Genomic DNA, 56,431 nt, shown 5'->3' on the forward strand with positions numbered 1-56,431 from the left:
TTACTGTCCAGAGATTCTCCAAGACCGAGAAACTCTCCGCCAAGGCTTAATGAGTGTTGTCACCAACAATTTAGCGATCGCCTGGGAGTATCAAGTTTTATCCAGATGGGCAAAACAGCAAAAAACTACCCTAGAACAACTCAATCAAATTATTGGTTCTAGTGCCGAAGAAATCCTCTTCGATCTGACTCAATCCGCTCAAGTGGGTTTTTATCGGCAAAGCGATCGCCTAGAAGGGTTTACACCTCTAACTGTTATTAACCCCGAACAAATGATCGCTAAAGTCTGGCAACAATGGCAAGCTTGGCAAGGAGCCAGATTAGGCGATCGCTCCCCGAATCTGGCCCCGATCATCAAAAATACTGAGGAATTAGCCAAAAGGACTGCCTCTTTTAATACTCAATTATTTAGCCAACGTTTTAACGGAGAGCACAGTTTACGGGATTTATCCGTACAGTCGGGACAAGATTTATTGTCCTTGGCCCGTTCTTTAATGATTTATGTCCAGTTAGGATCAATGGATCTAGTGGCCACTAAAGATTTTCCCTCACCGCTCGAAATGTATTCTTCTGCTAGTTTTGTCAAGGTGCCATCTCTCAAGATTGCCTATGGAGATGAAAATCAGCAAAAGTGTCAATTCATGGCGGCCCTGATGAAAAGATTGGGACATGACTGTATCACTGTACAAGATGGACTACAGGCCATCTCCCTTTTCGTGGAACAAAAACCAGATCTGATCTGTTTAAGTTCCCAACTTCTACAGACGGATGCCTACATTGTCTGTCGTACTTTACGGGGATTACCTCTGTTTCAAAAAACTCCCATTTGGATTTTTACTGATCATCTCAGTCTAACTGAGCGCATTCGTGCCAAAATAGCGGGAGCATCGGAGGTAGTAGAAAAGTCCCCTCATACCCAGATGATTAAACAGTTACTAGATAAATATTTTTAAAACTACAGCGTTTCTCATCAAGATGAAGTATAACCTGATAGGGCATCGTCTCTTGTCGACCATCTCCCCAAAACGGAGACCTCATACTTCACCCTTGAGATGACTGCTATAAAAGGAACGGGTCTGTTTCTAGGTGAGTTTAGGTTTCAATCCCTCACACATTGCGCCAAGTCAGGCAAGTCTTTTAAGAGATTTAAAACCGTATCCCTGATCTGGGAACAATCCATCGGAATTAACTGCACTTTATCGCCATATTTTGCCAAGTTCTCAGGATAATTGTCGTAGGGAACAGGAAAAGTAAAAGGATTAAGTAGTCGTGCAAAATTAATTTTCGTCCTGAATAGTTTTGGCTCTTCGTTACTTGGTATGGTTCGAGCAGGGGGCATAAATCGACTAAATCCTTATCTGGCAAGAGACTTAATTGATTAGTTCGTTCTAGCTCGAAAACAATTGGCAAAGATCGAAGCAATGTCTTTCTATATAAGGGTTTCATCCCTTATAACCCCCGTCCATTGCATAACACAAACCGAAAAACCATAGTTTTTTAGTTTTAGCTGTTGTTGCTACAGAGAGGCTAATGATAGAATTTTTACTGGTTACTCTACAGCAAAGCTGTCCATTTGTCAAGACTTTTGGCGCATTGGCCTTGAAAAACCAGAGAGCGGCGCTCAAGAAAGCTTTTTCTTCTCTCTATCAACTGGCAATTTTAGCGATTATTACTGACAATAATCAAGAAATTTGTAAGCCAGCTAACTCAGCAATTGTGTAGGTGGGTCTGCCTTTAACTTCCTCGTAAATTCTGCCGATATATTCTCCTAGTATTCCGATGCTAATTAGCTGTACAGAACCCAGAAAAAATATAGCGATCATAATCGTGGCAAAACCCGTGATCGGTGAGTTGGGCTGCTGTAAACGCCAATATAATACTAACAGAGCCATAATCAAAGATATCAGGGCAGAAAATAATCCTAGATAGGTGGCAAAACGTAAGGGGACACGGGAAAAAGATACTAGGCTATTAATAGCTAAAGATAAGGATTTGCTAAAGGTATATTTTACTTCCCCGGCAAAGCGCACATCCCGCTCAAATTTAACCGCAGTTTGTGGAAAGCCAATCCAAGCGCGTAACCCACGAATATAACGATTTCTTTCGGGGAGAGAATTTAATAGCTCTACCACCTGACGATCCATTAAACAAAAGTCTCCTGTATCGGCGGGAATATCCACATCGGCTAGTCTTTTAAGCAAACGATAAAAGAGATAGGCCGTCAGTTTTTTAAACCAACTTTCTTGTTTTCTTTTGGTTCTTTGGGCATAAACTACTTGATACCCCTCTTGCCATTTTTCAATCATTTGGGGAATTAATTCGGGCGGATCTTGGAGGTCAGCATCTAAAACAATAATTACTTGTCCTCGGCAAAAATTAAGTCCAGCAGTTACCGCCGCTTGATGACCAAAATTGCGGGCGAAACTGATATAACACACTCGTGAATCAGCTTTGTGCAGTTCTCGCAGCAGTTTTAAGGAACTATCTTTACTACCATCATTTACTAGGATTAATTCTACCGCCCCATCTAAATTATTCATGACAGCACTCACCCGGCGATACAGTTCGGCAATAGTTTCTTCTTCGTTATAGATGGGGACAATCAGGGAGTATTTTAGCATTTGCATAATAATATTTGATCGGTAATTGATTGAAAAATCTCACTCCTAACTGGGAGAATTATGCTGTCAATATCTTTACTTATTGAAGAAAATCCTCGATCGCCTGTCCCGTCTCTTCCGGTGCTTCTTCCGGTAAAAAATGACCACTGGCGATCGCCTGTCCCGTCACTTGATTAGCTCGCTGCTGCCAAAGAGCGATCACATCGTATTGACGTGCAATGAAACCTTTTTTTCCCCAGAGAACCAAGAGGGGAGAGGAAATTTTTCGGTCTAAATCCTGACGATCATGCTCTAAATCGATGGTAGCGGCAGCCCGATAATCGGCACAGGTGGCGGTTATCGTGCTTAAATCTCGAAAACAACGCCGATATTCCCCCAAAGCTTCCTCTGTAAAAGCGCTAAAATCTCGCCCCCAACTTTGCAAGCAATGGTGCAGATAATAATCGGGATTAGCGGCGATCAGGGTTTCAGGAAAAGGGGAAGGCTGAATCAAGAAAAACCAATGATAGTAGGCAGTAGCAAAAGTTTTATCAGTAGCCTCGTACATCGCCAGCGTAGGTGCTATATCGAGTAAAACGATTTTTTTGACCTTTTCGGGAAAATCAAGGGCGAGACGGTGGGAAACTCGCGCCCCTCGATCGTGGCCGATTAGATAAAACTCCTGATAACCCAATTTTTCCATCAGCAATACCTGATCGAGGGCCATGACTCGTTTGCAATAATTGCTAGAATCCTCTAGGGGTAAGGGTTTATCGCTATCCCCGTAGCCGCGCAGATCCGTGGCGATCACCGTAAAATTGGCCGCTAATCGGGGGGCGATTTTATGCCACATTTGATGGGTTTGGGGATAACCATGGAGCAAAAGCAGCGGAAAACCGCGCCCACCTTTGACACCATTGATAGTAATGCCATTAACTTCTAGTTGAAATTTCCGAAAATTTGTCAGCATTTTTGCCTCCTGTCACCTTGGGGAAAGATAATTGCATCATCTGGCAAAAGGGACCCAATCAGTAAAGTTTTTTCACTATAGCTCCTCAAGCCGCTGCTTTTCTGATAGATTAAAACTATTGGGTTGCTCAAAAACCAGCGAGTTAAGCAGTAATTTGATTATGATCTCGATTATCTATTCTGATGAATTTCTCGATCACGATACGGGTATTTACCATCCCGAAAAAGCGGCGCGTTTAACGGCGATTGTCGAGGCTTTAAAACAAACAGAATGGCAGTCAAAACTAACATGGCATTTACCGACAGCGCTCGAAATTCGTGACGAAGTAATCCCTTTGATCAAACAAGTTCATAATCAAGATTATGTTGATAGATTGCGGCGAATTTGTCAACGGGGTGGGGGAAGATTGGATGCAGATACTCCCGTTTCTGCCCGTAGTTACGATGTGGCGTTACTAGCGGTTAGTGGCTGGTTAGATGGAGTTGATCGAGTCTTATCCACCGGCGATCCTGCCTTTATTTTAGCCCGTCCCCCCGGGCATCACGCCACTTCTAATTATGGCATGGGTTTCTGTCTGTTTTCTAATGCTGCTATTGCCGCCTATTATGCTTTAGAAAACAAAAGAGTGCAAAAAGTAGCAATTCTTGATTGGGACGTGCATCACGGCAATGGCACCCAGGATATAGTCGAAAATCATCCCCAGATTGCCTATTGTTCCCTCCATCAGTTCCCCTTTTATCCTGGCACGGGAGAAGCGAGAGAAAAAGGTGAGTTTGATAATGTTTTGAATATTCCCTTATCGGCAGGAAGTACGATTAAAGATTATCAAGAACATTTTGAGGGGCAAGTCATACCTTTTCTGAAAAATTTTCAACCGGATTTAGTGATTGTTAGTGCTGGATATGATGCCAATCAAGCGGATCCTCTGGCGGGCATTTGTTTACACCCACAAGATTATGGAATTTTCACCAAATACCTCTTAACTCTCAATAAACCGCTGCTTTTCGGCTTAGAAGGCGGTTATGATTTAGAAACTTTAGCTGCTTCCGTCGTCGCCACCTTAGAAGCTTTGCTCTGATCCTAATCCGGGTAATCGTTACATTTCTTTAAAAAGATTGGTAACAAAGCGATCTAATGCGGTAAGGTAAACGATCGATAGAAAAAAACCCTTGACCTAGTTGCCTTTTAAGATTATGAACTCCCTTGCGCCACACCTAAAAGCCAAAGCCCTCAAACCCAATAGTCGTCGTCCTGCGAAGGAATTGTGTAGCGAGTGCGGACTTTGTGACACTTATTATATTCACTATGTTAAAGAAGCTTGTGCTTTTCTTAATCAACAAATCGCCGATTTAGAAGCAGAAGCACACGGCAGAAGTCGCGACTTAAATCAGGAAAATGATCTCTATTTTGGTGTTCATCAAGAGATGATGGCTGCCAAGAAAAAACAAGTTATTCCAGGGGCGCAATGGACAGGAATCGTCAGTACAATTGCCTGTGAAATGCTCAATCGTGGTTTAGTAGAAGGGGTGGTTTGTGTGCAGAATACCGCCGAGGATCGCTTTCAACCCCAGCCGATTCTCGCTCGTACTACTGAAGAAATTCTCGCCGCTAAAGTTAATAAACCGACTCTTTCTCCCAATTTATCAGTCCTAGAAGAAATTGAAAAATCGGGCATGAAACGGTTATTAGTTATCGGAGTTGGTTGTCAAATTCAAGCCCTAAGAGCAGTAGAAAAAAAATTAGGCTTAGAAAAGTTATATGTCTTAGGAACTCCCTGCGTCGATAATGTCACCCGTTCAGGACTACAAAAGTTTCTAGAAACTACCAGTCGTTCCCCAGAAACCGTGGTTCATTATGAATTTATGCAGGATTTTCGGGTACACTTTAAACACGAAGACGGCTCGATCGAAATGGTTCCCTTTTTTGGCTTAAAGACTAATAAATTAAAAGATGTTTTTGCCCCTTCCTGTATGACTTGTTTTGATTATGTTAACTCTCTTGCTGATTTAGTTGTGGGCTATATGGGCGCACCTTTTGGCTGGCAATGGATTGTCGTTCGTAATGATACGGGCAAAGAAATGTTAGAGTTAGTTAAAGATCAATTAGATACCCAAGATGTTATGTCTAGTGGTGATAGAAAACAGGCTGTACAAAATAGCATTCCCGCCTACGACAAAGGTGTAACATTACCGATGTGGGCGGCAAAAATGATGGGAGTAGTAATTGAAAAAATCGGGCCTAAAGGTTTAGAATACGCTCGCTTTTCCATCGATTCTCACTTTACCCGTAATTACCTTTATGTTAAACGTAATTATCCTGAAAAATTAGCGGCTCATGTTCCTGAATATGCTAAAAAGATTGTGGAACAGTATAAATTGCCCGATTAATTATTCACTCAGGGCAAACGCATCTAATTTTTAAAAATTAGACATCCCAAGGATTTCAAGAGTTAAGAATCGAAAATTTTCGTTTCTGAATCCCTTCTACTAATTGATTAATTTGAAAAATAAGATAAGTGTCCTATTGGAGTAGAAAAAAGTCTCAAATTAGAGAAATCTAGTTTGAGAAAGAAAAATATATTCAATTTTAGTTGAAAATAATTTCTGATGAGAATTATTGATTAGTTAATATCTCAAGGAGATAATTGTTATCCCATCCAGATCGATTTCGTTTACTTCTGATGCTTCCTTTCTCGGTTTTATCTTGCTTCAATAAATTGAGAGCAATATGTCTAATTATTGCCAAGTTTTCAGGAGCATTATCTTTTCTAATTCTCGAACTATCTTCATTAAATTCGACATCTAAAACCCAATGCAATTGATTTTCAATACTCCCATGTCCGCGAATAGATTGAGATAATTCTTGAGCCTCATGAGATAAACTGGTGATAAAATATCTAGTTTCCAACTTAGTTTTACCATTCTTTACTGTCCGATAATATTGGACGCAAGCCACTGAATTAAGATGTTTTCATTCGCATCTTGAATCTACTAAGTCTTGGATGTTATTCAAAACTTGATAACGTCGGATTTCCGTTCGCCCATGACCTGATTCTTCAGGAATATATTCACTGTATTCATAGCCAACCCCTTGACTTAATAAAGCTTCTTTAAATAATTCATCAACTCGTTGATATAGTGCGCCTAAATGATATGTAAACTAGAATGCCGACAACAATCCCGAAATATTTTAGAATAAAAGGACGACAAATATAAGTGTTTGGAGAATCAAATGGAAGCAGAACTTCAAATTCTCGAAGAGTTCATCAAAACTAATCCCGACTTCCGAGAACTGAAAAGAGCCTTAGGGGTTAAGCTGGCTTTGTCGGGATACGCTTATAGAGCAATTCAAGAAATTATTGGAGTGACCCCCAGATTCATTGCTAAATGGAAAAAGGAATTTATTTCAGCAGGAATTGAGGGGATTATCTTGAAGTATAAAGGTTCGAGAACCTATCTAAATGCCGAGGAAAAACAAGAATTAATTCAATGGATTATCAACCAGAGTCACTGGGATATTGGGGAGCTAGAAACTTATGTACTAGAAACTTATGAGGTTGTGTTTAAATCGAGACAGAGCTACTACCAATTGCTAAAAGAAGCGAGAATTAGCTGGCCAAAGGCGGAACAAGTAAACCCGAAAAAAGCTCCAGAAGAGGTCAAAAAAAAGAATAAAGAAATCAGTCAATTATTGGAGAGCAAAAAAGAGGAGATTCGGTCGGGAAAGCTGGTGGTGTACTTGCTTGATGAATGTCATCTGGTCTGGAAAGATGTTCTAGGCTATCTCTGGAACTTTATTAAAGAAAGACTAAAAGAAGGTCAAAATCCCTCAGAGTTACTCGAAAGAACTTTGGTAAAAATTGAGAATGAAAAAGAGAGACAAACTTATTATGGAGCTTTAAATTTAGAGGGCAAAGAATTTATTTTAGCTCCCTACAAGGCAGGGAAGGTCGAGAATACAGTAGATTTCTTGAAAAAACTAATTCAAAGCAACCCTAGGCGAAAAATACTGATTATTTGGGATGGAGCTTCCTATCATGCGGGAGAAGATATGAGCAAATTCCTTACTGAACAAAATCAGGGTTTATCCCCAGAAGATTGGCAGATTACCTGTCATAAATTTGCTCGATACGCTCCCGAAGAAAATCCAGTAGAAGCAATTTGGCTACAGTTAAAAAATCTTTTGAGAAGATTTTATTGGTTGGCCAAAAGTTTTCGAGTGGTTAAACGCCTGTTCGAGTTTTTTGCCAAATTTCAATTATTTAATTTTCCTAACCTTAAGAAATCCGATGCCTTTTCACAATTCATTTAGGCGCACTATAGTCGATGGTGGTGCGTTACGACGGATTGTTAGCTTGAAGTTAAAGCGGAAATTTTGGCCGTCTAACGCACCCTACGTTTTTCTGGATGTTGTCAAAATTTCTCTTGACAAAGGCGACTTGACATGATATTATATTCATAATGGGAAATCCGTGCGCCTACAGACTCTCTTTTCCAACGGTCTTAACTATGATTGATGTGATTATTTGATTGACTATGATTGGTTCATTCAATCAATCTTCATCTCTAATCCACTATAACGGTTCGCAGTCGTATGAGGTACATTATCACCGACTACAAACCAGTCCAAGCAAAGCTTTGCCTGTATCTCACTCTATTGCGTATCGCTATAAATCAATCTGAGTCTTCGTTACTTGCTATGGTTCGATCGGGGGGTATAAATCGACTAAATCCTTATCTGGCAAGAGACTTAATTGATTAGTTCGTTCTAGAGCGAAAACAATTGACAAAAATCGCAGCAATGTCTTTCTCTATAATAGTTTCATCCCTTATAACCTCGTCCATTGCATAACACGAACCGAAGAGCCATCAATCTTTAAACCTCTAACTTGATCATGACTTTTCTGATCAATATCTTTTTGTGGCTCCTGTCCGGCTTACTCAAATATCAGCCTAGCACAGAACAAAATCTCCCCTAGTTCACCTGTATTTACTTGTCCAGCGTTGTCGTTCTCACCATACTATCAAGAATGGTTCTATTCATAAGTAGTCGTGCAAAATTAATTTCCTAGTCGAGACTCCGAGACTCCTGAATTCAGCAAACCCTAATTACTATTGATCCGACTTAAAAAGGCTTGCAGGCGCTCGCTGTGGGGATGATTAAAGAAGGTGTCGGGATCGCCTGCTTCTTCGATGACACCTTGATTGAAGAACAAAACCTTGTTAGAGACTTCCTTAGCGAACTGCATTTCGTGGGTGACGACTACCATAGTCATACCCTCATCGGCCAATTGACGCATAACGTTTAACACTTCCCCGACCAATTCCGGATCCAGGGCCGAAGTGGGTTCATCAAATAAAATCACCTCTGGTTTCATGCAGAGACTGCGAGCGATCGCCACCCGTTGTTTTTGTCCTCCCGATAACTGGTCGGGATAAACATCGGCTTTTGGGGCCAATCCCACCTTTTCCAGATAATGAATTGCCGTATCCTTAGCCTCATTTTCCGAGTGGTGTAAGACTTGCTTGGGGGCTAACATCAAGTTTTGTAAAACGGTGAGATGGGGAAAAAGATTAAAGTGTTGAAACACCATACTTACCCGGCTGCGTAACTTGCGGAGAACTGATTGATTTAACTTCGGGGAAGAGATGTCAATTCCCATCACCTCCAAGCGGCCGCCGTTAATTGTTTCCAAACGATTGAGACAGCGTAAAAAGGTACTTTTGCCGCAGCCAGAGGGACCGATTACCGATACCACATCCCCTTGATAAAGAGTGCCTGTAACTCCTTTAAGTACCTCTAAAGAGCCGTAACTTTTGCGTAAACCTTCACTAACAATCACAGGGGTAGTAGTGGTCATGATGTCCTCTCGTAAAAAATTTTACATTCTGTATAAAGGTATCGAGATTAGTTTCTGCTAGATTGTATCCTTGACGACATTTTATCAAGAGGAATAATCATAATACTCAAATAGTCTCTCTACATCTGTCTTAGGTGAGGAGTAGGACGAAATCCTTAACTTAATTGAGTAAAAAAATCAAGGAGTAAAACTTAAAAAATGATTAAATTTTGGCGAGGGCGGGCGGTGCAGAGAGTCATCTTTGCCTTGTTAGGATTAGTTTTAGCGCTCGGATTAACTGTTATTCCCGCTTTTTCTCAGACTCCTCCTAATCCTTTTCGAGTCGCCACAGAAGCGACTTTTCCACCCTTTGAATTTCAACAAGGGGGACAATTAACCGGGTTTGATATCGATTTAATGCGGGCAATTGGCAAGGAAGCTGATCTCAACATTGACTTGAGAAATTTACCCTTTGATGGTATTATTCCGGCCCTACAAGCAAGAACAGTGGAAGCCGCTATTAGTGGCATGACAATCACCTCTGAACGCGCCCAAGCGATTTCTTTTTCTCGACCTTATTTTAGGGCTGGTTTAGCGATCGCTGTTCGGGAAGATAATAAGACGATTAAAAATTTTGAAGACTTAAAAGGCAAAAGAATTGCCGTCCAAATTGGCACAACGGGAGCCTTAGAAGCAACAAAAATACCTGGAGCAGTGGTTAGTCAATTTGACTCGGCGGCTTTAGCTTTGCAGGAATTAATTAATGGTCGAGTTGAGGCGGTAGTTAACGATAAACCCGTAACTTTGTATGCCATTAAAGAAGCGGGTTTGCGGGGAGTAAAGGTGGTCGGAGAATTATTAACGGAGGAATTCTACGGCATTGCTTTACCCAAAAATTCCCCCTATCTCCAGTTAATTAATGATGCTCTCGGTCGAGTCATAGAAAGTGGTCAGTACGATGTTATTTTTCGGCAATGGTTTGGAGAAAAACCGCCAGTATTACCCTTAGTTGCTCCAGCTTTAAAGAATTTACAGGAATCGAGTTTTAACTGGGGAGAATTATTCTATAACCTGATTGTGAAAGGGGTTCCCTGGACAATTCTGTTAACGGTTCTGTCTTTTCTTTTCGGGTTAATCGGTGGAACTTTAGTGGCTATTGCCCTGATTTCTCCCTACAAATGGTTAAAAATAATTTGCCGCATCTATGTGGATTTCTTTCGGGGAACACCGATGCTGGTGCAATTATTCTTGATCTATTTTGGTTTGCCCGGGTTGTTCCGAGAAATTGGCTTAAATATCGACTTAGATCGTTTACCGGCGGCCTTATTTGCCCTAAGTTTAAATGTGGCGGCCTATTTAGCTGAAATTATGCGCGGCGGTATTCAATCGATCGATAATGGTCAATGGGAAGCTTGTTCTAGTTTAGGAATGTCCCCAGCACAAACCATGCGCGAGGTGATTTTTCCCCAAGCTTTTCGCAGGATGTTGCCACCGTTGGGGAATGAATTTATCACCCTAATTAAAGATACCAGTTTAGCGGCAGTAATCGGTTTTGAAGAATTATTCCGGCAAGGTCAATTAATGGTAGCCACTACCTATAAAGCTTTCGAGATTTATATCGCTGTTGCTTTAGTTTATTTGGTTTTAACTACCCTTTCCTCTGTGGTATTTAAGCGCTTAGAGATTTCTATGGATCCCCTACATAAATCTAAACAGGATCAGAAAGCCTAGGGGCAACAGATGGGAACTGATAAGTGATAGGGCAAAATTAACTTCTTGGTTAGGATAGGCAAGCGGCAAGAGGTAGTTAGATAGGGTTTGCTGAATAAATGTGAAATATAGACGAGGTAAGGGTCTTAGTGGCTTGTTTCGCGAAACAGATGCAAGATTTTGAGAGAATCGTGGTTCAAAACCCTGCATCTTCATCGGCCCGTGTCCTGTAGGGGCGAAGCATTCGGGCATAACCTATCGCTGAAACCGTAGATTTCCTATCCGAATGCTTCGCCCCTACTTTTTCAGCAAACCCCTAATAGGCTTAATACCAAATCCGTTTTTAATAGTCCGATTAACTCCTAATCTAACTTTAAAAACCCGGTTCCTTCTGCCCACTTCCCACTTCCCACTTCCCTATACCTTTTAAACAGAATTTAGTATAAATGATCAAGTATGAAATTTGATTCGTTTGAATGGCATGAGAGCAAGCGGTGTTCTAACATAGAAAAACATAATGTGGACTTTGAGGAAATTCTCGATCTTTTCGAGACTTTTCTTTTTGACATCCTCACCGCCGTAAAACGGACGGCGATTCCCAAACCTCACGATTTGGGTTTCTGCTTCTTTCCCTTGCGGGGTTCCGCACCTGCCTTAACAGATTTACTCTGTTCTGGTCTTATGGTCGCTCTACAGACTGACACCGCAAGTCCTGCGGCCAAAATGTTTTTACTAGCGTTAATATCTCGGTCATGGTGTGTCCCACAGTCTGGACAGTCCCACTCTCGAACATTTAACGGCATTTTCTCAGCAATATACCCGCAATTACTACACCGCTTAGAACTAGGAAACCATCTATCTACTTCGAGGTAATTTCTCCCATACCAACGGCATTTATAGGCTAATTGTCGAGTTATTTCTCCCCAACTAACATCAGATATTGCCTGAGATAATTTCGGGTTTTTGACCATATTTTTGACGGCTAAATTCTCAACCACAATCGTTTGGTTTTCACGGACTAATTGAGTGGTTAGCTTGTGTAAATGGTCTTTTCTGCTATCGGTAATTTGAGCGTGAATTTTGGCTACTTTGATTCTCGCTTTTTCTCGATTCTTTGACCCTTTCTGTTTTCGAGAAAGGCTTTTTTGTGCTTTTCGCAGTCTCTGATAATGCTTTTTAAAATGCTTAGGATTAGATACTTTGTCACCATCGCTGGTAATCACAAGGCTACTAATTCCTAAGTCAATTCCGATGGCTTTATCTGTTACTGGTAATGGCTTAATTGTTGGGTCATCAAATCTTATTGAGATATGCCAACGCCCAGAAGGATGTAATCTGACTGTTACTGTGCTTGGTTCACAAGCTTCTGGTATTTGTCTTGACCATCGAATTGCTAAAGGTTCTGTGCATTTAGCTAAATAGATTTGTTTGTCTTTAAATTTAAAAGCAGACTTAGTAAATTCGGCACTTCCTCCCTGATGTTTTTTCTTAAAGTTAGGATACTTAGTACGACCAGCAAAGAAGTTAGTGAAAGCTGTTTGTAGGTGTCTTAACCCTTGTTGCAAAGGTACACAGCTTACTTCGTTGAGAAAGTCTAATTCTTCTTGCTTTTTCCACTCGGTTAGCATTGAAGAGGTTTCAGTATATCCTACTCTTTCTTGCTTTTCGTACCATGCTTGTGTTCTGAGATGGAGAGCTTTATTGTAAACCAATCTTACACAGCCCAAAGTGCGCCGCAATAGCGACTCTTGTTCGGGTGTGGGGTAAATTCGAAACGAATAGGCTTTTTCCATGCCTCACATTTTAGCATATATTTCGTAAACGATGCTCATATTTAGGGTTTGCTGAATAAATCTAAAAACCTTGTTGGGTAAAACTTTTAGACCTTTTGGCCATCAAAAAGTAATGGATCTGGGAGTGATCGGGGGAAAAATTCCTGGACTTTTTCCCTGAAAATTAGGTAATTGACCCCCTCAAAATCGGTAAAACCCTACACCCCACACCCCACACCCTACACCCTGCCCCCAGGAAAAACTTTTTCAGCAAACCCTATTTAACGGTAAAGCCAACCTAGAACGACGGGGTTTCAGACCCAAAATTTTCGATGAAGTGTAAGACATTGCGGAATTTGTCGGTCATCCGGAGAAAAAGGCCAAGCTATTTCTCTTGGCTAAGTCTTAATAGTTCAATCGGGTAAAGTACCCAGTGCGATTTGCACTGTGCGAGTATAGACGGAGAGGGGAACTGAGGGGCGACCAGTGCAACTCTGGGGTACTTGGGGGGAAATACGCAGCGTAGTGGTCATTAATTGACTAATTTAGGGCTTTTAAAGAGTAAAAATGACCCACTGGACCGGTTCCGCGACCAATAGCGAGGGAATGCTCAAGGGCGTTAGTAACGTAATCCTTGGCCTTTTTCACCGCTATTTTCAGGTCATCACCCAAAGCGAGGTTAGCAGCGATCGCTGCTGATAGGGTACAACCAGTCCCGTGAGTATTATTGGTTTCGACGCTTCTGGTCTTAAAAGTTTCCCATTCTTCCCCATCAAAGCAGATATCAACCCCACGCAGCCGCCCTTTCATGCCGCCACCTTTCACTAATACCGGTGTGGCCGACTTCTGGAAAATAATTGCGGCGGCCGCTTTCATCGCCTCAAAATCATTGATCTCAATGCCACTTAAAAGCTGTGCTTCGTAACGATTAGGGGTAATAATCGAAGCCAGAGGAATTAAACTATCAAAAAGACTATCTACAGCCCGATCATCAATTAATTTGGCTCCTACCCGCGAAACCATAACCGGATCTACCACTAAACTGGTTAAACGCCAGCGCTCGATCGCCTCGGCCACTGCTTCGATAATCTCGCTGCTAAACAGCATTCCCGTCTTGACCGCTGACACACCGATATCCCTGACCACGGCATCGATTTGGGCCGTCACCATTTCTGGACTTAAGGACTCGACGCGCTCGACCCCCAGGGTATTTTGGGCGGTAACGCAGGTAAGGGCGCTGGTGCCGTGAACTCGGTGGAAGGCGAAGGTTTTCAAATCAGCTTGAATTCCCGCGCCGCCACCACTATCGGAACCGGCGATGGTGAGAGCAATGGCAGTCATAGGAGGTTAGCGATCAAAAGGACGACGACGTTGCAGAAATTCGGGGATATCTAATCCCGCCGGTTTTGGTGGTTCGGGAGTGGGTGCTGGACTGGGTGCGGGGGTATTAATCACCACCTTGTTAGCAGTGGGACGAGAGGGGGAATCGCCGGAAAAACCGGTGGCAATGACGGTAATTCTGACTTCTCCCTGCATTTTCTCGTCAATTACTGCCCCGAAGATGATATTAGCGTTGGGATCCACCACTTCATAGATAATTTCGGCGGCGGCATTGACTTCGTGTAGGGTTAGATCTTGACCACCAGTGATATTAAAGACCACACCTTTCGCCCCTTCGATCGAGGATTCCAGTAACGGTGAGGAAATAGCAGCGATCGCGCCTTCCTTAGCCCGAGATTTTCCGGAACCGATGCCGATACCCATTAGGGCCGAACCCGCATCGGCCATCACTGCCCGCACATCGGCGAAATCCACATTTACCAGACCGGGGATAGTGATAATATCCGATATCCCCTGTACCCCTTGCCGCAGCACATCATCAGCGACCCGAAAAGCCTCCTGTAGGGGAGTGTCGGCGGGTATTACCTGTAATAACTGGTTATTGGGGATAATAATCAGGGTATCGACCCGACTTTGTAAACCGCCCACCCCTTCATCGGCCTGATTAGTGCGACGACGACCCTCGAAGGTAAAGGGACGAGTCACAACTCCCACGGTCAAACAGCCGATTTCTTTGGCAATTTCGGCCACAATTGGAGCAGCCCCCGTTCCCGTGCCGCCGCCCATCCCGGCGGTAATAAAGACTAGATCGGTTCCTTCCAATGCTTGGGCGATTTCATCCCGAGATTCTTCCGCCGCTTTCTGTCCGATCGCCGGATTGCCCCCCGCCCCTAGGCCGCGGGTTAATTTTGTCCCGATTTGTAACCTCTGGGGGGCGGAGGAATGGGCCAGGGCCTGGGCATCGGTGTTAATTGCCCAAAATTCGATTCCGGTCACGCCACTGGCGATCATGCGGTTAACGGCGTTACAGCCCCCACCGCCGACCCCGATCACCTTGATCTTGGCGACATTGCTTGGCACGATGCGATTACTACGACTTTCTTCTCGGGGTGTCATCTGTGATTCATGGGGGCGAGTAAATAATACTCCAGCATTATTCTGAGAGTAATGATTATCTTCGCTCATAGCTGAACTGGCATAATCGTTACTATTCAGATTGGGATAGGTGGGAACGATTTCATTAATCGATGTCATTGGAATTGGAACACTCTTAGTACAAGATTCTGTTATTGATTTGATGAATTAGAGATGCAATGTTAACACTATCACTAATATTATGTCGGTTCCAGTATCTACATTATCAGTTTCTGGTTCAGAAAATCATAATTTGGGGTTTTTGGCAATACATAAAGGGAATAATTGCGGTTATTTGCTGATCAATTCCAGTTAATCCCTACCAGTTGCCGTTACTTTGGCAACGATCGGGGCTGGCTGCGGTTTTAATTGTACAGTGGGAGCATCAGGATTGCTCAGGTCAATGTAGAGAATTCGCGCTAGAGGTATCTTGGATGACAATGGCCGCGATTGTACGAGAGCGGTTAATTTTTCGGGCAATCTATCTTTATAAAAACCTAAATAGACCTGTCCCAGTTCAGTCCTTAGTACAAGATTACTAGGGTTGCGCCAATCGATGGCGGTAACTTTAATCGATAAGTTATCAACTAAGGGATAAATTTTTTGCCACTGTTGTTGATATTGTCGGTCGTAACCAAGCACTTCTAGGCTAGGTAATTGGGTTTTGGGCAGAGTTCGACCATAATAGTTTTGAGGAATTATCGTTCCCGAGGCATCTAAAAAACCTTGCTGTTGATGGGAACGCCAACGGGCCACAGGTTTTCTTTCTTGAATAGAAACAATCACTTGCGGGGGTAATAATTGCCGCTCGATCTTAACGTCGGCAATAGCGGGAATAGCCGCTAATTTTTCTCGCAATTGATGGGTAGGTAATTCCCAGAGAGACAGAGGATAGCTTAATTTTAGCCAAGCACGAATCGACTCGGGCGACATTAATTCCGTGCCTGCGATTTCCACCTGTCCGGCCTTGGTAATTGTCCAATAGGGCGAAGTCATCCCCCAAGCTAATCCCGTCGCTAAACCACTAACCACCAGAAAGCGACCCAGGGCTTGCCACACCTTCGATCGCCTTTGGTGGCGCAGGTTTTGTCGTTTTTGTTCTAGGGAGAGGGAAGAAAGGATTTGATCGCTCATAGGGAAAATCCGGGACAGTTTTGCTGTTATCTTAGGTCGCGAGGTGGGCTGCTGGCAACTCGATCGCTACTCAAATAACCAGTTTGACAAAGAAAGAGATAATCAATGTTATAACAGTAGTAGTCTACAGGCGTTCTTTTGTCTGTCTCCAGGAAACCTAAACGCTCCTTTTTGCCAAGATATTTCGACGGTCAGCCAGAAAGAGCATTTCGGCAAGAACAGCCTAATTTATCTGAAAATTACCTATGGTTATCAACAAACGCGGACTTGTTCTCGGTGCTACAGCAGTGGTCCTGTCTACCGTCGCCGTCACGGGGGCGGGATTCCGTCTCTCTCAAAGTCAAGCTTTTTTTCAGGAAAGTCCCAAGGAAACCGTTGATGAGGTTTGGCAGATCATCAACCGCACTTATTTAGATGGCACTTTTAATCAATCGGACTGGAACGCCATCCGCAATCAGTATTTAAATCGTTCCTACAAAAATCAAGAGGAAGCATACACCGCTATCCGCGAGATGTTGAAAACTCTCAATGATCCCTATACCCGTTTTATGGATCCCAAAGAGTTTAACAATATGAAGATCGATACATCGGGAGAATTGACCGGGGTAGGGATTCAATTGACCAAAGATGAGAAAACCAAGCAGTTAGTCGTGGTTTCACCCATTGAAGATACTCCCGCTTCTAAAGCTGGTGTGCTGCCCAAAGATGTGATTATCGCTATCGATGGTAAATCTACCGAAGGTATGGAACTGGAGCAAGCGGTGAGCATGATCCGCGGCAAAGTGGGGACAAGCGTTAAGATCACGATTCAACGGGGTGAGGAGAAAAAGGAATTGACTCTTACCCGGGCCAAAATTGAAATTCATCCAGTGCGCGCCCACACAGAAAACACCCCGATCGGTAAAATCGGTTATATCCGTCTCAATCAATTTAGCGCCCAAGCTAGTGGCGATATGAGTCAAGCGATTCGCGAATTGGAAGCCGAAGAGGTGAAAGGTTATATTCTCGATCTCCGTTCCAACCCCGGCGGTTTACTCTACGCCAGCATCGAAATCGCTCGGATGTGGATACCTGATGGTTTAATTGTCTCTACGGTTGATCGCAAAGGGGTGACGGAACGTCAACGGGCCAACAATCAAGCTTTGACTAATAAACCGCTGGTTGTCCTCGTCGATGGGGGTTCCGCCAGTGCTAGTGAAATTCTCTCCGGGGCTTTACAGGATCATGATCGGGCGGCTATTGTCGGTACGAAAACCTTTGGTAAGGGATTAGTGCAATCGGTACGCAGTCTCAGTGACGGTTCGGGATTAGCGGTGACGATTGCCAAGTATCTCACCCCCAAAGGACGCGACATCAATAAAGATGGTATTCATCCGGATGTGGAGTCGGAACTGAGCGAGGAAGAGCGCAAAAATCTTCAACAGGAACGGGAGCGGGTGGGAACCTTCCAGGATCCTCAATTCAAGAAGGGTTTTGAAATCTTGGAAAAAGAAATCACTGAAGGCAAAAAAACACCCACCAATACCGCTAAACAATAGGTTGACATTTGCCCGCTCGAATTAAACCCCCCCGACGGGCGATCGCTTCTCCTGGCTCGGCAAAAGGACCCCAGTATTGACCACTAACTGGGGTTTTTCCGTTTTCTAGGGCTATAATCTGACAAATTCCCGTATTTTCCTGGACAATGTACCAGTTTTGTGCGCTATTATCCATAGATTTTTCTCCTTATACCCCAAACCCCACAACCCACACCCAGTCCCCTAATCTCAGGATAGGCGGTTAGGCTCTCTTGGACATTGGGTAAAAAATGTTGACCATGTCACATTATCGGCGCAAGCAGTTCGATAAACTCACTGACCACATTGCGCCCCTACCAATCACACCAGGCGCGATGTAGGGGCGTATAGCGTACGCCCTTTCTTCGCTCAGATAAGCTGATCACCATAACCCCAAGATAGCCGGCGGTTAAAATAGGTTTTAGCTTGAGCAAAAAATTTTTATCAACTTCTTGACAAAACCGGGGAGATAAATGCTAATATTAAAAAGGTCTGTCCAATGGGGATTAGCCAAGCGGTAAGGCAGCGGGTTTTGGTCCCGCCATTTCCTAGGTTCGAATCCTAGATCCCCAGTTTAAGATTTTTTATTCCCAGTCCGCCAATGATCGAGAATATCCTTGATCAAAGCTTCCCTTAGCCAAATACGAGCGATAAGCGCTAGGGGAACCGCCAGAAATAGCCCTAAAAAGCCAAAAATCGAGGCGAAAAACAACTGGGCCAACAGGGTAAAAGCGGGTAAGAGCTTGAGCGACCGCACCGTTAAAATGGGCAGCGGTGGATGATAGTCGAAATATTGAATTAACAGATAAATACTGCTGTAGAGTAGCAAAACTGCCCAGGGTTGCCAGGGAGCTTCCAGAAGGGCGATAGAAAAGGGTAAAATCGTGCTTAAAACTGGCCCGAGGTTGGGGATAAAGGTGAGAAATCCTGCCAAGATAGATTGGGAAAAAGCGAGGGGAATGCCAATCAGGGATAGACCCAGGCAACTGCCCAAGGTCATAATCAACATATGACAGAAAATCCCTTTTAGCCAAGCTTTTAAATCTCGATCGCATTGTTCTAGGATCGATCGTACCCTAGAACGGTAGAAAGCAGGAAATAAACGCAGAAAACAACGGTGGTAAGCGGCAGGATCGGCGAGAATCATCAAACTCAGGCCAACAATTAGCAGTAAGCTAAGGATAATGCCGAAAGTGCCGTAAAAAATGCTCAAACCCCGGCCAGCAATTTGGTTAATCAGGGGTTGTAACTGAGCGAGCAGAGTTTTAAAGTCCGGGAAGACACTGGCCAGACTAGGATCGAGATAATCCTCAAGACTATGGACTTGTCCCCAGAGTCTTTCTATAGCTTGGGGTAATAAACTAAATAATTGGCGAAATTGTTGGACTAAAGCGGGTATAATCCCCAGAAAAATACCGATAATACCAATAAAAAAGCCAAAAAGAGTGATAATTAGGGCGTAGGAACGCTTGAGGTGATGACGCTGCCACCAAGTCACAGCCAAATTTAAAATCTGAGCGAGAATAATCGCCATCAATGATAATAAGAGAATCTGTCGAATCTGCCAGAGAATCAACAGACAAAAGACTAACAGGACTAAACCGAGGCTGCTGCCAAAAGTCATGATCAGTAAGGAGAAAAATTCCTAATCAGTTATTGTCCGTCTCCAGAGAGCAAAAACCGTGAGCAGAAAAGGAGTAAAAACCAGAATTAAAGTGTTAAGAGGACTGGGAGCGATCGATAATAAAGGGGCAAGATATTTAATTCCCAGGGAAATTAAAGCCGATATCAAGATTATTTTTCTAATAAAGCCGCTCATAGATCAATGTTTAGGTGACACAAGCACTATCTTATCCCTGAAGAGGGTAAAAATTGGTGAAAATGTGGAAATCATCCCCCATCAGTTTTATTAATACTAGGGCGAAGTGGCTAGATTTTCTGGGGGAGGTCGGTTTAGAGGGAACGGGAAAGTATGAGACAATAGAAGGGGCTTAGTCAATTAACTAGAGATATTCATTGCTAGGATTTAAGACTTGGTGGCAAGGATGAATCTCGATAGCCAATAAGATTTACCCTGTCCACCGCCTCTATCGTGCCGTCAACAATCACCGTGATCACTTTAACTCTTTTACACCCCAGTCAAGCCACGCCCCTACAACATTGGCAATTTGGCAATGATCAATCAACCATTCTCATCGGCAGGGCGCTGGATAATCATGTAGTTCTCTATAGTGCTGTGGTTTCGAGGCGGCACTTAGAAATCCGCCGTAATGATCGCGATGATTGGGAATTGGAAAATTTAGGGGCAAATGGGACGTTTCTCAATGGCAAACCGATCAAGAAAACCGCCGTCGTCAATGGTATGGTGGTTCGTTTAGCCGCCTCCGGCCCCCAAATTCAAATTCGTCTCATCGATGAGGACGAGCAACCCAAATTAATCCTCAACCCCCTAGAGGCTCCTTTGGCAGGCGACCAAACTCAGCCAGAAAAGGATACTATGGTCAACTAGAAAATATTAAATTTTTATAAAGTTTTATCAAGTTCCCTAACAAAATGTAAAAATAGATACAGAATAAGAAGTAAGATCTTTTCATTTGTTGTCCCTAAATGGGGACGACAAGGGGGATTAAAGTAACTTTAAAGCATTGCAGGGAGTCGGTGATATGACGTTAGCCTATCGAGGAGTTAAGTACGAAAGGGATTCTCTCCCCTTGGAGATGAAGACTGGAGATATCGGGGGTAAATACCGAGGTCAAGACTGGAATCACCATTATCCTCGCCATATGCTCCAATTAGAGCCGAAACTACATCGTCAGTATCGTGGGGTTGCCTACAGCACCCGTCCTCATCTTGCTGGGCAAGTTGCCCCGAACACTTGTCCGTTGCCCGTTGTCAAACCCCCTGTTGTTGTCCAAGAGGAAACCCTTTCTAGCATCCATCTGAACAATATTCGTCTTCGTCTGGAACGTCGTTTACAAATCGCTCAAGAGAATGGTGACGAAACCCTCGTTAATCTCTTGAAAAAAGAATCCCAAGACTTAGCCTTAAACTGCTAATCTAGCAGTTTTTTTGCCACTTTCCCCTCGGTTCTGCCGGGGGGAATATTTTTGGGCGCAAAAATCTTATCGATAGAAATTATCACCCTAGTTAGGATCTTACAGGCTTTCAATTATATTAGGTCGAGGTCTATTTTAGTTCGGGTTCGGATTGGGGCGTTGTATCATTTCCACAACATTTTTGATACCTTGGATAAAAGTTTGAAAACTACGGGATTTATTTTCAGTTAAGGAAAGATGGGGGGCAATCTGTTTAGAGTGGGTTCCTGCATAATACTCTTTGACTAGCTTTTGTAGTTCTTGTTTGGCCGAGTTAAGCTGGTCTGGTTCTCTGTATTTACTTTTATTTTGTTTTTGTCCGAGACTATTTAAATTATATGCCTTGGCCACCGCCGCTAAATCTCCCAGAAACCAAGATTCTAATTCATGACAAATAATCCGAATTAAGACTTGAGCATCACTGGCATTTTGACAAATTTCTCCTAGTTCCTTTTTGAGTTTTTGACAATCGTGGGAGTCCTGATCGTGGACAATAATAAATTTGGTATTGGGACTAGATTTCTTGAAAGCTTTGAGTTTTTTAGGAATAGATTTGGCTAGGTCTTGTTTACCTTAATGACTAATACATATATAGCTGATTTCTGGGGGAATAATTTTAGGTAAAAGTTCGTTTAACACATTTTCTATAGATGACTATTCTAGCAAAAATACGCTATCATAGTTCATTAGGGTTCTACTCCTTCAAACCAGCCTTGATTCCAAAGATAGCCGGGTAAATCGCCTTCTGCTACTAAGTTTTTGAGGATTTCGCTATCGGTAGCCCTATGGATTTGGGTGATACCTTGGCATTTAATTAGCCAGAAAATACTAGCTAGTGGAACCGCATTGATAAAATCGGGGGAGTGGCTAGAAACAAATACCTGACCCCCCCGATAGCTATAGTGAGCGAATTCTTCGGCTAGTTCTTTTAATAAAGTAGGATAAAGTTGGTTTTCTGGTTCTTCGACACAGAGTAGGGGATGAGGATTGGGATCGAATAGTAATATTAAATAAGCGAACATTTTCATAGTCCCGTCAGAAACATAGCGATCAATAAAAGGGTCTTTAAATGCTTGATCTTGAAAACGTAAAATCAAACGACCGTCTTCGGTTTCTTTGGCCTCCACAGAGGAAATACCCGGAACTATTTGTTTCATTCTTTCGAGAATTTGCTGAAAAATTTGGGGATATTGTTGATAAATATATTGGGCAACTGTTGCCATATTATCACCCGTGGGGGATAAGTGTTCAGCGTAAGATATTTCTTTACTTCCTCTAGCTTCGCTAATGTGAAAGTCGGAAATGTGCCAATTTTCAATCAGAGAACGAAAGGCAGTAGCGGCTTTAAAACGTTGAAATTGTCCTAATCCTTTGAGCTCTAGTATATCGTTAGATTCTAGCTGTTGTTCTTCTCGATCGAGTTCTTTATCTGGTTTACTAAAATCTTCTTCGTTGGTGATAGCATATCCTTGACCGCGGTGAAAATCTAAAAAATGAAAAGGTGCACCGTGTTCACCCCGTTTATAGCGAAGTATTTCGCGTTTGATCATGGGGCGATTTTCCTCTTGTCCAATTCTGAGTATATAAGTAACCAGACGTTCTGTATCTGAGATTTTCATCCGAAATTGCAGTTCGATTTCAATATCTTCTTTTTCTTGACCTCTGGTAATAACTTCTTTATAACCGCCGCGAATTTGTAAAGCTTGGCGAATGTTGTTTTTGAGGGCATCTCGCAGAAAGCCAAAAATATCAAATAGGGTAGATTTTCCTGTACCATTAGCTCCAATAATCACGCAAAAAGGAGGAATATCTCTTATGTGTATATTTTTAAACATACGATAGTTGGTTATTTTAATAGAAACAATTTTCATGACATAATCGAGCCGTTATAGTTTTTTTGATTATACGATTGATCAGGTGAAGATAATTGATCAATTAGCAAAAAAAAGCCAGAGATTAGACTCTCTTGGACATTGGGGGATAAATCAGCTAGAAAGTATATAAGCTCAACCGACTGAGGAAGGGACAAGAAACCAGACTCAACACAAGTTGCCCAAAATAGCGTAAATTGTCTATAAATTTGTTCAACGACTTAAATTAGTACAAATGTTTGACTGTATTATCATCGGTGCGGGGCCAGCAGGAGCGACGGCGGGTTATCATCTAGCTAAAAAGGGACGTTCGATCCTGATCCTCGATAAAGCGAAATTACCCCGTTATAAACCCTGTGGTGGTGGGGTATCCCCGGCAATTAAGCAATGGTTTGATTTTGACTTTACCCCCGTGATCGAGAATACCGTCACGCAAGTACAGTTTACTTGGAAACAGGGGGATACCGTCACCACTAAGTTAAATATGCTAGAACCGATGTGGATGGTACAAAGGGATCGTTTCGATGATTTTTTAGGTCAACAGGCGATCGCAGTCGGGGCAACCATCCAAGATAACAGCGAAGTTACCCAGATCAAATTCCTCCAAGATCACTGGCAAGTTACCACATCCCAAGGAACATTTTCAGGCAAATATCTGATTGCTGCCGATGGTGTTAGGGGTAATACCAGTCGCTGGTTAGGATTACCAGCGAAAAACGAAGCGATCGGTGCTGCTCTGGAAATTACTAACGCAGAAGCGACTATTCCACCCCAAAAAGCTTTTTTTGATTTTGGTTCCCTAAAAAATGGTTATATCTGGGCTTTTCCCAAGTCTAATGGTTACACAATTAGCGGTGGTTGTTTTAAGGGCAGCATCAAATCCGAGGAGATGAAAAAACAACTGTTAAATTATGCCCGTCAAAAGGGCTGGAATTTACAGGATTATCGCTATAGTGAGTATGCTTTAGCCCTTTGGAACGGAAATCAACCGCTACACGCCCAAAATGCCTTAATTACAGGAGAAGCGGCGGGGATTCTCGATCCTCTTATCGGTGAGGGTATCCGTCCGGCAATTTTGACGGGAGTTAAGGCAGCCGAGGCGATCGATCGAGCTTTAGCTGGGGATAATCGGGCTTTAGCGAACTATAGTCGGATAATTCGGGAAGAATGGGGGGAAGATATGGCTTTAGCGGCCAAATTAGCTGGTTTATTCTATCAATTTACCCAAATCGCCTACCATGTCGCCGTTAAACGTCCGATCGCCGGTCAACTGATGGGGCGTATTCTCGTGGGAGATTTAAAATACCGGGATGTTACGGAACAAGCGATGCAACAATTGAAAAAACGTCTATTGCCCGGATTTGGTTGGGGGTAAAACTTCTCTTACCATGGGGAGGTAACTCGATCGCTGATGGTTACTTTCCCGATCGCCGTGGGTAAAATAAATCTAACTTTGCCATCTTTGACCTTTTTATCGGCAGTAAGTGCCTCGAAATTCAGGGAGGCAGCAAGGATAATAGTTGTCTGAATATCGACTATAATGATTGATAATCTTTCTGATTAGGGGAGAAAATAAATGTCAGTGATGATTGAACAAAGCCTTGAAAAAATTCTAACAGAAATTAGTCAAAAACTAGAAAATGTCCAAAAAGATGTTACAGATATAAAAATTCAGCTAACAGAAGCTAAAGGCGAAAGACAAGTATTAAAAGTAGAAATAAATTCTGTAAGAGGAGAAATAAATTCCGTAAGGGGAGAGATAAATTCTGTTAAGGAAGATGTCAAAGAAATTAAAAGATCACAACAAGCGCAAATTTGGACAATAATTGGTATTTTAATTACTGCGGTGGGAGGTTTTTTAGTAGCAGTTGGTAAATTCGTTATTTCAGGTAATCCTTAATCATAGTCCTCAGGCAACTTAGTTCAAAAGTTATCGCTTCTTGAGGTTCAAGAGTAATTAGATGATTGAGTTGTAATAATTCTGGAATCATCTGTCGTAATTTAGCTGTTAAAGCTTCGATGGTATCAGCTTCGGTGACTAATCCAGGAATATCTTCACTCTCTGCTACCCACACTTGCGCCTCTCGATCCCAAAATGCTTCTACTTGGTACGAAGGAATGCAACTTCGGACTATTTGGGAACTCACTTCGACTAATTCTAATCCTCGTCTTATTTCTGCATTTATTAGGTGACAATATATGAAAAATATTTTATTTTTAGATACTGTGGCTATTACCAATCCTGTTACTAAGGAAAGATTAACTTTAGTTGAACCAGAATATGAGTCTATAGAAAGCTTACCAAGTGGACAAGTTGGAACGGTAGTGGAAGTATATGAACGAAACGGAGAAAAGCAATATTTGGTAGAATTTTCTGATAATCAAGGACGGGAATATGCTATAGCTATTTTAAAAGAAGATGAGTTACTTGTTTTACATTATGAACTTGAAGTTGCTTAATTATCGTAATTGTAACTTACAGCGCGATCGCCTTTCTGACAACCCTACCACCAATCCCCAACCCTTGACGATCAATCATTAATCGCTTACAACTGAATTAAACGTATACAAGCGCTTACCTAACCCTCATTAATCAATTCAACGGATAAGCCATCAAGGATGATTTAAGGATATTCTAAAAACAAATTTTCAAATTTTCAAAGTTTCTAGTTTCATTCCACCGATAAATTGAAAAATCTTGACAATCAGAAGTCAAAATTCTGCCCTGGCCTAAATTTTCAGCTAAAATAACTAAAGAAGTATCTGCTAAATCCATCGGTAAATCACCATATTGTGTCATTAATTCTCTCATTCGTTTAATATGAGAATTTTTTAATTCAAAAACAATGATTCCTCCTTCTAGAATATTATCCATAAAGCGCAATTGAGCATGATTTCCTAAGCGAGTGAGTAAGAGATAGCAAGTTTCTGTAATAACACACCAAGTTGTGATTAAAGGTTCATTGATAGATGCAATCACAAATTCTGCTTGAGAATGGTGTGTATCGTCACGATTAGCCAAAGCTAACCAAAACCCTGTATCAGCGATTATCATACTTTTCTGACCATTCTTGGGCTAAAATTGTTTTATAGTTGCTTGAAAGATCACTTTCTCCTGCACTGCACCCAATAAAGCCACTCTTTCTGAGAATTTCTAAAGAATTAGAGGTTGAAGAGTTTAATGCTCCGTATTGTTGATCAATGGCATCATTAAGTAAGGTTTCAACATTAAGATCACTGTTTTGCTGAATATAAGACAGTTTTTCTCTTTGTTCGTCGTTTAGGTGAATCGTAATCTCCATAATACAATCGCTGACAATCAAGAGTGCTTATCCTATTATAGAGTCATCCCCCTCCCAAAAAAATCATAGTCCATCAAAAAATCACACAAATCACAGTCCAGACAATGAACGAACAACCTATCCCCGCTTACCTAAATCTCGTTCAATCCCTGTTAACCTGTGCTGACGGCGAAGAAGCTAATCTCCTGTCGCAAAATCGCGAATTGGTGGATGAGGGTTTGGTGCAGACAATGGTAGCTGTAGCGCAACAATACAGGGAAGCAGGAAGGGAAAATGAGGCGTAATCGTTGACAAGCACTTGAGACAAAATATACAATAATACTGATAACCATCATTATCAGGAGAATCATCAGATGTCAATTACGATTGAACAAGATCTGAAAGAAATTTTAGGTGAAATTAATCAGAAACTAGAAAAACTTGATAATCGTCTGAATAGTCTAGAAATTGGACAAGCTAGATTAGAGGAAAAAGTCGATGGTTTAGAAAAAGATATTGAAAGTTTAAAAGATGATACAAAGGAAATAAAAGGCTCTCAAAAGGCACAAATTTGGACGTTAATTGGAATTTTGGGAACGGCTTTACTAGGAACGGTCATTCGCTATATTATTCTTCCTTTTCCTCAATCATAAGTATAACCCCTAACCTCATTATAGTCCTCATTCAATTATGTCCAATTTTTTGCGGAATGGCAGATCAAGGTGTTGTAGTTCTGATAAGTTTCGTGGTTTAGAAGTGATAGGGAGTCTAAATTATGTTTGAACGGTTTACAGAGAAAGCGATTAAGGTAATTATGTTAGTGCAGGAGTAAGCGCGCCGTTTGGGGCATAATTTTGTAGGGGCAGAGTTTATATTTTTAGGGTTAATCGGTGAAGCAACAGGAATTGCATCGAAGGTTTTAAGATAGCAGGGAATAACGCTAAAAAATGCTCGGATTGAAGTTGAAAAAATTCTAGGAAGGGGTTCAGGAATGATTACTGTAGAACTTCCTTTTACAGAATCGGCAAAATTGGTTTTAAACAATGCGGTTTCAATTGCTCGGCAATTAGAACATGAATCTATTAAGACAGAGCATTTACTCATTGGAATTATTCAAGAGGGGGAAAGTACAGCAAGAATTTTACAAAACTTACGGGTGAATCCGCAAGATTTAACTGTTTCTTTGAGTCAGTATTTTCAGTGGCAACCCTCTAATCAGTTACCTCAAACTGTTTATGTTCTTCTCTACAATGCAGGAACAAATAATGAGGGGATTCATACAATAACTGATCAAGAAAAACAAACTATATTAATGTTTGAATCTTCAGCAGATGCAACTAATTTTGCACGACAATTAAGAAAACAGAATTTTCCTGTGCCAAGTGTTGAAACAATAAAATCCGAGGAGATTCTCTATTTTTGTCACCAGTCAGGATACGATTGGGAATTTGTACCAGAAGGAAAAACTATAACTCCTCCTAATCAAAGAGTAGGAAACGAAACTCCAAAGAAAATTAAACCTGAAGACTATCAAATTTTTCTAGATAGATAATGTCTTGCAACTGAGTTCGCTTATTGATAAAAATAGGTTTAATCCTGAAGCAGTTTATACTTTCTGTCAAAACAATTTAGATAAACTCGATGAAAATTTTGGAGAATTTCTTGATCAATGGGCTACAAATATCTTCTCTAATCTGCATCCACAAAAAGCACAATTTACAGCAGCAGTCGTTTTAATATTTGGAAATCTAATTAATGAGTTTCCTTTTGGTAGCCTCAAAAATAATTTAGAAATTAGCATTAAAGCTTATCAAGCAGCTTTAATAGTTTATCAACCTAAAATATTCCCTGTGTATTGGGCAATGACGCAAATGAATATGGGAAATATTTACGCTGAGAGAATTGAAGAGAAAAAAACTGATAACATAGAAAAGGCTATTAATTGTTTTCAAGAAGCGTTAAAAATTTATACTCTAGATGCTTTTCCCTATGAATATGCAATGGTGCAACATAATATGAGCAATGCTTACATTGAAAGAATAAAAGCTGATAAAGCAGAGAATATAAAAACGGCTATTGATTGTTGTAAAAAAGCTTTAAAAGTGCGTACCTTCGATGCTTTTCCCCGTGAATGGGCAAATACCCACATTCAGTTAGTCAATGCTTACTTACAAACTACTAACTTAGAGATAATTGAGCAAAAGAAAAAAGAGAATATAGAAATAGCCATTAGCTATTGCGAAAACTCCTTAATCATCTATAATATTGAAACTTTTCCCAAGGAATGGGCAAAAGTACAAAATAATCTCGGCAATGTTTATTTACAACCCACATTCCGCACTTCAGTTTGTAGTATAGTAAGATTACGTTTGAAGGTGGGGAGTGGGCGCCTGGAAATTGTCCATGGCTCAAAGCAATTTCGGGGACGCAGAACATAATTGCTACAAAAAAGACACAAAAGTTAATAAAGTATCGTTCCTGTGGGACTACTTCAAAGAGGGAATAATGAGATAATAAAGGGGAAAAAAAGGAAACATCGTTGACTAAAATGAGAGCAGAAATAGAAATCAAAAACTTAGACCATTTGGGATTAGTAGCAGGTCTGATTGATGAATTAGAAATAGAAAGTATTGTTAATGAGGCTGTAGGAATAGATAGGTTAAAAAAAGTAACGGCGGGTCAAATAGTCAAAGGAATAATTATCAATGGATTAGATTTTATCTCGAAACCCTTGTATTTATTTCCTCAATTTTTTGCTAATAAACCCGTGGAAGAGCTACTGGGAGAAGGAATCAAAGCCGAGGAAATAAATGAGCATAAAATTGGGAGAGTAATGGATGAAATCTGGAGATATTCTCTAGAGGAATTATGGATAAATATATCTCTAAAAGTAGTTGAAAAATATCAAATTATCACAAAATATAGTCATTTAGATTCGAGTTCAATATCGGTTGAGGGAGAATATAAATTAGAAGAAGGAGGAAAGGGAAGTATCGAAATAACTCACGGATATTCAAGAGAGCGTCGTCCAGATTTGAAGCAATTTATGATTGATTTGATGGTAAGTAGTGATGGGGATGTTCCACTATTAATGAGAATCGGGTCGGGAAATGAATCAGATAAAACTATCTTTGGTGAACTAATTGAGAAGTGTCAAAGTAATCTGAATTGGTCAACAATCTATGTAGCAGATAGTGCTTTATATACAGCCAAGAACTTACATAGATTAGGAAAGACTAAATGGCTAACGCGGGTTCCAGTAACAAGCAAAAAAGCCCAAGAAGTTATGACAAATGTTCCAGAATACGAGTTAACAATGAGCGAAGATAGTCGATATAAGTATAGGGAGCAAGAAGTTAATTATCACGGGGTTAAGCAAAGATGGCTAATAGTATTAAGTGAAATGAGACAAAAAGCCGAGGAAGAAAAAATAGAGAAAAAAGTGAAAAAAGAAAGGGAACAAATAGAGAAACAGTTGAGCAAATGGCAGGGAAAAAGAGCAGTTACTCTGGCTGAACTTAAAGCTGAAGTCAAACAATTTACGAAGCAACTAAAATATCATTACATTGCTGGGATAGAATATAAGCAAAAGTTAAACAAGCAAAAAAAAGAAGTCAGTAATTGCCAAGGAATTATTCAAGAAAACTCGGCAGTAATCGCCCAAGAAATCGCTAAAGCAGGCAAGTTTATTATAGCTACCAATGTGCTAAATACGGAAGAATTATCATCAGAAGAAATGCTCAGGGAATACAAAGCGCAACAATCTTGTGAACGGGGTTTTCGGTTTCTCAAAGACCCCTTATTTTTAGCCGATAGTGTATTTTTGAAAACCCCTCAAAGAATTGAAACAATGGGAATGTTAATGGGATTATGTTTGTTAGTTTATAGCATTGGGCTTTCTAAAGCTCAGGAATGAACTACAGAGTCGCAGAGAAATGATTAAAAATCAATTAGGAAAACTGATAAATAGACCGACAATGAGATGGATATTTCAAGAATTACAAGGAATCCATGTGGTGGTAATTAATGGGGAAAAGATGGTTAGCAATTTAACTGATAAAATTCTTAATATTCTTCAATATTTTTCGATTAATTGTCAAAAATATTATCTCATCAACTAAGCCAATCTAGTTGCTAAATTTCCAGAAAATCAAGATTAATCAAAAACAAAGTGTTATGAGTCATGATCATATCACTTGAGTTTTATCCTGTTTAAATTTAAGTTTTTAACAAGTTTCACTTTCAGTAAATTCTTGAGGCTTGCTTAAATTTCGGTTTGGTTTCATTTTTGGGTGTGACTTCCATCATATTTTGCTCATCCTACATTTTGAAGTGTGTTTGAAGTGCGGAATGTGGGGTTCAAAATGAGAATTGCTGATCTATTTACTAATGTATTGATGAAACCAACCCAGCCTGCTTCTAAATCCTTAAGATTGTCTTTGTTCAGAACTTGCAGCAAGGTATCAATACCAAGAGGATCGGTTTGATAGTTGTCTCGATAGGTGCGATAAAATTGACGCAAAAGCCCTAATTCTTGGAGGTAGTAGCATAAATATCTAGCCTCGGCATAGTGAAGTTCAATGCCATCCCCACTGAAGGCGTTTCTGTCAAGCCGGGTTAACTCAGTGAGCGGAACAAGTTGCTTCTCTCGGATAGCCTCTTTTAGTAGGGGCAGTCGCCAATTGGGCAACCCCCGAATCTGATCGTTTACACCCACACTTTGCTCGAATAAAGAAGCCAATCCCTCATCAATCCACGGGGGAATCGAGGGTAAATCAGCGTGTAAATAAGCATGGACTAACTCATGGGCTAAAGTTCCCGTTCCCGTAGCCAAATTGACCATTAAAGCATCGTCTGTGGCAAAGCCGGCAGCGTTTAAGGGAACGTAACCGTACCACTGCAAGGTATAGTTATTGTAAGACTCAGGAGTCTGGAAGAGATAGATTGTCTTGCTACCAGTGGGGGGAGCTTTTCGGGTAAAGTCTCGTAGCATCTGCTGGTGAAGCCAGAGGACTGTATAAGTTTTCACCCTATCTGTCATGAATTTCGGGGCTTCACTGGCAATTAAAAACGGTCCAGCACTGTCTATTTGGAAAGTGGGATTGAGTCGCTTTCGCAACTCCTGTTTGGCTAGGTGTAATTCGTCAGTCGGTGGAGGCTGAACTGGTTGATTAGACACACCAAAGTTGATGGATGCCAGTTCTCTCCCTGCTGTATCGTATTCTTTCCAAATACCAACTTTATTACCTTGATGAAATTGTCCCTGAAAGTGAACTTTCCCGTTGCTGTGGAAGCTGCGCCACTCCCCCTCCTGAATGCCTTGGGAAAAATTAGCCGTTTCAACCAGGATGCCTTTTGACCAAGCTTCCCACAAGCCGTGCTTCTGGTCTTGAGAGAAAGACCCTTTCCACCAAAGATTACCCTGTTCGTCAAAGGATTCCCAGAGACCATCCTTTTGGTCGGCAACAAAATGACCTCGCAGGTACACTTTATCATTGGGATAGTACCAGACCCACTGCCCTTCGTGCTTGCCGTCCCGGTAACTGCCCGTTTCTTCGACCCTCCCATCAGAATAGCGGACTTCCCAAGCCCCGTGCAGCTTACCATTTTGATAGTGGCACTTGACCCAAGATTGACCGCCGGGATGAGAGAATTCCCACTGTCCTTGTCGAAGTCCGTTGACTACCCTACCTTGCCCGGACATCGATTCTGGGGATGTCTGAGCAACAGAGACTCGATAGCCAACTACATCAGTCATCCCAAAGCTGAGGAGAGCAATTAAACATAAATTGAGAAGTTTAAGGTTAATTTTCATAAGTTTCGCCCATGTTATCTATCTCGAAAAAAGGTGATTTCCGCTCAAAATTAAGGACGATTACTAATCCCTTCGACTGGTTCTGCTCCCACCGCCTGACGCATGAGATGAGCTAAGATTTCAACTCCATTCATCCATTTAAGTTGCCAGTCTGCTTCAGCCATCATAAGTTTTGCCCCATCAATTAATTGTTGCAGTTCTGCTACTAAACTTGAATCAACACCCGTAGCTCTTAATTGAGCAATCACTTGTTGGGCTTCCCTCATTTGTGCGTCAAATTCACTTTTTTCCTGCTCCCGCTCCTCTTTTTGTTTCTGCCAAGATTGGATAAAAGCTGGATCGTTTTCCCAAATGGCATATTGGAAGGCTTCATCTAGGGCAGTCTTAAAAGGAAGGTCAACCGTTTCAATTTTGCCATCAGGCATCCGTATCTGTCGGGTCTCAATAGTCAGGATCTGTAAAGATAATATCTGCTTCATAGAGCGTTTGTAATCCTCTTGTTGTATCAGCATTCGGTCATGTAGCTCTAGTAATCGACGTAGTTCTGGAGTGGCATTTTGAGGACTTGAGCTAAAGCCACTATTGGCACTGGGAATGTCTTTAGAATAGTCTAGACAAACGGCCGGCAAGATAATCTCAACTGTTTTACCCGGAGGCACACTAATGACATAGGAAGAACCTTGTACAATGCGGTAGGAATCCGGCTGAGATTGGGCTAGAAGTTGTCCACCCTCAAGATTTCCTACAATCAGTACCAGAAAACTGGCGATCGCTGCTAGAGAAGTCCACTGTTTCTTCACAAGGCGTGGCAAACAGATTGACTGATGATTAAATTTGTTGGAATTGTTCATAATTTCTCCTGGGCTCTGATATCCAACTCGAAGAAAGGTAGCATAGGCTAGTAAGTCATCATATATTGAGTAGTAAGGGTACCTGGATTAAAGGTTGAACCCCTCGGAACATCAAGTAACAGCCATTGATCCTGATGGGGATTTGTCACCCTGAGTCTCAGGGATGAGCGATCGCCCGTTCCTGTTACTTCTACTCTTACTCCCTGTTCTTGGGCTTGATTCACATTGAGTAAGATAGGATTGGCTCCTGGTGGTGGCGGTGGCGGCAATCCCTCCTGATTTCTCTTTTTTAATTCTTCTTCAAGTTTCGCTTCAAGAGCCGCATTTCTTTCGGGTTTCTCAGTTTTCTGCCAATCTTGTACCTTTCGTATCAAGCTGGCACGGATGTCAAAACGTCCCGAACTTAAGTTGACAGTTGGGGGCAACTCTTTTTGATTGAGCCAATCAAGCAATTGCTGAGGGGTACTCTGGAGAGGAAGCGGCTTGTCTGTTGGGGTAATTTCGTAATATTTAATTGATGAAACCTCATCTTTTGATTCAAGTTTGAAGGCACTATAAGCCGAGAAAATACCGTTTGTGTTTCCCGCTTGCGCTACTAACGGTCCCCCAGTGTTTCCTTTTTCCCCTGTTGACCATTTCCTATCTCCCGTGTAAGGGATGACTATGGCAACATGACCGTGATCACTTGGATTTGATTTCGCCGCAATGACGAGCTTTCCTTGATTAGCCGAATTTTGAGCCTCTGTTTCAGTTAGTAACCTGACTCCACTGTTAGATTGTTCAGCCCTTACAGCTAAATTTTGGGCTATATCATTGGCATTACGATCTTTAATCCAGCCCACGGTATTGACCCCACTTCGACTGAGAATCTGTTCTACGGCTTGGTTACAGAAAGTATCATCACCTCTACGGCAAAGGTCTTGTTGGGTAATTACTTCAATTGCTCGAAGGGCTATAATTTCAGGAGCAGTGAAGAACGTCAAAGAATTAGTTGCTTGTTGTTGATTGTTAGTCCCCCCAGAAACTTCCTGACTCATCATTCCTACTAACTGTTCTTCTGAGTTGGGTAATTTAGGGGGTTGTGGTTTATTAGCAGTTGAAGTCGATATCTCTTGGGAGAGAGCTAGACGACCTTCTATAGCTCTCTCTTCTAGAACTCTCCTCAAACTGGGTGGAATGATTCGGATTGGAGTTGAAATTCCAGAAAACGGAAGGTTTTCAAGCGAAATAAACACTCGATCCATTGGATTAATTGGCTTTGCCCAGGGTTTCTCATTGTATACTTGCCCGACTCTAGCTCCATAGTCGTTCACTTGGTCTGCGCCCAATCAGCAATTTGAGCCTCCAACTTTCCAATAGATTCATAATCATTAATAGCATTTTGGTAATCTCCTAACCCACTATAAGCAATACTTCGGCAGAAATAAGCCAAAGCATTTTTAGGATCGAGTTTCAAGGCTTGGTTAAATTTTTCAATTGCTCCCTGATAATCTTCTTGGTTAAGACGCTCTATTCCCAAATTAAGATAGTCATTAGAACTCGTCTGAGCAATAATGTAGCTATCAGTATTTGTGTTCTGAATTGGAGATGATTGGGCATAACTAGCAGCGATCGGATTAATAAAAATTGTTGTTAAACTCAACAAAACAACGTTTCGGAAAAACAACCTCGAAGTTAACCAACGCTGGCGAGTATTTGGCTTATGATTGATTTGCTTATTCATGGTTTCTTCCTTGAGATTTCTAGGAGTTAGAATGATCTTTGTTGAATCCTCATAGACTTCCTGCATAAGTCCGCGAATAAAGAATAGGGAAAATAGGGAGAAGAATCAGGGCTTTCTGTATCACGAGTTATTACTTTTTGACTTTTGCAGGAGGTCTAATATCAATTTTCTATGACTTCACTACCTCCCCCGTTTCACCCATACAGCTAAATCTTTCTGAAAGGTCATAGAAGCGTTGTACAACTCTCCCCCTGCCGGAGACACAACGTGCCACGTTGCTTTTTCGTTTTCTGGCTTCTCCTCTCCTTGCTCAAGGAAAAATCCAAATCCCATTACTATTCCTTTGCCACCATAGACTTTAAATTCTAATAATGCCCTTCCATCTTTTCGCTTTTTCCAATTCGCTTCAGCAAACTTGAAACTGCCTGGATCAAGGTCTTCTTTTGTGTGGGAAATTGAGAATTCAGGATACCCATGTAGATGAGTTGTTTGTTGGATTGAAAAATTAGTTAACTCATTGGAATCAATCCAACCATCTCTATTAGCATCTTTTCCTCTAAATGTTCCTTGAGCCAAGGTCTCTTTGCTAGAATTAGTGATCGTAAAAGTATAGGAACTATCAGCCAGTGATGGACTTACTCCTATGACAATTGCCAATCCTAAAACTGCACTTGCGGAAGTGATCGCCAGTCAGGGTAATCGCATGTTGATAGAGTTCTCAAATTCCGAGGAGTTAGGTCTAAAATTCGATGGGCAACTCAGGCTTTGACCTGCACAAGGCGACCGAATCTCTGGTTTTGCCAGTCATTATGGCCTAACAAACCCCGAACTGAGCTTATCTACTCAGTTCCTTAAATTCCCAAAACTCCTGATCAACTGCAAGATTAACATCTACCTCCCCTCTCTGTCAACGGCACTGGCGGCTAAGATTTTCACCATGAAATCATTGTTCATGCCTGCCTTATACCGTTTCATCTTTAGGCTCATTTTTGAGGGTTCTCGCTTTAACAGATTCACACTTAAACGGCGCAACAGACCTAGGTTTTCCGCTCCATAGCCTAGACGAATCCGACTGGCATCTTCATTAAAGGTAACATCGAGTACCCAATGGAGACTATTTTCGATACTCCAATGCCTGCGAATCACCTCGGCCTGTTTTTGGGCATCGGCTGCTAAACTACTGATGAAGAAGCGAATTTCTGTCGTAGTTTTATTCCATAATTGGCGGACACTGCGAACCATGACTAGGGTGGTTAGGCCAGGCCAGAGACTCTGCCGATGCAGGGGCGGTAATTGAGACACTGGCACTACCCAAATTTGACGGGTTTCGAGCCGGTGATGCCCCGACTCCACCTTTTCGTGGTAGCTGTATTCAATCCCTTGCCAATCCCCGGCTATAGCTTGGTCAAACCAGCCTTCTACTTGTTGAAAGAGCTTGCCCTGATTGCCTTTGAGGGCTAAGACGTAATCTCCAGCCCCAGACTTGATTTGTTGGGCAATTTCAGTCTGGGTTCCCATGGCATCCAAGGTGACTATCGCTCCCTTGAGATTGAGCAATTGCAGCAGGTGCGGCACGGCGGTAATTTCATTGGATTTACTGTCCACTTTTTCTTGGGCTAAGACTAACCCATGTTCGCTACTCCAAGCACTGACGGTGTGCAAAGCTTTCAGCTTTTCCTCTCGGTCATAAGAATTTCTGGCCGTTTTCCCATCTATGTGGATTAGTTCTATGTTCAATTTCTCGGTGATTTCCTCTATCCAAGCCAGGAATCCTGACTGTAATTGCTTGGGTTCTAGCATCCCTAGCACTCTGCCAAAGGTATCGTGGGAAGGTATGCCATTCGGTAGGTCTAAAAATGTTTCCAACCAAGATTGCTTGGCTTGTCCGTAGGCTTCTATGGCGACAAACCCATCGGCACCAGCTAATACCGCCAAGATAGCTATGGTAATTATCGAGACTAGGCTATGATTGCGCCCCCTGTCCGCCCTCGGGTCTTCTAGATGCTGAAAATGTTTCAAGACACTGTTTCTTAAAACCTTTGCCTCTCGCTCTTGCTTGGGGTTTAAAACTAGGAGACCAAAACCGGATGCCATGCTCAACTGCTACACCATGTAACTTTTTGCTTCCTCTCAGATTAACTTATATCAGCTCGTCCTGCTAGGCATGACATTCAGTCACCTCTGTCTGTTACGTTTTCTACAAAACGACGTGCGATTACCCTGGATCGCCAGTTTTTGATAAATACTTTTCATTGTCTTGATCTCCTATAAACTCAATCTAAAAAAATCTTTTTTCAGGACAGAATGAGGCGGGTCAGTAGTTCTAGTATTAAACACTTATTTAGGGCTTACTATTAATTGTTCTATTTCTACCTCACACAACTCGATTCCTTCTGAACCATTACCTACCCCACTAAAGATTGCCCCTTTTTTACCTCCTTCCTTTAATTCAGTACTCATCCAGAAGTGGAGTCCTTGCACCACCACTGGTTTTTCCGTCGTGGTCTCATATTCAAAAAATGTATTTCCCTGGCGCTGTCTTTGAGCAAATCTGAAATGCTTAAGATCCTTTAGACTGTGGACAATTACGGGCAGTTTATTCAAGTCGAAAGAAGAACGCCACCCTGTTCCGAGTCTGCCACTTAGACAAGTTCCAGAAAATATCAAAGGTCTTGTTTCAGAAAAACTGGTGAGTTCTTTCAAATCAATCCAACCGTCTCGATTAGCATCTCGCCCTGTAAATCTGCCACTGACCAATGTTTTCCCACTTTTAGAATGGAGGGTAAAACTGTAAGTAGTATTAGCGCAGGCTGGATGAGCGACCATCATTATGGCAATACTCAAGACAGTGCTAGTGAGGACAAGAGATATTTGAGCTATATTACGCATCTGCTTATACCATTTTTCAAAAGTAATGACAGAGATGGTTATGCCTGGTACATCTCAATTTTGTCGAAATATCTAGATGACATTTTGGGCGCACGCGGTGCGCCCCTACCATTGGCGCAATGATATGATTGTAGGGGCGAATTGCATTCGCCCTCTTTGAACAACTTCTGCTGCTCACCTATAGGTGAGAGAAAATCACCAGCAGGAGATGCACCCGGTTATGCCTGCTACGAATAAAGAAAAATGGTATTAGTCTCCTAAAATCTAGGTCTAAAATGACCGACCAAAGCTGTCAAATCAGCGCACAACAGTAGATAGCCATTTTATAATTTCAGTCTGTGAGGGTTCTGCACCATCAAGGTAGTCTTGATAGTGGTTTCCATTTTTCCAGTCCCAGAATATGTTCTGAAATGGGCAATAATCTGGTCTTGAACCCCGAAATACCCGCTCTTTGACGATCTTACCCGTTTGCGTACTGCGGAGCTTGACTCGTACCAACTGTCGCCGACGGCTTACAGTACCGGTGGCATTGCCCTGTAGGGCGTAGTAGGGACAGTTTTGAATGGTTTCACGGTCTTTTGCCAAAGAAACCACATACTTAAAATGGGATGGCTTGACGGGTTTGAGAGAATTGGGGAGGGTAAGGGCCCATTCGTCACAAACTAAAGCCTTACCAGATTCGCTTTTCCCTAAACCGACGGCTGGCGATTTAGCCGGTTTGCCCCCGCAGGCCGTTGAGCGAGCTGCGGATATGATTGACTGTCCTTGACTTCCGGTATCTTGACTGAGTGACCCTACTGCTTTGTTATATCCTTGTTTAGCAGAAGCAATGATTTCTGGCTCTTTGGTCAAGGTTTTGGCTTGATTGAACTGGTCTATGGCTTCTAAATATAAATTTTCTGTTTGATAGACCTGACCGCAAGCCAGATGAAATCGTGGTAAGTTCTTATCAGGAGATGGAATCAGCGAATTCTTCAGAAGATTCCCGATGCTGTTGCAGGACTCATAGCTGGCAAGTGCAGAGGGTTGTGCTGTCTCAAAGATAGACTCAACCTGCTGACGGGAGGCTTCGACTAGAATGCTGTTACTGTAATCGTTAATAAAATTGTTATAGGTCAGTAAAGCAGCACTAAAGTCACCTGCTTTTTGCTGGTCAACAGCGACTTGAAAGGCGAGACACTCCTGTTGCGCCTGTTGTGCCACCGCCCGCTTTTGTTCCATGTTGATCGCTCGCCACCCCTTAAGCATTGGGTCGAAGTGTTTGATGGCTGTAGTACAGTCTGCTCTTTGATAGGCTTGATGGCCCTGGTTAAAATCGTATAGATCCAACAAGTATTGAATCGCCACAGGTCCTAAAAGAGCAATGGTAATAGTAACTATCAAGGACTTGTAGTATTGGCGTAACAATAACGATCCTAAAACTTGGAAAGCGGCTGGCTGTAGCCAGTAGTGAGGGTCACGCAGGGCAACCATGAGCGGTTTGATAGCCACCTTGCCCATTTTTGCTAACCCTTCTGCTGCTGCTTCACTCACATAATCCACGTCGCCAAGTATGGCGATCAGGGGTTCGATCGCTCGCCTGTCTCCCATCTCCCCTAACGCTTTAGCTGCCCCCTCGCGCACACCAGGTTTTTCATCTTTTAGAGCGGCGATCAGGGGTTCGATCGCTCCCTTATCCCCGATTTTCCCTAATGCCCTAGCTGCCCCCTCACGCCCAAAGGCGTTCTCATTTCTCAGGGCAATGATCAGGGGGGCTACTGATGGAGAACCAATTTCAACACACTTATCGAACTTGCCTTTAACAATCCAGTAGGCTGCTCCTTTCTCATCTAACTTAGGTTGCCAGCCTCTCTTCTCCAATTCTTCCACTGCCTTCTGACGAACCTTGTAGTCTTGATCTTCAAGATCATTGATAAAACAATCTACTTCAGAAATCTCGGTATTGATTGGGTTTTCCGATTGTGAATTACCATCATCAATTTTCTGGGCTGAACTATCAAGAAGGGGGGCGAGATCGCCGCTTTTTTCAGTAGCGACTGCAACGGTAGTTTTTTCTGGGCTATCCTCCCTGTTATCGGCTTTTAGCGCAGTGGGCAGACCTCCTTCGGGCAGAGGACACATGGGCAGGGAAGATGCCATCTTGATCAGGGACATAATCCACTGGTCTGTTTCTGTGGGATGGGGATTGGCATTGGAGTCGAGGAGGGAGATTCTCTCCTTGCCCTCCTTACGCCAAGCATCATTGAGAAAAGTACCGAGGTAGCCGTCGATGTTAATGATGTAAACTGAACCTTTAACCTTGGCAGTTACTTGGGAGGAATTAGTCAAAGCGGCTTGATAACCTTGGGAGATTAAATAACAGGCAAAATTACTGGCGACGTAAGTGGCTCCGACTTCATCTTCCTTGCCCTCAAATTCTGGCGGTATTTTAGACTCAAGACCTAATTGCCCCTGACAGAGGCATTTGGCATAGGCGGCCTGCATTTTGTACTCGCCCGACTGCCCACATTGGTCAAAGGCTGCAATCGCCTGCTCGAAATGACCCGTGCGATAGATGGTAACGCCTCGGTTGTAAAGCTGTACGGGGGTTTTTGACTCCGATGTTGCTTGGCTATCGAGTTCTGTACTGCTAGAAGTTTCCGATGAGTCATCCCCGATGCGGAAACTCTCAAGGATACTATTGAAGACGGGTTGAAACTTTGAAGCCTTTTGGACGGGAACTTCACTGACGAATTGGAAAGTGATCTCCACCCCAAACAGGGTGGTGGATTGTTCCTGAATCTGCCCCTTGGCTCCGTCATAGCGGTAAACTAATTTGGCCGCCGGTTGGTGTGGTGGGCGAGGCGAATTTCTTCCCCTGAAATGAACTGAAAGCCAGGAAAGCAGCTAGGTAATTCGGCTTTTTGCTGCTCGATGTACTCTTGGGGCGTGCTAGGATATTCAATCAGTTTTCCATCTTCTGGCCAACCTGTGATCTTAAGATGGGGGTTTCCTCGGAGAATTTTGCCTCGGCGAACGTTAACTGAGAAACAGGGACGACCGCCACTTCCCTCTTTCCCCGCGACAGCAATGGGAATTGTCCAAGAGCCGGCCGGTTCGTTTTCCCAGAGAATTTCCCAGTCTGTCGGATAGGCGATCGAGAAGTTCCATTCTCGGCTGTAATAAGATTTTATTGAAGACAGGGTTTCCATGATTTTGTTACCTCCGCGTGGTTAACCCTACTTTTTTGTTGGGGACTCAATGCTTAAGGTTTGCCTTGGAATCCTCAACTGGAGAGTTTAGATGCCTTTTGATTGATTGGTACATAGCTTGGTACGCTGTTTCCTCTGGATTTAAGGCAATCAATTTTTCGAGAGTTGTGCTTGCTCCCTGAAAATCTTGCATTTCCATCTGAACCTTAAGCAAGCCTTGGAGTGCTATTTGATTATCTGGTTCGCGCTCTAGGATAATCTCGTACTCCCGTTTTTGAGATTCCTTGGTGGTAAAAGCCGCAGCAGCCGCCTGACGCACATTCTGGCCCCCGAGAGCAACAATCAGTGGCTCTACGACTCGCCCATCGCCAATTTTCCCTAGTGCCTCAGTAGCAGACCGACGTACATCCACATCCTCATCTTTGAGGACAGCCACCAGTGGCTCTATGGCAAGTTCACCGCCAATTTTCCCTAGTGCCTCAGCAGCAGCCCGACGTACAACCACATCCTCATCTTTGAGGGCAGCTATGAGCGGCTCTACAGAAGGCTGACCAATTCTGACCAGTGCCTCAGCAGCATACCGACGTACAACCACATCCTCATCTTTGAGGGCAGCTATGAGTGGCTCTACGGCTCGCCCATCGCCAATTTTCCCTAGTGCCTCAGTAGCAGACTCACGGACTTTGTGTGCTGCCTCATGCGCCCAAGGTTCGTTGTCATCAGTATATTGCAAGGCACGGATTAAGCCTTCGACATTACCCTCAGCCTCAAGTTTTTCCACATTCGGTCGAAAAAGCGTTAACATGATTAACCTCCCCTGAAACCAGAATTTTCCTAATCAGTCCTGTCACTCCTCACCTCCTAATAGCAATCTAAAACCCTAAAATTGACCCCATTTAACCCCTCCGGGACATTCAACTCCCGTACCAAATCCACACTTAGATTGGGTAACTCGATAACCATGAGCGTAAGCCCACTGTCGCCCCCCCCCTGTCCAATTCGGGAGAACCACAATTCAAGTAATCTAGAGCCATGTATTCATCGCCGTAGCGAAAGAGGGCGTTATTCAAAGCTTTTTCCGAACCCGGAATCCCCAGTTTTATGCCCAAGAAAAGGACTTGAAGGCGATTTTGGCGGTGGCGCACTCCCCTTACCAGCGAATCAATAGCTGAGTTAGACTCTAAGCCAGCTTCTTGCAAAGAACTTTCTGTGGTGTCCCGTTCTGCTTTGCGGCTTCTGAAGTTACTTTCCGTCTTTCCCTTGAGTTCCATCGCTTTTCCCTCTTGCTGAAAAAACTCACTCACTTACCCGAGAACAATTTATATTGTACCTTGCTTTGGTCACTCAGAGTTAGCACGATTAAAGGTTTGACGGGGCAATCGCACACAATTCTTAAATATCTGCAATAAATCTATTAAATAAAAACTTGGTAAGCTAAGACGCATTTAAACCGCTTATTCTTAGATTAGCCCACCCCCCCTTGCCCTAGGGTTGATTCATTTAAATTAAGTACAGCTGATTTTGAGTCAATAAATTTGACCTAAGATTCTCAATTTTATCTTTTTCTAACCAAAAGAGTTAGTCACAATAACTAATCTTTAATCCTCTGCCAATATTTATTATGAATAAATTGATAAAGCTTGTTCCCAAGCCACTAAAAGCCTATCTCTCTTCAAATTGTCTGAGAGTACATCCTGTTAATTTAGCTAATTTTTCTGCTTCTTATGTCGATAAAACTATCAGTTTTTCCCAACGTTCAGCTAACCACCTCTGTCCCTCCGTTTGAGAGAAAACCCAAACCTCTGGGCTCTTCTGGTTTCTGTGTGGAAATGAGGTCTATACTGATAGTTTATTTAACAAAATAGTCCTAAAAGTCTTTCCCAGTAAACATTTCACGATTTCATAGGCAAAAATTATCACACAAAGTCGAGAAGAGCCACCTCTGAAAAGATTCAATCCTATAGTTGTGAGAATTGACCAATTGCTGGCCGCTTGAAAATCACTTATCTCGCTTTTATCTTCCTCAAAAATTACATCTTTTACCCAATGTAACTGATTTTCTATTTTCCAATGTCCTCGAATAATTTTAGCAAATACTTGGGCGGATTCGGTTAGGCTACTGATATAGTAAGCTGTTTCTTCATACGTTTTATCCCCGCGACTACCCTTTCTTTCTACTTTAATAAGTCTTCGCAGATTTTCAAACCCTTGTCTTTCATTTTTCCTCACTTTAAAAACTTCTATTTTTCTTGATATTTTTCGTCCATGACTATTATCTTGTTCAAGAAAGCAACTTTCTGGCTTTGAGGAATTACTCAGGTCTTGTATTCGCTGATAAAGATTTTTCTGATTTCCTTTAACGGTGATAACATAATCATTTTTACTCTTGGCTATTAAGCTGATTGTTTTTTTCTGACAGTGTAAAGCATCCCCAGTAAAAACTTTATTTTGGAGAGTGCAATCTTCAATTATAGCTTGACCTTCGTCGATTTCATACCCTTTTTTGTTTGCGATTCTTTTTATGTGTAATACTAATCCACTTTCTTGACTAAACAATGAGACAAACATAATAAAATTTTGTTGTTCATTGTTAGGATTCTTTAGGGTATTTTTGAGACTTTTTCCATCTATACCTAGCCAATTTATATCATCTCTTTGTCCATATTCTTGTAATGCCCATTCATTAAACATTTTTAACAAACTCTGCCATTCAACTCCCATCATTACCCTTCTAATTGTTGAATAAGATGGGAGTCTTTCTGGAATTATGTTAAATTCTTGACTGAGCCTGTGCCGATTATTTTCGGCAAACTCTCCTAGCTCTCTATAACTTAAGTATCCTAGCATTGTTCCCAGTATTATTACTACTAATACTATCCATAAAGGGTGTCTTTTTCCTTTATCTTTCCGAAAGTCCTTGACTTGTTTCAGTTTTCAGGGTAATCGCCTGTTGATGGAGTTTTCAAATTCTGAGGGGTTGGGTCTAAAATTTGATGACTAAATCAGGCTTTGACCTGCACAAGGATATAGAATTTCTGGTTTTGCCAGTTATTCTGGCTACCTCATCTACTCAGTTCCTGAAATTCCCAAAAGTATTAGCCAATTATAAGATTAACATCTACCTCCTCTCTCAGTCAACGGCACTGGCCGCTAAGATTTTTACCATGAAATCATTGTTCATGCTTGCCGTATAGCGTTTCATCTTCAGGCTCTTCTTGGAAGGCTCTCGCTTGAGCAAATTCACACTGAGGCGACGCAACAGCCCCAGGTTTTCCGCTCCATAGCCCAGGCGAATCCGACTGGCATCTTCATTAAAAGTGACATCGAGTACCCAGTGCTGGCTATTTTCGATACTCCAATGGGAGCGAATGACACGGGCGTGTTTTTGGGCATCCTCTGCCAAGCTACTGATGAAGAAGCGTACTTCCCTGGTGGTTTTATGACCCAAGCGGCGGACGCTGCGCATCATGACCACAGTGGTCAAGCCCGGCCAGAGGTTTTGGCGATGTAAAGGGGGTAATCGGGACACTGGCACCGCCCAAATTTGACGGGTCTCAAGGCGATGATGTCCAGATTCCACCGTCTCCTGGAAGCTGTATTCAATCCCCTGCCAATCCCCGGCTACTGCTTGCTCAAACCACCCTTCTACTTGTGGGAACAGCTTGCCTTGGTTGCCCTTGAGGGCAAAAACATAATCTCCTCCCCCTTCCTTGATTTGCTTGGCTATTTCTGTCTGGGTTCCCATCGCATCCAAGGTAACTATTGCTCCCTTGAGGTTGAGCAATTGCAGCATCCGCGGCACGGCGGTAATTTCGTTGGATTTGCTCTTGACTTTTTCTTGGGCTAGAACCAAGCCATGTTCGCTACTCCAGGCACTTACTGTGTGCAAAGCTTTCAGATTTTCCTCCCGGTCATAAGAATTTCTGCCCGTTTTCCCATCTATAGGGATTAGTTCTATGTTCAACTTCTCTGTGATTTCTCTTATCACCCGCCAGGAATCCCGACTGTAATTGCTTGGGTTCTAGCATGGCCAGCACTCGCCCAAAGGTATCGTGGGACGGTATGCCATTCGGGAGGTCTAAAAATGTTTCCAACCAAGACTGCTTCGCTTGTCCGTAGGCTTCTATGGCGGCAAAACCATCGGCACCAGTCAACACCGCCAAGATAGCGATGGTAATTATCGAGACTAGGCTATGATTGCGCCCCCTGTCCGCTCTGGGGTCTTCTAGATGCTGAAAATGTTTCAAGACACTGTTTCTTAAAACCTTTGCCTCTCGCTCTTGCTTCGGGTGTAAAATTAGGGGGGCCAAACCTTCTGCCATGCTCAACTGCTACACTATGTAACTTTTTACTTCCTCTCAGATTAACTTATATCAGCTCGTCCTGCTAGGCACGACATTCAGTCACCTCTGTCTGTTACATTTTATACAAAACGACGTGCGATTACCCTGGTATATTCTGACTAACTTTGGAGATTTAGACACGGCAATAATTGCCTATCAAAAAAGATTTGATATTGAGGAGATGTTTCGAGATTTTAAGTCAGGAGGCTATAGCTTAGAAGGTTCTCAATTAGCACCGCAATACCTATCAAAGCTGATAATTGTTATAGCTATCGCCTATACAAGTGCCACAATGCAAGGTAAAAAAATTAAGGATATGGGAATCCAAAAATATGTCACAAGACCTGAAAAAAGATATAAAGGTCAACGCAGACACAGCAGTTTTTATGTGGGTCAACATCTCTATCATTGGCTCCAGCTACATCAAATGTTCCCAAAAAATATAGAAGAGCTAATGCAAATTAGCCGCTATCGGTTGAAGGATTACATCAAAGGACAAAGAGCTATATCGCTTGCCCTATCTACCTTCTAGCTCGCTTGTCCCCCTCTCAGCTTCTCCACTGTTTATCATGCCAGAACACGGTGGAGTAGGTCGGGAAATCTTTCGGGAGGTCCCGCCAATTACAGCCATTTTTGAGTTGATAGAAAATCCCATCTAAAATCTGTCGTTTTGTCCATTTTGGGGGACAAGTCAATTTCTTCTTTGGCAATAGCGGTTCTACGAGCGACCACTCTTCATCCGTCATACTACTTGAGTACATTTAGCTGACTCCTCCTTTGATTTTTTGGGACGACTAGACGGTGACGCATTCACAAAACGGGGTTCAGACTAAAGTATTGCCGTTAAGCGCCGCCAGAGACTCTCTCCCCTGAAACCTATAATGGACAAGGTTTTCGCTTCACCTTTTCAGTAAGGGCATCTACATTATAAAAAATACCAAATGGGTTCTATAGTCGCCAACCGATGGCTGAATATTGTTTAGAACACCATTTCAACTTTATTTTTGTCTGTTTACCCTCATCCCATCCGACTCTTTATGAGTGGGTCTCCTTCCTGGAGGCGAATCGAGAAGTCAAAACCACTCAACAGCGACGTTGGAATGGGCGCTACTTGGAAATTTGGGACTATCGTTATCTCAATCAAGTCCCCGGAGCGAGAACAACAACCCGCCCTAGAGGTCAATTGGTGTGAGGTGACAATTAAGCGCGAGTCGGATGGTCAACTTCTCTATCGCAATAGCTGGATTACCAACCACAACCTGACTCCCCAACGGGTCTTTCTGGTGTGCGCTGCTGGACGGAGCCGTTGGCGAACCGAAAATGAGAATCACAATGTTCTCAAAACTCGGGGCTATCATTTAGAACATAATTTTGGGCATGGTCAGCAACATTTGTCCTCTTTTCTGCTGACCCTCAACCTTCTGGCTTTCTTATGACCTACCGTTCTCCATCTGGTCGATGAACGCTATCAACGGGCTCGGATTCAGCGAGGGACTCGCCGGGGCTTTTTTCAAGATGTTATTTGTCTGACCAAGTATCTGTTGTTTGAAAGCTGGCATCACCTTCTAGACTTTATGCTCGTTGATGCCATCCCTAGGGCTCTCGTTAATTCTTCTTGATGTTGGATTGGGATGTACATGGCAAAAGCGTTTTATATTCCGTATTATTTGCTACATTCTGAATTTGGAATTGCTGGCCAACACCTGATCTTGTTTGCGCTGTGAAAGTCTGGGACTACAATAGAAAAAAGTGACAATTTTTGCCAGAGTGATTACCGAGGACTAATAAAGAATGACGGCTATCCTAGGGAAACCTGCCACACTTAACACTCCGATTCTGCACCGTCTTGCCAATGGTTTAACGATTATTGCCGAAAGTCAACCGGTAGAAGCGGTTAATCTCAATGTTTGGCTGCAGGTCGGCTCGGCCTTAGAATCGGATCAGATCAATGGGATGGCTCATTTTCTCGAACACATGGTTTTTAAGGGAACCCGTAACTTAGACAGTGGTGAATTTGAACGGGCGATTCGAATCGAGGGGAGCGGTGACTAATGCCGCTACTAGCCAAGAATACACCCATTATTACATTACCACTGCCCCGCAGGACTTCGCCCATCTGGCCCCGCTCCAGCTAGAAGTGGTTTTAGAAGCTTTAATTCCCGATGAAGCTTTTGAGCGGGAAAGACAGGTTATTTTAGAAGAAATTCGTCGTTCTCAGGATAATCCCCGTCGTCGCACTTTTTATCGCACCATGGAGACTTGTTTTCAAGTTTTACCCTATCGTCGTCCGGTCTTGGGTCCGACGGAAGTGATTGAAAATCTTACTCCTCAACAAATGCGCGATTTTCATCGGACTTGGTATCGTCCCGAATGGATGACGGTGGCGGTGGTGGGTAATTTGCCTGTAGATGATTTAATGGCTATTGTAAGCGATTCTTTGGATAGTTTAGGCAGTAAAGGCAATTCTAGACCGATTTCCCATCCTATCACTAATCTACAGCCCGAAGCTCCTTTTAACGAGATTATCCGTCAAGAATACGAGGATGAAAATTTGCAGCAGGCCCGCTTAATCCTATTTTGGAAAGTGCCAGGGTTGAGAGACTTAGAAAAAACCTATCCTCTCGATGTTTTAGCGGCTATTCTGGGTCAGGGCAAGGTATCGCGATTATTTCAATCTCTGCGGCAAGAAAAGGGCTTAGTTTCCCAAATCACTGCCAGTAATATGTCCCAGACAGTGCAAGGAGTGTTTTCTGTGTCGGCCCAATTAGCCTCGGAAAATATCGAACAGGTGGAGAGCGAGATTATATCACAGATTGGAAAAATTCAAAAGGAAGCTGTGACAGTTTCTGAATTGGAACGAGTTAAAACCCAAGTGGCCAATCGGTTTATTTTTAGCAGTGAAAGACCGAGCGATCGAGCCAACCTTTACGGTTATTATCATACTCAGATCGGTGATTTACAACCAGCTTTTTGTTATCCCCAAGACATTGAAGCCCTCACTTTAGAGGATATTCAAAATGCCTGTCAAGAGTATTTAAATCCTAACGCTTACGGTGTGGTTGTGGTGAGACCAATTCAGTGAACAGGGAATGGGGAAATGGGGAAATGGGGAAATGGGGAAATTTCAACCAAAACCCTAACACCCTAACACCCCAACACCCTAACACCCCAACACCCGACTCCTGACTCCTGAATTCTGATAAACCATGTGGACTCAAATTGCTCGACATATTACCCAAACCACGGAAAAACCTTTTGGAATTGAGAAAAGTCATCCCGTTAGTGGTGGCTGCATCAATCAGGGTTATGCCATTAGTGGCAATGGTTTAATTTATTTCGTCAAGATTAACCAAGCGAACCAAGAGGCCATGTTTGCTGCCGAAGCTTTAGGATTAAAGCAAATTCACGCTACCAAGACTATTAGGGTTCCAGAGCCAATTTGTTGGGGAATTGCTGATAAGTCGAGTTATTTAGTGCTAGAGTGGTTAGAATTCGGCGGTGGCAATAGTCAAAGCTGGGAAAAAATGGGGCGAAATTTAGCTCGTTTACATCAAGTTTCCCTGTCCGATCGCTTTGGTTGGCATTGTAATAATACCATTGGTTCTACTCCCCAGATTAATACCGTTAGTAACAGTTGGGCGGATTTTTTCGCTCATCAGCGTATTGGCTATCAATTAAGACTTGCGAAGGAGCGCGGCGGCAATTTTCCCGACGAGGATCAAGTTATTCCCGCTATTAGCGAGATTTTGAGTCATCATCAACCCCATCCCTCCCTCGTCCACGGTGATTTGTGGTCGGGAAATGCGGCAATTACCGTCGATGGGGAACCGGTAATTTTAGACCCTGCCACCTATTGGGGAGACCGGGAGGTGGATTTAGCCATGACGGAACTTTTTGGCGGTTTTCCGGCGGCTTTTTATCGGGGTTATAACGATGTTTTCCCCCTCGATGCCGGTTATCAAAAGCGCAAAACTCTTTACAATCTCTACCATATTCTCAACCACTTTAATTTATTTGGTGGTGGTTACGCTTCCCAGGCCAATCGGATGTTACAGGAAATTCTTTAAGGGTTTTACTTGTGAATATTTACCGAAGATAAGTTATGTCTATTCGAGAAAATACTGTGATGAAAACTCCAGAGACAAAAGTATGGACTGATGCAGAATTTATGGCGTTATCTGACGATGGTAATCGTTACGAATTGGTCAAGGGAGAGTTAATTAATATGGGCAATTCTGGGGCTTTACATGGTTATATTGCCATTATTTTAAGTGCTGCTTTATTCGCCTTAGTAACATCTCGAAAACTAGGGGTATTATTGGACTCCAGCACTGCTTTTACTATGAAAAATGGCAATAAACGCTCTCCTGATATAGCTTTTTTTGCTAAGGAACGTCTGCAAGGATTGGAAGAATTGCCGATGGGTTTTCTAGAAGGTGCGCCAGATTTAGTGGTAGAAATTCTCTCTCCCGGCAATACAGTAGCAGAAATTGAGGACAAAATTGTCGAATATTTTGCCAACGGTACTCGTTTGCTCTGGGTTATCAGTCCGGGTCAACACTATGTCTTAGTTTATCGTTCTGGGTACGAACCGGAGCGATTATTAAAATCAGGAGATTTTTTGGAGGGGGAAGATGTGGTTCCGGGGTTCACTTTTCCCCTGGCCGATTTGTTTCAAAAACTATCTTTTTGACTCTTTCTTCTCAACAAATCGGCTAATAAATCGGCGCTATCACTAATAGCTAGATGGGAAGCTTGTTGAGCCATGGCGGCCAATTTTTCGGGATTAGACCATAAATCGAGGACTAATTCGCTTAAAAACTGAGCAGTTAACTCATTTTGACGATAAAGATAAGCGGCTTGAGCTTCAGCGAAAACTTGGGCATTATAGAACTGATGGTCTTCGGCAGCAAAAGGATAGGGAATTAAAATCGAAGGCGTACAAGTGATCGCTAATTCTGTTAAAGTGCCGGCTCCAGAGCGACTGATAGCCAGATTAGCTCTTTGCCATAATCCCGCCATATTGTCGTAAAAAGGCCGGGAAAAATAGTTAGAATGGCGCAAACTATCTGCTTCGGGGTCGTTTTCTCCCGTGAGATGCACGATATAAATACCTTTTTCTAACCATTGGGGAGCGCTTTGTCGGACAATTTGATTAAGAGCCACGGCCCCTTGAGAACCACCGGCAACGACAATTAAAAAAGCATCCTCTGGAATCGGTAAATCTAGGGACTGGGGAATGAGAAACTGCTCTCGTACTGGTGTACTAACCCAAGTGGTGCGAGTGCCGGGTAAATAGCTGGCGGTTCCCTGAAAACCGAGGGCAACCGTATCGCACCAGCGACCGAGAACTTTCGTGACTTTGCCAGGTATGTAGTTAGATTCGTGTAGGATGACGGGAATATTGGCTAAACGAGCCGCTAAAATGGTCGGGCCTGCGATATAACCCCCGGTGGTAAAAACTGCCGCTATCTGACGTTTTTTGATTAAACTACGCACTTGCCAAATGGCCCGCAGTTGACCGAACAGAATCTTAAGAGTTTTTAACCCGAAACGGGTTTGAAACCCCTCAATGGGGATGCTGTGCAGGGGATAGGTTTTTGGAACTAAGGACTGTTCCAGACGGTCTGGAACTCCTAACCATTCAATCTCGTAATCCGGCAAGCGCTCGGCCAGGGCCAAAGCGGGAAATAAATGACCACCAGTACCACTAGCGGCAATCAAGAGACGGGTTGGAGTGCGTGCCATAATTCGAGAGAGGGTAAATTCAGTCCTAGAATGAAATAATCTACCATAGTTATCGATCCTTACACAAACTATCACTAATGCGTAACTTGAACACAATCCCCGATAAATTTTTTCGCCAATCCCTCAATTTTTCCCTATCGTTGCTGTTAGGTTTGGGGTTAACTTTCACCCTCGCTACCGGCCTGCGAGCCGAAAAGCCAGAAACTGCTCCAGCTAATTTAAAAACCCTTATCTCCAAAATCGAAACGGCGGCTAACGAGCGAGATATCAAGCAATTAATGGAGTTTTATAGTCCGAAATTTACTAACTCTGATGGCTTGACCTACGAAAAAACTAAAAAGGCTTTAACTCATTTTTGGGAACGTTATAACAATCTACAATACACCACGACTCTCGAATCTTGGAGTCGTTCCGGTGATAAGTTAACGGCCAATACAATTACTAAAATTACCGGGACGGGAAAGGTGCAGGGACGAGTGGTGGGAATGAATGCTACGATTCGTTCTCGTCAACAATTTCAAGGCAATAAACTTGTTTATCAGGAGATTTTAAGCGAGAGAGTTGAGTTAAGCACCGGCAAAAATCCCCCCAGTGTTCAAGTGAGAATTCCCGAAAGGGTGAAAGTGGGTCAAGAATTTGATTTTGATGTGATTATCCGCGAACCTTTAGGGGATGATTTATTGGCCGGAACGGCGATCGATGAGAAAGTAGATATTGAGCGTTATATTAATACAAAGCCTCTAGAATTGGAATTATTACAGTCCGGCGGTTTATTTAAGCGGGTAAAAGCCCCGGCAACACCAGAAAATCGTTGGTTATCGGCGATTTTAATTCAAGGAGATGGGATTGTTGTCGTTACTCAACGGGTTAAGGTAGAAAAGTAATTTTTATCTGGGTTTTGCGGCAAAAAGCTTGTTGGTGGGGTGTGGGGTTTTATTCCCCCCGTTCACTCCAATGACTGGCACTTTCAGGCAATTTAATCCTTATTTTTGCCGTTTTTGAACCCTCAAAAATTAATTAGGGTCTGCTGAAAAAGTTTTTCGGTGGGGGTAGGGTGTGGGGTGTGGGGTGTGGGGTGTAGGGTTTTACCGATTTTCAGGTGGTCAACTACCTAATTTTCAGGGAAAAAGTACCTCAATTTTCCCCCTGATCACTCCCATGCCTGGTACTTTTTGATTGACAAAAAGTCTAAAAGTCTTACCCAACAAGGTTTTTAGATTTATTCAGCAAACCCTAAATACTCTGATTAAGCATAGAGGTGAGAAACATCGCTCGTCCATACTTTAAATTTTGTTAAATTTACTTGACCAAAAGACGTTGTTAGGGCAGCATCGACGGCATCTAAGCCGCGAGTCATTAAAATTCGCCCGATTCTGGGGGTGTTATGACGAGCATCAAAAGTGTACCATTGATGGTCTAAATAGACTTCAAACCAAGCACTAAAATCCATCGGTAGAGGTTGGGGAGAAATACCGATATCTCCGAGATAACCGGAGACATAACGGGCGGGAATATTTAAGCAACGGCAAAAAGTCAAAGCTAGGTGATTAAAATCGCGACAAACCCCCGTTCTTTCCCGATAGACATCATAGGCGGTTTTCGTCACCCGCGCGTATTCGTAACCAAAACGAATGTGACTATGAACCCAATCACAAACCGCTTGTACTCTTGCCCAACCGGGGGGAGTTTGTCCGAAAAGTTCCCAGGCAATTTCCGAAAGCAAATCTACTTCACAATAACGGCTACTCATTAGGTAGGGAAAAACTTGGGTTGGTAACTCTGCTAGAGGAATTTCTTGGGCATTCCCATTAACTATATCGGGTTTCCATTCATTCTCGATAACTGCTTCATTGTGAATGCGAATCTGTCCGGCGGGTAAAATTAGACGACTGGTGCGATTACCGAAGCTATCTAAAAATTCTTCTATTTTTGTTGCCGGTTCCACCTGCAAATTTTCCGATTGTCTAACTTGATCTAAAATTGAGGGGTGTAGATAAAGTTTTAACAACATGACCAAGGGTAAAGGGGCATCAAAGCCAAATTCGTAACCAACATGGATTAACATTAGTCCTCCTATCTAGATGAAATTTTGTCAGGATTGGTAGAGATGAAACGCCAATAATCGCCAGACTGAAAAAAGTTAGGCCTGACTACTTGGTTAAAAGTTTGAGGAGAAAGTAATAGCCAAGCTGAAAACCGATAAGCTTTGTACGGATTTTTTTTATTGTAAACTGCTTCAAATAAAAGCTTTGTAACTTTGAACACAAGCCATCGGCAGGATTAGAGCTATCGAAAAGAGTCCGGGGTAAATGGTTCCTCTAATAGACGAATTTCAATGGGGATGTAGGCCAGTTTAGCAAAAATCTTTTGTTGATGACTGACGGGCCACCATTCGTAAAGAAAAATTTCTAAAGGTCGCCAGAGGGCCACCCAACCACTAATTAATAGTCCTTCTTCTAAGAAGTGAATAAATGTATCGCTGCCAAAACGACTAATTAATTCGCTGAGACTCAAACAAACAAAAAGAAAGGAGAGACCAATTATCAAAGATACGCGTCCCTGTCGCCAAATTGTGCGTAATTTTCTTTGTTCTCCCTGTTGGCGATAGTCAAAATAATTATGTAAAGCTGAGGGTAACAGAAGTCGGGCGGTATTCTGTTCGTTACTGGGAAGATAAAAGACTAATTTAAGGGAAGTATTTAGGGGAAATTCATCAACAGAGTTAATAATATAATTTTCGGCATTATCGTCTAAATCTCTATCTAAAAATGGCGAAGGATCGAGAGAATTAAAGACTTGCTGTAACTGATTAAGTTTAATTTCAATTAAGTAAGTTCCTTCCTCCTCTCGATAATAGGATTGTAGTTTATTTACCAGTTTAGACATTAGTTATTAATGTTAAGCAAATGGGGTGAACTGATCCAACTAAAATCTACTACTATAAGTCACTTTATCTTGCTCATACAGGCTGAGAATTGAGCTATCTGTGAGAATATTTTAGCTGTATCAGTCCCAGATAATTAATTTAATTTAGCGACCAAAACCAGCGTACCAAAAATAGGTGGCCATCGGGATTACTGTGGCTAAAACCAGTAAAACTATCACCCAAATTGTGGCACTTTTATCGTCAGTTTCTTCTGCGGTAGTAAAGGTACTTTCGATATTAATTGTCGCTACTTCCGGCGGTCCGGGATCCGCTTCTCCAGAAAGTACCGCCGTTAGACGACGACTAGCATCGAGTAAAGCTTGATTATATTTTCCCCCATCTTTGAGGGGAACTGCCATAGTTTCCGAGAGGATACTATCAGCAATAGCATCGGTTAATAGGGGTTTTGCTTCCTCCCCAACCCGCATAGCAGTTTTATTGGTTAAAGTATCAAGAACGATGATAGTTTGATTGCCACGATCTTCGGGGTTAGGATACCATTCTCTCAAGATATCATCGGCTAAATTGTCAATTTTTTGACCGTAATCCAAGCGCCGGACTACCACCATTCTCACTTCCTGGCCGGTTTTTTCGGCGAGGTTTTTCAGGTCTTTATTTAATTTTCCCTCGTTAGCGGCACTAATGGCCGAAACAGGATCGACTACATAAGTGGGCGCTCCGGGGCTTAAAATAGGAAGGTCATAGACTCCCATGGCAGCAGCCGGTGACAGGGAAACACCCAAGACTAGACAGCAGGAGAGAAGGAGAGAAGCTAATAATTTGAGCATATTGATTCGGTAAAATTCCTATAGAACATAATAGGGGAAAAGTTGACTGTTTTTTGATTAGGGAGACAGGAGACGGGAAGTGGGGAAGTGGGGAAGTGGGGAAGTAGGGAAGTGGGGTGTAGGGTGGGGAGCATCTCACCTTTGTAACCCCTAAATTAGGTTTTTATGTCAAGCTATTTTGAAAGCCTTGCTAGAAACCAGTTTTATGGATAAGTATAATTACTCACTTGCATAAATGAGATGCTCCCGTAGGGTTGTGGGGTAGTGGGGTGATGGGGAAATTCAACTAATACCCTAAAACCCTACAACCCCCAAACCCTTTTAACTGATAACTGATAACTGATAACTGATAACTGATAACTGATAACTGATAACTGATAACTGATAACTGATAACTGATAACTGATTATGAGTGATTTTGAGGAACTAGAGTCTAAAAAACGGGAAAAAGCCCTAGAAATGCAGGCACATCGCGATAATTTGCTCTCGCGGGTGACAAGATTACTAATTTCTCAAGATATCCACTTGGCGATCGATCATACCCTAGAACTGCTCTGTCAATTTACCCAGAGTGCGCGCTGTTACATTATTCAATATTCCACCTGTCGTCAGCAGTGGAGTATGGTTTATGAATACTGTCACCCCGACTATCCGCAAGTTATCCCGATTCGGGAACAATCACAAAATCTCTCGACGGAAACCTTTCCTTGGTTTTCGGAACAATTATTAAACGGTATTCCAGTTAAACTGAACTCTTTAGACGATTTACCCGCTACTGCTATCCCTGAAAGAACTATTCTCGCTCATAGTCCTACTCCCTGTCTCTTAATCGTTCCCATGTGGGATAGTTGCGGGGTAACGGTAGGCTATCTGGGATTGGATGCAAGTGCAGAAAAGCAATGGACAAAGGAAGATGTCACCTTTGTGCGGTTGCTGGGAGAATTAATTGCGATCGCACAAAGTAGATATGAAGCGGAAAAAGAGTTAAAAGAAGCTAAAGAAGCGGCAGTTAAGGCAAATAAAGCTAAAAGTGAGTTTCTAGCTAACATGAGCCACGAATTACGCACTCCTCTTAATGCTATCTTGGGTTTTACTCGCTTAATATCCCGGGATAGCAGCATCAGCAGTGAATATCGGCAATATTTGGAAATTGTCAATCGTAGCGGGGAACATTTACTAGAGTTAATCAACGATATTCTAGAAATGTCGAAGATAGAAGCGGGAAGAACGGTTTTTAACCCTAGTAATTTTGATTTATACGCTCTTTTAGATAATATTGCCGAAATGCTCCGTCCACAAGCGCAAGCAAAAGCTTTAAGTTTAATTTTTGATCGCAGCTCTGATCTGCCTCAATATATATGTACTGATGAAAGTAAATTGCGACAGGTGTTCATCAATCTCTTGGGTAACGGATTGAAGTTTACCGAGTCGGGAGGGGTAACTCTCCGGGGAAAAGTAGGGGAGAAAAGAGGAGATTATCAGCGATTGCTCTGGGAAATTGAAGATACAGGCGCAGGAATCGCCCCAGAGGAGATTTATAAGCTATTTCAACCCTTTAACCAAACGGAAACGGGACGAAAATCTCAACAGGGGACAGGATTGGGTTTACCTATCAGCAAAAAATTTGTTGAGTTGATGGGAGGTGCGATCGGAGTTAGTAGTATTCTGGGTCAAGGAAGTATTTTTAGTTTTGATATTCAGGTGGGTTTGGTGGGAGAAAATGAGATTAAAACCGAAACCAATAGGGCAAAAGTTATCGCTTTAGCCGAAAATCAGCCTAAATATCGCATATTAGTCGTCGATGATCGACCGGAAAGCCGTTTACTATTGCTGAAACTCCTGGCTACCCTAGGAT

General features: G+C 42.5%; 54 protein-coding genes, 1 tRNA gene and 8 pseudogenes (2 of these 63 running past the window's edge). 27 read left to right on the top strand and 36 right to left on the bottom strand.

The window, feature by feature from the left end; translation table 11 throughout:
• Positions 1–952, top strand: the 3' portion of a protein-coding gene (locus tag GQR42_RS07955) for a response regulator (protein ID WP_158199548.1). 284 nt of this gene lie to the left of the window's left edge; the window shows 952 of its 1,236 coding nt (coding positions 285–1,236); its start codon lies beyond the left edge, outside the window; the stop codon is at positions 950–952.
• A 146-nt stretch (positions 953–1,098) separates the two neighbouring features.
• Here GQR42_RS07955 and GQR42_RS07960 read toward each other — a convergent pair whose 3' ends face one another.
• Positions 1,099–1,338 carry a hypothetical protein gene (locus GQR42_RS07960; RefSeq protein WP_158199549.1) on the bottom strand — a complete coding sequence of 80 codons (240 nt, stop codon included), beginning with the start codon at positions 1,336–1,338 and terminating at the stop codon, positions 1,099–1,101.
• A 191-nt stretch (positions 1,339–1,529) separates the two neighbouring features.
• Here GQR42_RS07960 and GQR42_RS07965 point away from each other — a divergent pair, with 191 nt between their 5' ends.
• Entirely contained in the window at positions 1,530–1,721 is a 192-nt protein-coding gene (locus GQR42_RS07965) for a hypothetical protein (protein ID WP_158199550.1), read from the top strand.
• On the opposite strand, the gene GQR42_RS07970 is transcribed toward GQR42_RS07965, so the two are convergent.
• Positions 1,682–2,620 carry a glycosyltransferase family 2 protein gene (locus tag GQR42_RS07970; protein WP_158202427.1) on the bottom strand — a complete coding sequence of 313 codons (939 nt, stop codon included), beginning with the start codon at positions 2,618–2,620 and terminating at the stop codon, positions 1,682–1,684. The genes GQR42_RS07965 and GQR42_RS07970 overlap by 40 nt on opposite strands.
• Positions 2,621–2,699: 79 nt before the next feature.
• On the bottom strand, positions 2,700–3,569 hold the full coding sequence (locus GQR42_RS07975; protein ID WP_158199551.1) for an alpha/beta fold hydrolase: 870 nt from the start codon (positions 3,567–3,569) through the stop codon (positions 2,700–2,702).
• 160 nt (positions 3,570–3,729) lie between these two features.
• On the opposite strand from GQR42_RS07975, the gene GQR42_RS07980 reads away from it, so the two are divergent.
• Positions 3,730–4,647, top strand: coding sequence for a histone deacetylase family protein (locus GQR42_RS07980; protein WP_158199552.1), 918 nt, complete (start codon positions 3,730–3,732; stop codon positions 4,645–4,647).
• Positions 4,648–4,762: 115 nt separating this feature from the next.
• Positions 4,763–5,956, top strand: a complete 1,194-nt coding sequence (locus GQR42_RS07985) for a Coenzyme F420 hydrogenase/dehydrogenase, beta subunit C-terminal domain (RefSeq protein WP_158199553.1) — start codon at positions 4,763–4,765, stop codon at positions 5,954–5,956.
• 226 nt (positions 5,957–6,182) lie between these two features.
• Here the strand turns inward: GQR42_RS07985 and GQR42_RS07990 are convergent, their stop codons facing one another.
• Positions 6,183–6,524, bottom strand: a complete 342-nt coding sequence (locus tag GQR42_RS07990; RefSeq protein ID WP_158199554.1) for an ISAs1 family transposase — start codon at positions 6,522–6,524, stop codon at positions 6,183–6,185.
• A 276-nt stretch (positions 6,525–6,800) separates the two neighbouring features.
• Here GQR42_RS07990 and GQR42_RS07995 point away from each other — a divergent pair, with 276 nt between their 5' ends.
• Together GQR42_RS07995 and GQR42_RS08000 are read left to right on the top strand one after the other, a co-directional pair.
• On the top strand, positions 6,801–7,880 hold the full coding sequence (locus GQR42_RS07995; RefSeq protein ID WP_158199555.1) for an IS630 family transposase: 1,080 nt from the start codon (positions 6,801–6,803) through the stop codon (positions 7,878–7,880).
• A gap of 583 nt (positions 7,881–8,463) precedes the next feature.
• Positions 8,464–8,615, top strand: a pseudogene (locus tag GQR42_RS08000) (ISNCY family transposase); the annotation flags it as partial.
• A gap of 58 nt (positions 8,616–8,673) precedes the next feature.
• Here the strand turns inward: GQR42_RS08000 and GQR42_RS08005 are convergent.
• Positions 8,674–9,429: an amino acid ABC transporter ATP-binding protein gene (locus GQR42_RS08005; RefSeq protein ID WP_158199556.1), complete on the bottom strand. Its 756-nt coding sequence runs from the start codon at positions 9,427–9,429 to the stop codon at positions 8,674–8,676.
• A gap of 198 nt (positions 9,430–9,627) precedes the next feature.
• Here GQR42_RS08005 and GQR42_RS08010 point away from each other — a divergent pair, with 198 nt between their 5' ends.
• Complete coding sequence (locus GQR42_RS08010) at positions 9,628–11,139, top strand: ABC transporter permease subunit (protein WP_158199557.1); 1,512 nt, start codon at positions 9,628–9,630, stop codon at positions 11,137–11,139.
• Positions 11,140–11,723: 584 nt separating this feature from the next.
• On the opposite strand, the gene GQR42_RS08015 is transcribed toward GQR42_RS08010, so the two are convergent.
• From GQR42_RS08015 to GQR42_RS08030, 4 genes are all read right to left on the bottom strand, one after another.
• A complete protein-coding gene (locus GQR42_RS08015) occupies positions 11,724–12,911 on the bottom strand; it encodes an RNA-guided endonuclease InsQ/TnpB family protein (RefSeq protein ID WP_158199558.1) in 1,188 nt (395 codons plus the stop codon).
• Between the two features lie 519 nt (positions 12,912–13,430).
• Positions 13,431–14,231, bottom strand: a complete 801-nt coding sequence (gene thiD, locus GQR42_RS08020; RefSeq protein ID WP_158199559.1) for a bifunctional hydroxymethylpyrimidine kinase/phosphomethylpyrimidine kinase — start codon at positions 14,229–14,231, stop codon at positions 13,431–13,433.
• A gap of 6 nt (positions 14,232–14,237) precedes the next feature.
• On the bottom strand, positions 14,238–15,485 hold the full coding sequence (gene ftsZ / locus GQR42_RS08025) for a cell division protein FtsZ (RefSeq protein WP_158199560.1): 1,248 nt from the start codon (positions 15,483–15,485) through the stop codon (positions 14,238–14,240).
• Between the two features lie 192 nt (positions 15,486–15,677).
• Positions 15,678–16,499: a cell division protein FtsQ/DivIB gene (locus GQR42_RS08030; RefSeq protein ID WP_158199561.1), complete on the bottom strand. Its 822-nt coding sequence runs from the start codon at positions 16,497–16,499 to the stop codon at positions 15,678–15,680.
• Between the two features lie 245 nt (positions 16,500–16,744).
• Between GQR42_RS08030 and ctpC the strand changes: the two genes are divergently transcribed.
• Entirely contained in the window at positions 16,745–18,037 is a 1,293-nt protein-coding gene (gene ctpC, locus GQR42_RS08035; protein ID WP_158199562.1) for a carboxyl-terminal processing protease CtpC, read from the top strand.
• On the opposite strand, the gene GQR42_RS08040 is transcribed toward ctpC, so the two are convergent.
• Positions 18,027–18,212 carry a hypothetical protein gene (locus GQR42_RS08040; protein WP_158199563.1) on the bottom strand — a complete coding sequence of 62 codons (186 nt, stop codon included), beginning with the start codon at positions 18,210–18,212 and terminating at the stop codon, positions 18,027–18,029. The genes ctpC and GQR42_RS08040 overlap by 11 nt on opposite strands.
• 343 nt (positions 18,213–18,555) lie before the next feature.
• Here GQR42_RS08040 and GQR42_RS08045 point away from each other — a divergent pair.
• Positions 18,556–18,628 (top strand) — tRNA-Gln (locus GQR42_RS08045).
• Between the two features lies 1 nt (position 18,629).
• On the opposite strand, the gene GQR42_RS08050 is transcribed toward GQR42_RS08045, so the two are convergent.
• Together GQR42_RS08050 and GQR42_RS27595 are read right to left on the bottom strand one after the other, a co-directional pair.
• The gene (locus tag GQR42_RS08050) at positions 18,630–19,679 is read right to left on the bottom strand and encodes an AI-2E family transporter (RefSeq protein WP_158199564.1); all 1,050 of its coding nucleotides are present in this window, start codon (positions 19,677–19,679) and stop codon (positions 18,630–18,632) included.
• Between the two features lie 21 nt (positions 19,680–19,700).
• Positions 19,701–19,874: a hypothetical protein gene (locus tag GQR42_RS27595; protein ID WP_233271321.1), complete on the bottom strand. Its 174-nt coding sequence runs from the start codon at positions 19,872–19,874 to the stop codon at positions 19,701–19,703.
• A gap of 291 nt (positions 19,875–20,165) precedes the next feature.
• On the opposite strand from GQR42_RS27595, the gene GQR42_RS08055 reads away from it, so the two are divergent.
• Both GQR42_RS08055 and GQR42_RS08060 read left to right on the top strand, forming a co-directional pair.
• Positions 20,166–20,564 carry an FHA domain-containing protein gene (locus GQR42_RS08055; RefSeq protein ID WP_158199565.1) on the top strand — a complete coding sequence of 133 codons (399 nt, stop codon included), beginning with the start codon at positions 20,166–20,168 and terminating at the stop codon, positions 20,562–20,564.
• A gap of 154 nt (positions 20,565–20,718) precedes the next feature.
• On the top strand, positions 20,719–21,111 hold the full coding sequence (locus tag GQR42_RS08060) for a DUF4278 domain-containing protein (protein WP_158199566.1): 393 nt from the start codon (positions 20,719–20,721) through the stop codon (positions 21,109–21,111).
• A gap of 135 nt (positions 21,112–21,246) precedes the next feature.
• Here the strand turns inward: GQR42_RS08060 and GQR42_RS08065 are convergent.
• Positions 21,247–21,798, bottom strand: a pseudogene (locus tag GQR42_RS08065) (DUF4276 family protein).
• Between the two features lie 38 nt (positions 21,799–21,836).
• Positions 21,837–23,021, bottom strand: a complete 1,185-nt coding sequence (locus tag GQR42_RS08070; protein WP_158199567.1) for an AAA family ATPase — start codon at positions 23,019–23,021, stop codon at positions 21,837–21,839.
• Between the two features lie 235 nt (positions 23,022–23,256).
• On the opposite strand from GQR42_RS08070, the gene GQR42_RS08075 reads away from it, so the two are divergent.
• Positions 23,257–24,396: a geranylgeranyl reductase family protein gene (locus tag GQR42_RS08075; protein ID WP_158199568.1), complete on the top strand. Its 1,140-nt coding sequence runs from the start codon at positions 23,257–23,259 to the stop codon at positions 24,394–24,396.
• Here the strand turns inward: GQR42_RS08075 and GQR42_RS29890 are convergent.
• Positions 24,370–24,512, bottom strand: a pseudogene (locus tag GQR42_RS29890) (3-dehydroquinate synthase); the annotation flags it as partial. The gene GQR42_RS08075 and the pseudogene GQR42_RS29890 sit on opposite strands and share 27 nt — an antisense overlap.
• An 85-nt stretch (positions 24,513–24,597) precedes the next feature.
• On the opposite strand from GQR42_RS29890, the gene GQR42_RS08080 reads away from it, so the two are divergent.
• Positions 24,598–24,921 carry a hypothetical protein gene (locus GQR42_RS08080; protein ID WP_158199569.1) on the top strand — a complete coding sequence of 108 codons (324 nt, stop codon included), beginning with the start codon at positions 24,598–24,600 and terminating at the stop codon, positions 24,919–24,921.
• Here GQR42_RS08080 and GQR42_RS08085 read toward each other — a convergent pair.
• The gene (locus GQR42_RS08085) at positions 24,902–25,168 is read right to left on the bottom strand and encodes a DUF1902 domain-containing protein (protein ID WP_334310605.1); all 267 of its coding nucleotides are present in this window, start codon (positions 25,166–25,168) and stop codon (positions 24,902–24,904) included. The genes GQR42_RS08080 and GQR42_RS08085 overlap by 20 nt on opposite strands.
• A 52-nt stretch (positions 25,169–25,220) precedes the next feature.
• On the opposite strand from GQR42_RS08085, the gene GQR42_RS08090 reads away from it, so the two are divergent.
• Positions 25,221–25,481 (top strand): DUF4926 domain-containing protein, encoded by a 261-nt coding sequence (locus GQR42_RS08090; RefSeq protein ID WP_158199570.1) that lies wholly within the window; start codon positions 25,221–25,223, stop codon positions 25,479–25,481.
• 175 nt (positions 25,482–25,656) lie between these two features.
• On the opposite strand, the gene GQR42_RS08095 is transcribed toward GQR42_RS08090, so the two are convergent.
• A complete protein-coding gene (locus tag GQR42_RS08095) occupies positions 25,657–26,076 on the bottom strand; it encodes a PIN domain-containing protein (protein ID WP_158199571.1) in 420 nt (139 codons plus the stop codon).
• Positions 26,063–26,323: a hypothetical protein gene (locus tag GQR42_RS08100; protein ID WP_158199572.1), complete on the bottom strand. Its 261-nt coding sequence runs from the start codon at positions 26,321–26,323 to the stop codon at positions 26,063–26,065. The genes GQR42_RS08095 and GQR42_RS08100 overlap by 14 nt, the downstream gene beginning before the upstream one ends.
• A 104-nt stretch (positions 26,324–26,427) precedes the next feature.
• On the opposite strand from GQR42_RS08100, the gene GQR42_RS08105 reads away from it, so the two are divergent.
• From GQR42_RS08105 to GQR42_RS08125, 6 genes and pseudogenes are all read left to right on the top strand, one after another.
• Positions 26,428–26,607 carry a hypothetical protein gene (locus GQR42_RS08105; RefSeq protein WP_158199573.1) on the top strand — a complete coding sequence of 60 codons (180 nt, stop codon included), beginning with the start codon at positions 26,428–26,430 and terminating at the stop codon, positions 26,605–26,607.
• 69 nt (positions 26,608–26,676) lie between these two features.
• On the top strand, positions 26,677–26,955 hold the full coding sequence (locus tag GQR42_RS08110) for a hemolysin XhlA family protein (protein WP_002756236.1): 279 nt from the start codon (positions 26,677–26,679) through the stop codon (positions 26,953–26,955).
• A 188-nt stretch (positions 26,956–27,143) separates the two neighbouring features.
• Positions 27,144–27,464, top strand: a pseudogene (locus tag GQR42_RS28490) (Clp protease N-terminal domain-containing protein); the annotation flags it as partial.
• Complete coding sequence (locus GQR42_RS28495) at positions 27,459–27,854, top strand: DUF3110 domain-containing protein (RefSeq protein ID WP_233271397.1); 396 nt, start codon at positions 27,459–27,461, stop codon at positions 27,852–27,854. The pseudogene GQR42_RS28490 and the gene GQR42_RS28495, both read left to right, overlap by 6 nt.
• Before the next feature lie 4 nt (positions 27,855–27,858).
• Complete coding sequence (locus GQR42_RS08120; protein ID WP_158199574.1) at positions 27,859–28,740, top strand: tetratricopeptide repeat protein; 882 nt, start codon at positions 27,859–27,861, stop codon at positions 28,738–28,740.
• A 110-nt stretch (positions 28,741–28,850) separates the two neighbouring features.
• Positions 28,851–30,423: pseudogene (locus tag GQR42_RS08125) on the top strand (IS1634 family transposase).
• A 194-nt stretch (positions 30,424–30,617) separates the two neighbouring features.
• Here GQR42_RS08125 and GQR42_RS08130 read toward each other — a convergent pair.
• The 13 genes and pseudogenes from GQR42_RS08130 to GQR42_RS08190 all read right to left on the bottom strand — a co-directional run bounded on the left by GQR42_RS08130 (position 30,618) and on the right by GQR42_RS08190 (position 45,093).
• Positions 30,618–32,117 carry a toxin-antitoxin system YwqK family antitoxin gene (locus tag GQR42_RS08130; protein ID WP_158199575.1) on the bottom strand — a complete coding sequence of 500 codons (1,500 nt, stop codon included), beginning with the start codon at positions 32,115–32,117 and terminating at the stop codon, positions 30,618–30,620.
• A gap of 50 nt (positions 32,118–32,167) precedes the next feature.
• The gene (locus GQR42_RS08135) at positions 32,168–32,968 is read right to left on the bottom strand and encodes a hypothetical protein (RefSeq protein ID WP_158199576.1); all 801 of its coding nucleotides are present in this window, start codon (positions 32,966–32,968) and stop codon (positions 32,168–32,170) included.
• Positions 32,969–33,015: 47 nt separating this feature from the next.
• Positions 33,016–34,134 (bottom strand): hypothetical protein, encoded by a 1,119-nt coding sequence (locus tag GQR42_RS08140; protein WP_158199577.1) that lies wholly within the window; start codon positions 34,132–34,134, stop codon positions 33,016–33,018.
• Positions 34,135–34,277: 143 nt separating this feature from the next.
• Positions 34,278–34,691, bottom strand: coding sequence for a tetratricopeptide repeat protein (locus tag GQR42_RS08145; RefSeq protein ID WP_158199578.1), 414 nt, complete (start codon positions 34,689–34,691; stop codon positions 34,278–34,280).
• A gap of 180 nt (positions 34,692–34,871) precedes the next feature.
• The gene (locus tag GQR42_RS08150; protein ID WP_158199579.1) at positions 34,872–35,267 is read right to left on the bottom strand and encodes a hypothetical protein; all 396 of its coding nucleotides are present in this window, start codon (positions 35,265–35,267) and stop codon (positions 34,872–34,874) included.
• Positions 35,268–35,582: 315 nt separating this feature from the next.
• A complete protein-coding gene (locus GQR42_RS08155; RefSeq protein ID WP_233271010.1) occupies positions 35,583–36,785 on the bottom strand; it encodes an ISAs1 family transposase in 1,203 nt (400 codons plus the stop codon).
• Between the two features lie 243 nt (positions 36,786–37,028).
• Positions 37,029–37,520: a hypothetical protein gene (locus tag GQR42_RS08160; protein ID WP_158199580.1), complete on the bottom strand. Its 492-nt coding sequence runs from the start codon at positions 37,518–37,520 to the stop codon at positions 37,029–37,031.
• Between the two features lie 357 nt (positions 37,521–37,877).
• A complete protein-coding gene (locus GQR42_RS08165; RefSeq protein WP_158199581.1) occupies positions 37,878–40,331 on the bottom strand; it encodes a HEAT repeat domain-containing protein in 2,454 nt (817 codons plus the stop codon).
• 59 nt (positions 40,332–40,390) lie between these two features.
• On the bottom strand, positions 40,391–40,771 hold the full coding sequence (locus GQR42_RS08170; RefSeq protein ID WP_158199582.1) for a hypothetical protein: 381 nt from the start codon (positions 40,769–40,771) through the stop codon (positions 40,391–40,393).
• A gap of 46 nt (positions 40,772–40,817) precedes the next feature.
• Positions 40,818–41,576: a HEAT repeat domain-containing protein gene (locus GQR42_RS08175; RefSeq protein ID WP_257792623.1), complete on the bottom strand. Its 759-nt coding sequence runs from the start codon at positions 41,574–41,576 to the stop codon at positions 40,818–40,820.
• 133 nt (positions 41,577–41,709) lie between these two features.
• The gene (locus GQR42_RS08180; RefSeq protein WP_233271322.1) at positions 41,710–42,075 is read right to left on the bottom strand and encodes a hypothetical protein; all 366 of its coding nucleotides are present in this window, start codon (positions 42,073–42,075) and stop codon (positions 41,710–41,712) included.
• 418 nt (positions 42,076–42,493) lie between these two features.
• Positions 42,494–43,702: pseudogene (locus GQR42_RS08185) on the bottom strand (ISAs1 family transposase).
• Positions 43,703–43,901: 199 nt separating this feature from the next.
• Positions 43,902–45,093 (bottom strand): annotated as a pseudogene (locus tag GQR42_RS08190) (ISAs1 family transposase).
• Positions 45,094–45,208: 115 nt separating this feature from the next.
• Between GQR42_RS08190 and GQR42_RS28500 the strand changes: the two are divergent.
• Positions 45,209–45,646, top strand: a complete 438-nt coding sequence (locus GQR42_RS28500; RefSeq protein WP_233271323.1) for a hypothetical protein — start codon at positions 45,209–45,211, stop codon at positions 45,644–45,646.
• A 16-nt stretch (positions 45,647–45,662) separates the two neighbouring features.
• Here GQR42_RS28500 and GQR42_RS08200 read toward each other — a convergent pair whose 3' ends face one another.
• Positions 45,663–45,875 (bottom strand): transposase, encoded by a 213-nt coding sequence (locus GQR42_RS08200; RefSeq protein ID WP_199273290.1) that lies wholly within the window; start codon positions 45,873–45,875, stop codon positions 45,663–45,665.
• 339 nt (positions 45,876–46,214) lie between these two features.
• On the opposite strand from GQR42_RS08200, the gene GQR42_RS27600 reads away from it, so the two are divergent.
• The 4 genes and pseudogenes from GQR42_RS27600 to GQR42_RS08220 all read left to right on the top strand — a co-directional run bounded on the left by GQR42_RS27600 (position 46,215) and on the right by GQR42_RS08220 (position 49,807).
• Complete coding sequence (locus tag GQR42_RS27600; protein ID WP_199273291.1) at positions 46,215–46,550, top strand: hypothetical protein; 336 nt, start codon at positions 46,215–46,217, stop codon at positions 46,548–46,550.
• 355 nt (positions 46,551–46,905) lie between these two features.
• Positions 46,906–48,196 (top strand): annotated as a pseudogene (locus GQR42_RS08210) (M16 family metallopeptidase).
• A 124-nt stretch (positions 48,197–48,320) separates the two neighbouring features.
• Entirely contained in the window at positions 48,321–49,181 is an 861-nt protein-coding gene (locus GQR42_RS08215) for a fructosamine kinase family protein (RefSeq protein ID WP_158199585.1), read from the top strand.
• Positions 49,182–49,216: 35 nt separating this feature from the next.
• Positions 49,217–49,807, top strand: a complete 591-nt coding sequence (locus GQR42_RS08220) for a Uma2 family endonuclease (RefSeq protein WP_158199586.1) — start codon at positions 49,217–49,219, stop codon at positions 49,805–49,807.
• Here GQR42_RS08220 and murG read toward each other — a convergent pair.
• Positions 49,789–50,862, bottom strand: coding sequence for an undecaprenyldiphospho-muramoylpentapeptide beta-N-acetylglucosaminyltransferase (gene murG / locus GQR42_RS08225; protein WP_158199587.1), 1,074 nt, complete (start codon positions 50,860–50,862; stop codon positions 49,789–49,791). The genes GQR42_RS08220 and murG overlap by 19 nt on opposite strands.
• A gap of 77 nt (positions 50,863–50,939) precedes the next feature.
• Between murG and GQR42_RS08230 the strand changes: the two genes are divergently transcribed.
• Positions 50,940–51,746 carry a nuclear transport factor 2 family protein gene (locus GQR42_RS08230; RefSeq protein ID WP_158199588.1) on the top strand — a complete coding sequence of 269 codons (807 nt, stop codon included), beginning with the start codon at positions 50,940–50,942 and terminating at the stop codon, positions 51,744–51,746.
• Between the two features lie 362 nt (positions 51,747–52,108).
• Here the strand turns inward: GQR42_RS08230 and GQR42_RS08235 are convergent, their stop codons facing one another.
• From GQR42_RS08235 to psb32, 3 genes are all read right to left on the bottom strand, one after another.
• Complete coding sequence (locus tag GQR42_RS08235; protein WP_158199589.1) at positions 52,109–52,927, bottom strand: transglutaminase-like domain-containing protein; 819 nt, start codon at positions 52,925–52,927, stop codon at positions 52,109–52,111.
• 221 nt (positions 52,928–53,148) lie between these two features.
• Positions 53,149–53,748, bottom strand: a complete 600-nt coding sequence (locus tag GQR42_RS08240) for a hypothetical protein (RefSeq protein WP_158199590.1) — start codon at positions 53,746–53,748, stop codon at positions 53,149–53,151.
• A 144-nt stretch (positions 53,749–53,892) separates the two neighbouring features.
• The gene (psb32, locus tag GQR42_RS08245) at positions 53,893–54,576 is read right to left on the bottom strand and encodes a photosystem II repair protein Psb32 (protein ID WP_158199591.1); all 684 of its coding nucleotides are present in this window, start codon (positions 54,574–54,576) and stop codon (positions 53,893–53,895) included.
• Positions 54,577–54,984: 408 nt separating this feature from the next.
• Here psb32 and GQR42_RS08250 point away from each other — a divergent pair, with 408 nt between their 5' ends.
• Positions 54,985–56,431, top strand: partial view of a GAF domain-containing hybrid sensor histidine kinase/response regulator gene (locus GQR42_RS08250; protein ID WP_158199592.1) — the 5' portion only. The gene runs 563 nt beyond the window's last position; the window shows 1,447 of its 2,010 coding nt (coding positions 1–1,447); it begins with the start codon at positions 54,985–54,987; the stop codon falls past the right edge of the window.

The sequence above is a fragment of the Microcystis aeruginosa FD4 genome (assembly GCF_009792235.1).
In the GTDB taxonomy this organism is placed as follows: domain Bacteria; phylum Cyanobacteriota; class Cyanobacteriia; order Cyanobacteriales; family Microcystaceae; genus Microcystis; species Microcystis viridis.

What these genes read in the sequence shown, in the direction of transcription:
- GQR42_RS07960 (WP_158199549.1), bottom strand. Translation starts at nt 1,338, where the DNA reads ATGCCCCCTGCTCGAACCATACCAAGTAACGAAGAGCCAAAACTATTC.
- GQR42_RS07965 (WP_158199550.1), top strand. Translation starts at nt 1,530, where the DNA reads ATGATAGAATTTTTACTGGTTACTCTACAGCAAAGCTGTCCATTTGTC.
- GQR42_RS07970 (WP_158202427.1), bottom strand. Translation starts at nt 2,620, where the DNA reads ATGCTAAAATACTCCCTGATTGTCCCCATCTATAACGAAGAAGAAACT.
- GQR42_RS07975 (WP_158199551.1), bottom strand. Translation starts at nt 3,569, where the DNA reads ATGCTGACAAATTTTCGGAAATTTCAACTAGAAGTTAATGGCATTACT.
- GQR42_RS07980 (WP_158199552.1), top strand. Translation starts at nt 3,730, where the DNA reads ATGATCTCGATTATCTATTCTGATGAATTTCTCGATCACGATACGGGT.
- GQR42_RS07985 (WP_158199553.1), top strand. Translation starts at nt 4,763, where the DNA reads ATGAACTCCCTTGCGCCACACCTAAAAGCCAAAGCCCTCAAACCCAAT.
- GQR42_RS07995 (WP_158199555.1), top strand. Translation starts at nt 6,801, where the DNA reads ATGGAAGCAGAACTTCAAATTCTCGAAGAGTTCATCAAAACTAATCCC.
- GQR42_RS08005 (WP_158199556.1), bottom strand. Translation starts at nt 9,429, where the DNA reads ATGACCACTACTACCCCTGTGATTGTTAGTGAAGGTTTACGCAAAAGT.
- GQR42_RS08010 (WP_158199557.1), top strand. Translation starts at nt 9,628, where the DNA reads ATGATTAAATTTTGGCGAGGGCGGGCGGTGCAGAGAGTCATCTTTGCC.
- GQR42_RS08015 (WP_158199558.1), bottom strand. Translation starts at nt 12,911, where the DNA reads ATGGAAAAAGCCTATTCGTTTCGAATTTACCCCACACCCGAACAAGAG.
- thiD (WP_158199559.1), bottom strand. Translation starts at nt 14,231, where the DNA reads ATGACTGCCATTGCTCTCACCATCGCCGGTTCCGATAGTGGTGGCGGC.
- ftsZ (WP_158199560.1), bottom strand. Translation starts at nt 15,485, where the DNA reads ATGACATCGATTAATGAAATCGTTCCCACCTATCCCAATCTGAATAGT.
- GQR42_RS08030 (WP_158199561.1), bottom strand. Translation starts at nt 16,499, where the DNA reads ATGAGCGATCAAATCCTTTCTTCCCTCTCCCTAGAACAAAAACGACAA.
- ctpC (WP_158199562.1), top strand. Translation starts at nt 16,745, where the DNA reads ATGGTTATCAACAAACGCGGACTTGTTCTCGGTGCTACAGCAGTGGTC.
- GQR42_RS08040 (WP_158199563.1), bottom strand. Translation starts at nt 18,212, where the DNA reads ATGGATAATAGCGCACAAAACTGGTACATTGTCCAGGAAAATACGGGA.
- GQR42_RS08050 (WP_158199564.1), bottom strand. Translation starts at nt 19,679, where the DNA reads ATGACTTTTGGCAGCAGCCTCGGTTTAGTCCTGTTAGTCTTTTGTCTG.
- GQR42_RS27595 (WP_233271321.1), bottom strand. Translation starts at nt 19,874, where the DNA reads ATGAGCGGCTTTATTAGAAAAATAATCTTGATATCGGCTTTAATTTCC.
- GQR42_RS08060 (WP_158199566.1), top strand. Translation starts at nt 20,719, where the DNA reads ATGACGTTAGCCTATCGAGGAGTTAAGTACGAAAGGGATTCTCTCCCC.
- GQR42_RS08070 (WP_158199567.1), bottom strand. Translation starts at nt 23,021, where the DNA reads ATGAAAATTGTTTCTATTAAAATAACCAACTATCGTATGTTTAAAAAT.
- GQR42_RS08075 (WP_158199568.1), top strand. Translation starts at nt 23,257, where the DNA reads ATGTTTGACTGTATTATCATCGGTGCGGGGCCAGCAGGAGCGACGGCG.
- GQR42_RS08080 (WP_158199569.1), top strand. Translation starts at nt 24,598, where the DNA reads ATGTCAGTGATGATTGAACAAAGCCTTGAAAAAATTCTAACAGAAATT.
- GQR42_RS08090 (WP_158199570.1), top strand. Translation starts at nt 25,221, where the DNA reads ATGAAAAATATTTTATTTTTAGATACTGTGGCTATTACCAATCCTGTT.
- GQR42_RS08095 (WP_158199571.1), bottom strand. Translation starts at nt 26,076, where the DNA reads ATGATAATCGCTGATACAGGGTTTTGGTTAGCTTTGGCTAATCGTGAC.
- GQR42_RS08100 (WP_158199572.1), bottom strand. Translation starts at nt 26,323, where the DNA reads ATGGAGATTACGATTCACCTAAACGACGAACAAAGAGAAAAACTGTCT.
- GQR42_RS08105 (WP_158199573.1), top strand. Translation starts at nt 26,428, where the DNA reads ATGAACGAACAACCTATCCCCGCTTACCTAAATCTCGTTCAATCCCTG.
- GQR42_RS08110 (WP_002756236.1), top strand. Translation starts at nt 26,677, where the DNA reads ATGTCAATTACGATTGAACAAGATCTGAAAGAAATTTTAGGTGAAATT.
- GQR42_RS08130 (WP_158199575.1), bottom strand. Translation starts at nt 32,117, where the DNA reads ATGAAAATTAACCTTAAACTTCTCAATTTATGTTTAATTGCTCTCCTC.
- GQR42_RS08135 (WP_158199576.1), bottom strand. Translation starts at nt 32,968, where the DNA reads ATGAACAATTCCAACAAATTTAATCATCAGTCAATCTGTTTGCCACGC.
- GQR42_RS08145 (WP_158199578.1), bottom strand. Translation starts at nt 34,691, where the DNA reads ATGAATAAGCAAATCAATCATAAGCCAAATACTCGCCAGCGTTGGTTA.
- GQR42_RS08155 (WP_233271010.1), bottom strand. Translation starts at nt 36,785, where the DNA reads ATGGCATCCGGTTTTGGTCTCCTAGTTTTAAACCCCAAGCAAGAGCGA.
- GQR42_RS08160 (WP_158199580.1), bottom strand. Translation starts at nt 37,520, where the DNA reads ATGATGGTCGCTCATCCAGCCTGCGCTAATACTACTTACAGTTTTACC.
- GQR42_RS08170 (WP_158199582.1), bottom strand. Translation starts at nt 40,771, where the DNA reads ATGGAAACCCTGTCTTCAATAAAATCTTATTACAGCCGAGAATGGAAC.
- GQR42_RS08175 (WP_257792623.1), bottom strand. Translation starts at nt 41,576, where the DNA reads ATGTTAACGCTTTTTCGACCGAATGTGGAAAAACTTGAGGCTGAGGGT.
- GQR42_RS08200 (WP_199273290.1), bottom strand. Translation starts at nt 45,875, where the DNA reads ATGTACTCAAGTAGTATGACGGATGAAGAGTGGTCGCTCGTAGAACCG.
- GQR42_RS27600 (WP_199273291.1), top strand. Translation starts at nt 46,215, where the DNA reads ATGGGCGCTACTTGGAAATTTGGGACTATCGTTATCTCAATCAAGTCC.
- GQR42_RS08215 (WP_158199585.1), top strand. Translation starts at nt 48,321, where the DNA reads ATGTGGACTCAAATTGCTCGACATATTACCCAAACCACGGAAAAACCT.
- GQR42_RS08220 (WP_158199586.1), top strand. Translation starts at nt 49,217, where the DNA reads ATGTCTATTCGAGAAAATACTGTGATGAAAACTCCAGAGACAAAAGTA.
- murG (WP_158199587.1), bottom strand. Translation starts at nt 50,862, where the DNA reads ATGGCACGCACTCCAACCCGTCTCTTGATTGCCGCTAGTGGTACTGGT.
- GQR42_RS08230 (WP_158199588.1), top strand. Translation starts at nt 50,940, where the DNA reads ATGCGTAACTTGAACACAATCCCCGATAAATTTTTTCGCCAATCCCTC.
- GQR42_RS08235 (WP_158199589.1), bottom strand. Translation starts at nt 52,927, where the DNA reads ATGTTAATCCATGTTGGTTACGAATTTGGCTTTGATGCCCCTTTACCC.
- GQR42_RS08240 (WP_158199590.1), bottom strand. Translation starts at nt 53,748, where the DNA reads ATGTCTAAACTGGTAAATAAACTACAATCCTATTATCGAGAGGAGGAA.
- psb32 (WP_158199591.1), bottom strand. Translation starts at nt 54,576, where the DNA reads ATGCTCAAATTATTAGCTTCTCTCCTTCTCTCCTGCTGTCTAGTCTTG.